The sequence below is a fragment of the Synechococcus sp. MU1625 genome (genome assembly GCF_020514205.1).
Taxonomy (GTDB): Bacteria; Cyanobacteriota; Cyanobacteriia; order PCC-6307; family Cyanobiaceae; genus Parasynechococcus.
In genome coordinates, this window is record NZ_VTLA01000002.1 from 114644 (window position 1) to 169613 (window position 54970).

59 protein-coding genes (2 of these 59 cut by a window edge) are annotated in these 54970 nt (G+C 60.6%); 24 read left to right on the forward strand and 35 right to left on the reverse strand.

The features are described from left to right. Nucleotides 1–106, forward strand: partial view of a M23 family metallopeptidase gene (locus tag FZX13_RS06470; RefSeq protein ID WP_226408562.1) — the final stretch only. It extends 317 nt beyond the left edge of the window; the window shows 106 of its 423 coding nt (coding positions 318–423); its start codon lies off the left edge, out of view; its stop codon occupies nt 104–106. Nucleotides 107–110: 4 nt separating this feature from the next. On the opposite strand, the gene FZX13_RS06475 is transcribed toward FZX13_RS06470, so the two are convergent. The 4 genes from FZX13_RS06475 to FZX13_RS06490 all read right to left on the reverse strand — a co-directional run bounded on the left by FZX13_RS06475 (nt 111) and on the right by FZX13_RS06490 (nt 2279). After that, complete coding sequence (locus FZX13_RS06475) at nt 111–281, reverse strand: hypothetical protein (RefSeq protein WP_226408564.1); 171 nt, start codon at nt 279–281, stop codon at nt 111–113. Continuing rightward, nucleotides 281–529, reverse strand: coding sequence for a hypothetical protein (locus FZX13_RS06480; protein WP_226408566.1), 249 nt, complete (start codon nt 527–529; stop codon nt 281–283). Before FZX13_RS06480 ends, FZX13_RS06475 begins: the two co-directional genes overlap by 1 nt. 308 nt (nt 530–837) lie before the next feature. Further along, on the reverse strand, nt 838–1872 hold the full coding sequence (gene mraY, locus FZX13_RS06485; protein ID WP_226408825.1) for a phospho-N-acetylmuramoyl-pentapeptide-transferase: 1035 nt from the start codon (nt 1870–1872) through the stop codon (nt 838–840). 137 nt (nt 1873–2009) lie between these two features. Then, nucleotides 2010–2279, reverse strand: coding sequence for a DUF3134 domain-containing protein (locus FZX13_RS06490; RefSeq protein ID WP_115024694.1), 270 nt, complete (start codon nt 2277–2279; stop codon nt 2010–2012). A gap of 86 nt (nt 2280–2365) precedes the next feature. Between FZX13_RS06490 and FZX13_RS06495 the strand changes: the two genes are divergently transcribed. Then, nucleotides 2366–2572: a hypothetical protein gene (locus FZX13_RS06495; protein ID WP_226408568.1), complete on the forward strand. Its 207-nt coding sequence runs from the start codon at nt 2366–2368 to the stop codon at nt 2570–2572. After that, entirely contained in the window at nt 2572–3783 is a 1212-nt protein-coding gene (locus FZX13_RS06500; RefSeq protein WP_226408570.1) for an argininosuccinate synthase, read from the forward strand. Before FZX13_RS06495 ends, FZX13_RS06500 begins: the two co-directional genes overlap by 1 nt. Here FZX13_RS06500 and FZX13_RS06505 read toward each other — a convergent pair. The 4 genes from FZX13_RS06505 to FZX13_RS06520 form a co-directional block, all read right to left on the reverse strand. Continuing rightward, nucleotides 3775–4125: a hypothetical protein gene (locus FZX13_RS06505; RefSeq protein ID WP_226408572.1), complete on the reverse strand. Its 351-nt coding sequence runs from the start codon at nt 4123–4125 to the stop codon at nt 3775–3777. The genes FZX13_RS06500 and FZX13_RS06505 overlap by 9 nt on opposite strands. Before the next feature lie 41 nt (nt 4126–4166). Next, nucleotides 4167–4553 carry a 30S ribosomal protein S6 gene (rpsF, locus tag FZX13_RS06510; RefSeq protein WP_115025022.1) on the reverse strand — a complete coding sequence of 129 codons (387 nt, stop codon included), beginning with the start codon at nt 4551–4553 and terminating at the stop codon, nt 4167–4169. 80 nt (nt 4554–4633) lie between these two features. Further along, on the reverse strand, nt 4634–5110 hold the full coding sequence (locus FZX13_RS06515; protein ID WP_226408573.1) for a Tic20 family protein: 477 nt from the start codon (nt 5108–5110) through the stop codon (nt 4634–4636). Nucleotides 5111–5135: 25 nt separating this feature from the next. Continuing rightward, on the reverse strand, nt 5136–6005 hold the full coding sequence (locus FZX13_RS06520; RefSeq protein ID WP_226408827.1) for a shikimate dehydrogenase: 870 nt from the start codon (nt 6003–6005) through the stop codon (nt 5136–5138). Nucleotides 6006–6121: 116 nt separating this feature from the next. On the opposite strand from FZX13_RS06520, the gene dnaK reads away from it, so the two are divergent. Beyond that, on the forward strand, nt 6122–8041 hold the full coding sequence (dnaK, locus tag FZX13_RS06525) for a molecular chaperone DnaK (RefSeq protein WP_226397546.1): 1920 nt from the start codon (nt 6122–6124) through the stop codon (nt 8039–8041). A gap of 44 nt (nt 8042–8085) precedes the next feature. Here the strand turns inward: dnaK and FZX13_RS06530 are convergent, their stop codons facing one another. Then, nucleotides 8086–9138 carry an FAD-dependent oxidoreductase gene (locus tag FZX13_RS06530; protein ID WP_226408576.1) on the reverse strand — a complete coding sequence of 351 codons (1053 nt, stop codon included), beginning with the start codon at nt 9136–9138 and terminating at the stop codon, nt 8086–8088. A gap of 14 nt (nt 9139–9152) precedes the next feature. Further along, on the reverse strand, nt 9153–9602 hold the full coding sequence (gene psbQ, locus FZX13_RS06535) for a photosystem II protein PsbQ (RefSeq protein ID WP_226397544.1): 450 nt from the start codon (nt 9600–9602) through the stop codon (nt 9153–9155). A gap of 72 nt (nt 9603–9674) precedes the next feature. Here psbQ and purU point away from each other — a divergent pair, with 72 nt between their 5' ends. Further along, on the forward strand, nt 9675–10529 hold the full coding sequence (gene purU / locus FZX13_RS06540; protein ID WP_226408578.1) for a formyltetrahydrofolate deformylase: 855 nt from the start codon (nt 9675–9677) through the stop codon (nt 10527–10529). Then, a complete protein-coding gene (locus FZX13_RS06545; protein ID WP_226408580.1) occupies nt 10526–11809 on the forward strand; it encodes an O-antigen ligase in 1284 nt (427 codons plus the stop codon). The genes purU and FZX13_RS06545 overlap by 4 nt, the downstream gene beginning before the upstream one ends. Here FZX13_RS06545 and FZX13_RS06550 read toward each other — a convergent pair. From FZX13_RS06550 to acnB, 3 genes are read right to left on the reverse strand one after another with little or no spacing between them, the layout of a single operon-like run. Further along, nucleotides 11745–13313 (reverse strand): radical SAM protein, encoded by a 1569-nt coding sequence (locus FZX13_RS06550; RefSeq protein WP_226408582.1) that lies wholly within the window; start codon nt 13311–13313, stop codon nt 11745–11747. The genes FZX13_RS06545 and FZX13_RS06550 overlap by 65 nt on opposite strands. A 56-nt stretch (nt 13314–13369) precedes the next feature. After that, on the reverse strand, nt 13370–14815 hold the full coding sequence (locus tag FZX13_RS06555; protein WP_226408584.1) for a ClC family H(+)/Cl(-) exchange transporter: 1446 nt from the start codon (nt 14813–14815) through the stop codon (nt 13370–13372). Between the two features lie 18 nt (nt 14816–14833). Continuing rightward, on the reverse strand, nt 14834–17416 hold the full coding sequence (acnB, locus tag FZX13_RS06560; protein ID WP_226408586.1) for a bifunctional aconitate hydratase 2/2-methylisocitrate dehydratase: 2583 nt from the start codon (nt 17414–17416) through the stop codon (nt 14834–14836). 96 nt (nt 17417–17512) lie between these two features. Here acnB and FZX13_RS06565 point away from each other — a divergent pair, with 96 nt between their 5' ends. Further along, nucleotides 17513–18580: a 3-deoxy-7-phosphoheptulonate synthase gene (locus FZX13_RS06565; protein ID WP_226408588.1), complete on the forward strand. Its 1068-nt coding sequence runs from the start codon at nt 17513–17515 to the stop codon at nt 18578–18580. A 2-nt stretch (nt 18581–18582) separates the two neighbouring features. Here FZX13_RS06565 and FZX13_RS06570 read toward each other — a convergent pair whose 3' ends face one another. The 4 genes from FZX13_RS06570 to FZX13_RS06585 all read right to left on the reverse strand — a co-directional run bounded on the left by FZX13_RS06570 (nt 18583) and on the right by FZX13_RS06585 (nt 23903). Then, nucleotides 18583–19233 carry a diacylglycerol/polyprenol kinase family protein gene (locus tag FZX13_RS06570; protein ID WP_226408599.1) on the reverse strand — a complete coding sequence of 217 codons (651 nt, stop codon included), beginning with the start codon at nt 19231–19233 and terminating at the stop codon, nt 18583–18585. Between the two features lie 5 nt (nt 19234–19238). Then, nucleotides 19239–20225 (reverse strand): RpoD/SigA family RNA polymerase sigma factor, encoded by a 987-nt coding sequence (locus FZX13_RS06575; RefSeq protein WP_226397537.1) that lies wholly within the window; start codon nt 20223–20225, stop codon nt 19239–19241. Between the two features lie 204 nt (nt 20226–20429). Then, nucleotides 20430–22568, reverse strand: a complete 2139-nt coding sequence (gene ppk1 / locus FZX13_RS06580; protein ID WP_226408601.1) for a polyphosphate kinase 1 — start codon at nt 22566–22568, stop codon at nt 20430–20432. Nucleotides 22569–22613: 45 nt separating this feature from the next. Continuing rightward, nucleotides 22614–23903, reverse strand: coding sequence for an MFS transporter (locus FZX13_RS06585; protein WP_226408603.1), 1290 nt, complete (start codon nt 23901–23903; stop codon nt 22614–22616). Between FZX13_RS06585 and FZX13_RS06590 the strand changes: the two genes are divergently transcribed. Further along, on the forward strand, nt 23902–24369 hold the full coding sequence (locus FZX13_RS06590) for a GNAT family N-acetyltransferase (protein ID WP_115094735.1): 468 nt from the start codon (nt 23902–23904) through the stop codon (nt 24367–24369). The two genes, FZX13_RS06585 and FZX13_RS06590, sit on opposite strands and share 2 nt — an antisense overlap. Here FZX13_RS06590 and FZX13_RS06595 read toward each other — a convergent pair. Together FZX13_RS06595 and FZX13_RS06600 are read right to left on the reverse strand one after the other, a co-directional pair. Then, complete coding sequence (locus FZX13_RS06595; protein ID WP_226408605.1) at nt 24330–25397, reverse strand: anthranilate phosphoribosyltransferase family protein; 1068 nt, start codon at nt 25395–25397, stop codon at nt 24330–24332. The genes FZX13_RS06590 and FZX13_RS06595 overlap by 40 nt on opposite strands. A 77-nt stretch (nt 25398–25474) precedes the next feature. Then, nucleotides 25475–25645 (reverse strand): cyanate hydratase, encoded by a 171-nt coding sequence (locus FZX13_RS06600; protein ID WP_115024675.1) that lies wholly within the window; start codon nt 25643–25645, stop codon nt 25475–25477. Between the two features lie 195 nt (nt 25646–25840). Here FZX13_RS06600 and cynS point away from each other — a divergent pair, with 195 nt between their 5' ends. Further along, nucleotides 25841–26326, forward strand: coding sequence for a cyanase (cynS, locus tag FZX13_RS06605; protein WP_170951222.1), 486 nt, complete (start codon nt 25841–25843; stop codon nt 26324–26326). Between the two features lie 53 nt (nt 26327–26379). Here cynS and FZX13_RS06610 read toward each other — a convergent pair whose 3' ends face one another. The 5 genes from FZX13_RS06610 to FZX13_RS06630 all read right to left on the reverse strand — a co-directional run bounded on the left by FZX13_RS06610 (nt 26380) and on the right by FZX13_RS06630 (nt 30303). Further along, nucleotides 26380–27102 (reverse strand): HEAT repeat domain-containing protein, encoded by a 723-nt coding sequence (locus FZX13_RS06610; protein WP_226408829.1) that lies wholly within the window; start codon nt 27100–27102, stop codon nt 26380–26382. 7 nt (nt 27103–27109) lie between these two features. Then, entirely contained in the window at nt 27110–27997 is an 888-nt protein-coding gene (locus FZX13_RS06615; protein ID WP_186570960.1) for a formate/nitrite transporter family protein, read from the reverse strand. 34 nt (nt 27998–28031) lie between these two features. Continuing rightward, the gene (locus FZX13_RS06620; RefSeq protein WP_226408607.1) at nt 28032–28211 is read right to left on the reverse strand and encodes a ferredoxin--nitrite reductase; all 180 of its coding nucleotides are present in this window, start codon (nt 28209–28211) and stop codon (nt 28032–28034) included. 27 nt (nt 28212–28238) lie between these two features. After that, nucleotides 28239–29780, reverse strand: a complete 1542-nt coding sequence (locus FZX13_RS06625; protein WP_226408609.1) for a ferredoxin--nitrite reductase — start codon at nt 29778–29780, stop codon at nt 28239–28241. Nucleotides 29781–30036: 256 nt separating this feature from the next. Then, complete coding sequence (locus FZX13_RS06630; protein ID WP_226408611.1) at nt 30037–30303, reverse strand: hypothetical protein; 267 nt, start codon at nt 30301–30303, stop codon at nt 30037–30039. Nucleotides 30304–30330: 27 nt separating this feature from the next. On the opposite strand from FZX13_RS06630, the gene FZX13_RS06635 reads away from it, so the two are divergent. Next, on the forward strand, nt 30331–30993 hold the full coding sequence (locus FZX13_RS06635; protein ID WP_226408613.1) for a DNA mismatch repair protein MutS: 663 nt from the start codon (nt 30331–30333) through the stop codon (nt 30991–30993). Further along, entirely contained in the window at nt 30990–31778 is a 789-nt protein-coding gene (cobA, locus tag FZX13_RS06640; protein ID WP_115024670.1) for a uroporphyrinogen-III C-methyltransferase, read from the forward strand. Before FZX13_RS06635 ends, cobA begins: the two co-directional genes overlap by 4 nt. 11 nt (nt 31779–31789) lie before the next feature. Here cobA and moaB read toward each other — a convergent pair whose 3' ends face one another. After that, nucleotides 31790–32287, reverse strand: coding sequence for a molybdenum cofactor biosynthesis protein B (moaB, locus tag FZX13_RS06645; RefSeq protein ID WP_226408615.1), 498 nt, complete (start codon nt 32285–32287; stop codon nt 31790–31792). A gap of 45 nt (nt 32288–32332) precedes the next feature. Between moaB and FZX13_RS06650 the strand changes: the two genes are divergently transcribed. Continuing rightward, nucleotides 32333–32569: a MoaD/ThiS family protein gene (locus FZX13_RS06650; RefSeq protein ID WP_226408625.1), complete on the forward strand. Its 237-nt coding sequence runs from the start codon at nt 32333–32335 to the stop codon at nt 32567–32569. 3 nt (nt 32570–32572) lie between these two features. Continuing rightward, complete coding sequence (locus FZX13_RS06655; protein ID WP_226408627.1) at nt 32573–33001, forward strand: molybdenum cofactor biosynthesis protein MoaE; 429 nt, start codon at nt 32573–32575, stop codon at nt 32999–33001. Here the strand turns inward: FZX13_RS06655 and FZX13_RS06660 are convergent. Continuing rightward, complete coding sequence (locus FZX13_RS06660) at nt 32965–33828, reverse strand: NAD-dependent epimerase/dehydratase family protein (protein ID WP_226408830.1); 864 nt, start codon at nt 33826–33828, stop codon at nt 32965–32967. The two genes, FZX13_RS06655 and FZX13_RS06660, sit on opposite strands and share 37 nt — an antisense overlap. A 60-nt stretch (nt 33829–33888) precedes the next feature. On the opposite strand from FZX13_RS06660, the gene FZX13_RS06665 reads away from it, so the two are divergent. Further along, nucleotides 33889–34698 carry a DUF3598 family protein gene (locus tag FZX13_RS06665; RefSeq protein ID WP_226408629.1) on the forward strand — a complete coding sequence of 270 codons (810 nt, stop codon included), beginning with the start codon at nt 33889–33891 and terminating at the stop codon, nt 34696–34698. Here FZX13_RS06665 and glp read toward each other — a convergent pair. Genes glp through FZX13_RS06685 form a run of 4 tightly spaced genes read right to left on the reverse strand, consistent with a single transcriptional unit; the run spans nt 34683 to nt 37426 of the window. After that, nucleotides 34683–35933, reverse strand: coding sequence for a gephyrin-like molybdotransferase Glp (gene glp, locus FZX13_RS06670; RefSeq protein ID WP_226408832.1), 1251 nt, complete (start codon nt 35931–35933; stop codon nt 34683–34685). The genes FZX13_RS06665 and glp overlap by 16 nt on opposite strands. Next, nucleotides 35917–36393, reverse strand: a complete 477-nt coding sequence (gene moaC / locus FZX13_RS06675; protein ID WP_226408631.1) for a cyclic pyranopterin monophosphate synthase MoaC — start codon at nt 36391–36393, stop codon at nt 35917–35919. The genes glp and moaC overlap by 17 nt, the downstream gene beginning before the upstream one ends. After that, nucleotides 36390–37088, reverse strand: a complete 699-nt coding sequence (locus FZX13_RS06680; protein ID WP_226408633.1) for a carbonic anhydrase — start codon at nt 37086–37088, stop codon at nt 36390–36392. The genes moaC and FZX13_RS06680 overlap by 4 nt, the downstream gene beginning before the upstream one ends. Nucleotides 37089–37114: 26 nt before the next feature. Beyond that, a complete protein-coding gene (locus FZX13_RS06685; RefSeq protein ID WP_226408635.1) occupies nt 37115–37426 on the reverse strand; it encodes a hypothetical protein in 312 nt (103 codons plus the stop codon). A 278-nt stretch (nt 37427–37704) separates the two neighbouring features. On the opposite strand from FZX13_RS06685, the gene FZX13_RS06690 reads away from it, so the two are divergent. Further along, entirely contained in the window at nt 37705–38172 is a 468-nt protein-coding gene (locus FZX13_RS06690; protein ID WP_226408637.1) for a nitrate reductase associated protein, read from the forward strand. On the opposite strand, the gene FZX13_RS06695 is transcribed toward FZX13_RS06690, so the two are convergent. Beyond that, nucleotides 38153–40384 (reverse strand): nitrate reductase, encoded by a 2232-nt coding sequence (locus tag FZX13_RS06695; protein WP_226408639.1) that lies wholly within the window; start codon nt 40382–40384, stop codon nt 38153–38155. The two genes, FZX13_RS06690 and FZX13_RS06695, sit on opposite strands and share 20 nt — an antisense overlap. Before the next feature lie 81 nt (nt 40385–40465). Beyond that, the gene (locus tag FZX13_RS06700; protein WP_226408641.1) at nt 40466–42007 is read right to left on the reverse strand and encodes a NarK family nitrate/nitrite MFS transporter; all 1542 of its coding nucleotides are present in this window, start codon (nt 42005–42007) and stop codon (nt 40466–40468) included. A gap of 286 nt (nt 42008–42293) precedes the next feature. On the opposite strand from FZX13_RS06700, the gene FZX13_RS06705 reads away from it, so the two are divergent. The 3 genes from FZX13_RS06705 to FZX13_RS06715 all read left to right on the forward strand — a co-directional run bounded on the left by FZX13_RS06705 (nt 42294) and on the right by FZX13_RS06715 (nt 44477). Further along, complete coding sequence (locus FZX13_RS06705) at nt 42294–42866, forward strand: molybdenum cofactor guanylyltransferase (protein ID WP_255618039.1); 573 nt, start codon at nt 42294–42296, stop codon at nt 42864–42866. Next, the gene (locus FZX13_RS06710) at nt 42863–43906 is read left to right on the forward strand and encodes a GTP 3',8-cyclase MoaA (RefSeq protein WP_226397526.1); all 1044 of its coding nucleotides are present in this window, start codon (nt 42863–42865) and stop codon (nt 43904–43906) included. The genes FZX13_RS06705 and FZX13_RS06710 overlap by 4 nt, the downstream gene beginning before the upstream one ends. Before the next feature lie 79 nt (nt 43907–43985). Beyond that, on the forward strand, nt 43986–44477 hold the full coding sequence (locus FZX13_RS06715; RefSeq protein WP_115094983.1) for a redox protein: 492 nt from the start codon (nt 43986–43988) through the stop codon (nt 44475–44477). On the opposite strand, the gene FZX13_RS06720 is transcribed toward FZX13_RS06715, so the two are convergent. From FZX13_RS06720 to FZX13_RS06730, 3 genes are read right to left on the reverse strand one after another with little or no spacing between them, the layout of a single operon-like run. Beyond that, on the reverse strand, nt 44465–45364 hold the full coding sequence (locus FZX13_RS06720) for a transglutaminase family protein (RefSeq protein ID WP_166016133.1): 900 nt from the start codon (nt 45362–45364) through the stop codon (nt 44465–44467). The two genes, FZX13_RS06715 and FZX13_RS06720, sit on opposite strands and share 13 nt — an antisense overlap. Continuing rightward, a complete protein-coding gene (locus tag FZX13_RS06725) occupies nt 45337–46332 on the reverse strand; it encodes an alpha-E domain-containing protein (RefSeq protein ID WP_226397524.1) in 996 nt (331 codons plus the stop codon). Before FZX13_RS06725 ends, FZX13_RS06720 begins: the two co-directional genes overlap by 28 nt. Then, a complete protein-coding gene (locus tag FZX13_RS06730) occupies nt 46326–47801 on the reverse strand; it encodes a circularly permuted type 2 ATP-grasp protein (protein ID WP_226397573.1) in 1476 nt (491 codons plus the stop codon). The genes FZX13_RS06725 and FZX13_RS06730 overlap by 7 nt, the downstream gene beginning before the upstream one ends. 315 nt (nt 47802–48116) lie before the next feature. On the opposite strand from FZX13_RS06730, the gene FZX13_RS06735 reads away from it, so the two are divergent. The 6 genes from FZX13_RS06735 to FZX13_RS06755 form a co-directional block, all read left to right on the forward strand. Further along, complete coding sequence (locus FZX13_RS06735) at nt 48117–49547, forward strand: sodium:solute symporter family protein (protein ID WP_226408643.1); 1431 nt, start codon at nt 48117–48119, stop codon at nt 49545–49547. Between the two features lie 17 nt (nt 49548–49564). Next, nucleotides 49565–49693 (forward strand): hypothetical protein, encoded by a 129-nt coding sequence (locus tag FZX13_RS12910; RefSeq protein ID WP_255614063.1) that lies wholly within the window; start codon nt 49565–49567, stop codon nt 49691–49693. Nucleotides 49694–49854: 161 nt separating this feature from the next. Then, entirely contained in the window at nt 49855–50970 is a 1116-nt protein-coding gene (locus FZX13_RS06740; protein WP_115024653.1) for an aspartate carbamoyltransferase, read from the forward strand. Between the two features lie 9 nt (nt 50971–50979). Then, nucleotides 50980–53004, forward strand: a complete 2025-nt coding sequence (gene asnB, locus FZX13_RS06745; protein ID WP_226408653.1) for an asparagine synthase (glutamine-hydrolyzing) — start codon at nt 50980–50982, stop codon at nt 53002–53004. Between the two features lie 142 nt (nt 53005–53146). Further along, nucleotides 53147–54388, forward strand: coding sequence for a Zn-dependent hydrolase (locus FZX13_RS06750; protein WP_226408655.1), 1242 nt, complete (start codon nt 53147–53149; stop codon nt 54386–54388). Next, a protein-coding gene (locus tag FZX13_RS06755) for a DUF1028 domain-containing protein (protein WP_226397519.1) crosses the window boundary here: on the forward strand, nt 54385–54970 show its 5' portion. 89 nt of this gene lie beyond the right edge of the window; only the first 586 of its 675 coding nucleotides appear in the window; it begins with the start codon at nt 54385–54387; its stop codon lies off the right edge, out of view. The genes FZX13_RS06750 and FZX13_RS06755 overlap by 4 nt, the downstream gene beginning before the upstream one ends.

Here is a 54970-nt window from a genome sequence, read left to right on the forward strand (position 1 = left end):
ACCGCTGCATTTCCTCGACGCGCTTGAAAGTCCCAGTGCTGATCAGCTGAAATCGATGGAACAGACGCCTCAGTGGCGTCAGCGTTCGGTGGAAGCCAGCCGCTGAGGGCTCAGTTCGAATCGGCGTTGTTGCTCTGACGACGCACTTCTCCGATCAACCACACGCCCATGAATCCAAGCGACGACACACCGAAATAGATCAGCACCCAACGCAGAACCCGATCAGGATCAGCCGCTGCGCTGGCGAGTAGCTCAGCGGTTTTGTCAAGCAGGTTTTCCATCAGTTCTGAAGATCGGGGATCAGCGTGAGTTGGCGGACCGGCGATTCTTCGCTGACGAATCCCCAGGCTTCAAACACCGTGGGATCGGGATGGGTGATGCGCTGCTCTGTTCCATGCCGTTCCAGATGGAATCCTTCGCTGGACATGCGCCGCATCAAACTGGCTGACTCCTGAAAGCGGGCAGCCATCGCTTCGAGGCTCGAACAGTCAGCTGTGAGACCGGATTCACGCCAGGTGAAATAAGTCATCCTGCCTCGATGCCTCGAAAGGGTGACTTTAAGGGATGTGAGCCGAAGAAAGCTTTCGTGCTGGATGTAGAAATCTCCTCAGTTCAGGATTTTTAGTTCACGCCTCCTTCTGTTTGGTGGGCTGTGTTGTGGTCATCTTCTAATCTTTAAAATGCCACTTATTTTTGCTGGTTGATGATCAATTTTCGAAAAAGATATTGACTTTGTGTGTTACGAATTCAAGTTCGACTCAGTGACGATCTGAACGGCTTCATCATTGAGATCGTTCCAAAACGGATGTTTCTCAGGATTTGATCGAAGATCAACGCTTAGGGATGCAGCACCAGCCCCAGAAGTACAAGACCTGCTGTGACAAGCCAGAACGCAGTCACCACGCTGCGCTCATCGGTGCCTCCCAGCTCAAAATGGTGATGAAGTGGCGCCATGCGGAACACGCGTCGGCCTTGTCCATCAGGTCCTTTCGTGGCCTTGAACACCCAAACCTGGATGATCACGGAGAGGGATTCAGCCACGAAGACGCCTCCCATCACCAGCAGTGGCCAAAGACTGTTGGACAACAGGGCGACACCACTCAGGGCTGCCCCCATCGCGAGGGATCCGGTGTCGCCCATGAAGGCTCGAGCCGGGTTTCGGTTGTGCACAAGAAATCCCAGCCACGCCCCTGCCATGGTCATGCAAAATCCAGCTAGGGCGGGATCTCCACTGTCCCCTCGCAGCATTAGCTGAAGCGCCAGACCCGTAAACACCAGAGCTCCACAGCCGCTGGCTAGACCATCCAGGCCATCGGTGAGGTTGGTGGCATTGCTCTCCGCCAGAACAACAAACAGCCCCAAAGGCCAGATCAGGATCCCCAGCGGAAGTTCAAGGCCCAAAGGCAAGGCAATGCTGCTGCTGATCCAGCCCTGCCAGGCTGCGACGACCAGAAAGACAAGGGCCGCAAGGGCCTGCAGCAGCAATTTCCCTCGCGCTGTCAGACCTGTGTTCGTGTGTTTGGTGAGGCTGCTCCAGTCATCGACGCCGCCGATCAGCATGAATGCCAACGTCAGCGAAGCCAGGCTGAGCAGTTGTTGCGATGCCACGGGGTCCCGCGTGATCAGGCTGCCGAGAATGACTCCGACGGGAACCACGAGCAGACCCCCCATCGTTGGCGTTCCCGCTTTGCTCCGATGGGATTCCGGTCCCTCCTCGCGGATGAACTGCCCCATCTTCAAGCGACGCAGAAGCGGAATGCCTAAAGCTGCCGTAGCGGTTGCGCAGACCGTTGAAATCAACAGAGGCAGGCTCAGCTGCGCATTGGGGATCCATTTGTCGGCTGCAAAGCTGGTCGCCAAGACCACCAGCATGAGCAAGCTGGCACTAATCGAGCCGTTCTCCCACCAAGGACGATGGATCGAATCCGTGGATTGCAAAGCAGCACTGGACTGGTCGCTGGGACCCTAGATGAGTCGCTCAGTGACGACCAGTCAGTGGTTGGGGGACATCAGTCCTCCCACTGCTCTTCATTTTGCTCGTCATCTTTGTTGTAATCCTCTTTTTCACCCATGAGCGCCGAGAGTTCTTCCTCTTCGACAGTGCTCACTTCGGGGGAACCGGATTCTTCGTCGGCGACGAGACGGCCGCTGGTTTCCAGCCAGGACAGGAGATCGGGCTCCTCTCGCAGGGGCAGCACGGGTGCTGGGTCACGGCGCCCGTAGCGGGTGAGGGACGGGTTGACGCTGTCCAGGGCGTTTAAATCAACCAGATCGCTCATGCAGGGACGGACACAGGCCAATCAACCAAGATAGACCACGTGCTGTTTTCGAGCTCCAGCTGAATAAACCTGCGCTTCTGATTGTCTTGTGGGGTCTGGCTCTGATGATCAGTGCTGGCTTGCACTGGTGGGGTCTGCAGCGGCCTGAACCGTTGCAGACCTCCTGGATCCTTGCGCTGCTCCTGGTCTTTGCTCCGGCTGCGGGGTTGGCTGCATGGCTGCTTGTGACCTCACCTCAGGATGCGGCCGGCGAGACGAGAGAATCAGAGGAGTGTGATCAGGAGACCCATTGATGGGCCGCGCCAAGAAGGTGGTACTCGCCTATTCCGGGGGAGTGGATACCAGTGTCTGCATCCCGTACCTCAAGCAGGAATGGGGCGTGGAGGATGTGATCACATTTGCTGCAGATCTCGGCCAGGGCGATGAGCTGGAACCGATTCGTCAGAAAGCGCTCGATGCCGGTGCCAGTCAGTCGTTGGTGGGAGATCTGATCGAGTCGTTCATCAAGGATTTCGCTTTTCCGGCGATTCGTGCCAATGCCCTGTACGAAGGCCGTTACCCCCTCTCCACCGCTCTGGCCAGGCCTCTGATCGCCAAGCGCCTTGTCGAGGTGGCCCGGGAAGTGGGTGCTGATGCTGTCGCCCATGGCTGTACAGGCAAAGGCAACGACCAGGTGCGTTTTGATGTGGCCATCGCAGCGCTGGCGCCTGATCTCAAGGTCCTCACCCCCGCCCGTGAGTGGGGCATGAGCCGTGAGGAGACCATTGCTTACGGCGAACGCTTTGGGATGCCCGCCCCCGTGAGCAAGAAATCGCCCTACTCAATTGATCTGAATCTGCTCGGCCGCAGCATCGAGGCTGGACCTCTGGAAGATCCGATGGTGGCTCCGCCGGAAGAGGTCTTCGCGATGACCCGATCGGTGGAGGCTGCTCCCGATGCCTCAGAAGAGATCGAGATTGCTTTTGAAGCCGGCAATCCTGTTGCGATCAATGGGCAGCGTCTGGATCCTGTGGCGTTGATCCGTGAAGCCAACCGTTTGGCGGGAACCCACGGCATTGGTCGTCTCGACATGATCGAGAACCGTGTGGTGGGAATCAAATCCCGGGAGATCTATGAAACGCCTGGGCTGTTGCTTCTGATCCAGGCCCACCAGGAACTGGAAAGCCTGACCCTGGCCGCCGATGTTCTGCGTAGCAAGCGGCAATTGGAGATGCAGTGGGCTGACCTCGTTTACCAAGGTCTTTGGTATGGCCCCCTCAAGGATGCTCTTGACGGCTTCATGGATCGCACCCAGACCACCGTCAATGGTGTCGTTCGTCTCCGGCTCCACAAGGGAACAGCCACGGTCACCGGTCGCGGCTCAGCGGACAGCAGTCTTTATGTTCCCGAGATGGCGTCCTACGGCAGTGAGGATCAGTTCGATCACCGTGCTGCGGAGGGTTTCATTTACGTCTGGGGTCTGCCAACCCGGCTCTGGTCAGCATCCCACCGTCGTTCAGGCTGAACGCTGCTGCCTCTGCAGGAACTTGGGGAGCCTCAGGCCCGGAAAGCGCACGACGTTATCTGGTTCTGAGGTTCCAGGGAGAGCTGCCTGCTGGGGGCGCTCGATCTGTTCTTGATCAACCTGTTCAGCCAGTAGTTGATACCGCTCCATCAACGGCTCAAGTCGCTGTTGGAATCGACGCTCAAAAACGTCGGGCAGTTCTGCAAGAAGGTCTTCGTAAGCCTTGATCTCGGCTTCGAGCTCTGTGATTCTTTTCTTCAACAACCGAACAACCTCAACGTCGCCATGACGTTCGTTCCAAGCGGGTTCTGTTGAATGACGCTGATCAGGTTGTGAATCCATGGGCGGACGCTATCGCCCACCCATGGATCACACAATGCTGATCAGTCAGCTGATGCAGCTGCAGCTGTAGCTGTTTCGGCTTGCTGTTGCTGAGCGGCTTCGCTACCGGGCATCACCCGAGGTGCGGGAAGGGGACCTTCCTGCTTCACGGTCAGGTAGCGGATCACGTCCTCACTGAGGCGCATGGCCTTCTCGAGAACAGCAACGTGCTGGCCATCACCGTTATGGCTCAGCTGCACGTAGATGCCTTCCTTGTGCTTGGCAATCGGATAGGCCAGGCGGCGCTTGCCGCGCATCTGGTTGTCCAGCACATCAGCACCGGCTTCCACGAGCATGTCGCGGTACTTGGTGACATGGCTTTCGACCTCCTCTTCCGGAATGTCCGGACGGAGGATGTACATGGTTTCGTAGTACGGATCGTGCGTCATGGGCAGCTCCAACGGGGCTTCAGGCTCACCGGAGTGAGCGACGGATCCAACACCTTATCCCCTGGTGTGCCCCTACACCTTCAGTAGAGCTGCATGCGCACGGCTTGGCTGATGCCTGGCAGATCCGGTTCACGCCCTCGCCAGCACTCCACAAGAGCGAACACCAGAATGGCCAGCACCGCGATCACGATCGTGCTGGACAGGGTGCTCAGCAGCAAGCTGCCTCCAGCAATCGGTTGGAGCACGATTCCAAAGGCAAAGCTCAGAACAACGATCACGATGTCTGTGAGCAAGGCCTGCAGAGTGTTGAATCGCAGGAAGTAGGGAACGGCTGGATTCCGAACCACCGCCAGAAAAAGCACGAAGAACAGCAGCAGGCCACCAAAAGGGACCCCCCGATTCAGTTGGATCAGAGGCACTGCTGGAACGATCAGCAGTCTGAGCAAAGGGATCTGGTTAAACACACCGTCAGCCCCGAGGCCAAAGGGAATGGCGTCACTCCAGGGGAGCAGGTACACCAGCGGTGCGAGTAGCCGCTGCCAGAGGGGAATCTGCACGGTGGGGCTAGGACTTACTGCGACGTTAGGTCGCAAGAGCAGTCTCGGCGGCGCTTCGCATCGCCTCGGTTGGAACGTCATGGCGTCCACTCCAAAGCCGCAGCGATGCAGCGCCCTGCTGCACCAGCATCTCGAGGCCATCGATGCAGCGATGGCCGCGGCGTTGCCCAGCAGTGAGCCAGCTGGTGGGCCTTGGTGTGTAAATGAGGTCGTACAAAACCGCCTTTGGGCTCAGCCCTGACCAGAGTTCCGCACCCAGGGGCATTGCTTTGGGGTCACCGTGCTGTGCCATTCCCACCGGGGTCGTGTTCACCACGAGAGCTGCTTGGGCGACGGCTTCTTTGAGCTGAGGCGCGTTCTCGAGGCAGGCCGTTAAAGGGGCATTGTCTTGTTGCAGATCGGTGTTGAAGGCCTGCAAGGCTTCGCTTCGTCGTCCCACCACGGTGATTGTGTTCAGCTTCAGGCTTTGCAGGCCGGCGACCACCGCACGGGCCGATCCGCCGCAGCCGATCACCACAGCATCGCGTCCGGCCCAGTCTTCGTTGGCACCAAGTGGTGCCAGAAAGCCCTCCACGTCGGTGTTGGTGCCGTACCAGCCACCGTCGACCCCTGGGAACAGGGTGTTGACGGCACCAAGTCGCCGCGCCAGAGGGCTCAGCTCATCACAGAGTTCAGCGATGGCCTGCTTGTGCGGGATGGTGACGTTGAGGCCCTGGCAGCCAACGGCCCTGAGACCCTGCAACACCAAATCAAGGCTCTCGGTTTCGCAAGGAAGGGCCAGGTAGCGCCAGTTGAGCCCCATTGATTCGAGGGCTGCGTTGTGCATCACCGGCGAAAGCGAGTGGCGCACTGGATTGCCGAGCAGGCCCAAAAGGCTGGTGCCGCCGTTGATCATTGCCAGGGCCGGATCGCTCCACCAGCCTGCCTGTTCGGGAACCACACCTCGCCTGTCACCGGGTCTGATGTGGAGGATGAGCCCATTCAAATCACCATCTCAGGAGGTGGGCAACGATGGGAAAGGTTGTCGGCATTGACCTTGGCACCACGAACAGCTGTGTTTCCGTGATGGAGGGCGGCAAGCCCACCGTGATCGCAAACGCCGAGGGCTTCCGCACGACGCCCTCCGTGGTTGCTTACACCAAGAACCAGGATCAGTTGGTGGGTCAGATCGCTAAACGTCAGGCGGTGATGAACCCGGACAACACGTTTTATTCCGTCAAGCGCTTCATTGGCCGTCGTGTCGATGAGGTGAACGAGGAATCGAAGGAGGTGAGCTACGGCGTTGAGAAGGCCGGCTCCAACGTGAAGGTGAAGTGCCCGGTTCTCGAAAAGCAATTCGCGCCTGAGGAGGTCTCAGCGCAGGTGTTGCGCAAGCTGTCTGAGGATGCCGGAAAGTATCTCGGTGAAACCGTCACCCAGGCGGTGATCACGGTTCCCGCCTACTTCAACGATTCCCAGCGCCAGGCCACCAAGGATGCCGGCAAGATCGCTGGCCTTGAGGTGCTGCGCATCATCAACGAGCCCACCGCTGCGGCTCTGGCCTATGGCCTCGACAAGAAGAGCAATGAGCGCATCTTGGTCTTCGACCTCGGCGGCGGCACCTTCGACGTTTCCGTTCTGGAAGTCGGCGACGGCGTGTTCGAGGTGCTCTCCACCGCCGGAGACACCCACCTCGGCGGCGACGATTTTGACAAGGTGATCGTGGATCACCTGGCCGAGACCTTCAAATCCAACGAAGGCATTGATCTTCGTCAGGACAAGCAGGCTCTTCAGCGTCTGACCGAGGCCGCTGAAAAGGCCAAGGTTGAGCTGTCCAATGCCACTCAGAGCGAGATCAACCTGCCGTTCATCACGGCAACGCCCGAGGGTCCGAAGCACCTAGATCTCACCTTGACCCGCGCCAAGTTCGAGGAACTGGCCTCCAAGCTGATTGATCGTTGTGCCATGCCCGTGGAGCAGGCGCTCAAGGACGCCAAGCTCTCTTCCGGTGAGCTGGACGAGATCGTGATGGTGGGTGGTTCCACCCGCATCCCGGCGGTGCTGGAACTGGTCAAGCGCATCACCGGTAAAGATCCCAACCAGACGGTGAACCCCGACGAGGTGGTGGCTGTTGGAGCTGCCATCCAGGGCGGTGTTCTGGCCGGAGAGGTGAAGGACATCCTTCTTCTCGACGTCACGCCCCTCTCTCTGGGTGTGGAGACCCTCGGCGGTGTGATGACCAAGATGATCACCCGCAACACCACCGTTCCCACCAAGAAGACAGAGACCTACTCCACGGCTGTGGATGGTCAGACCAACGTGGAGATTCACGTGCTCCAGGGCGAGCGCGAGATGGCATCCGACAACAAGTCGCTCGGAACCTTCCGTCTTGATGGCATTCCTCCGGCACCCCGTGGCGTGCCTCAGATCGAGGTGACCTTCGATATCGATGCCAACGGCATCCTCAGCGTCACCGCTAAGGACAAGGGCAGCGGCAAGGAGCAGTCCATCTCGATCACCGGTGCCTCGACCCTGTCGGATAACGAAGTCGACAAGATGGTGAAGGACGCCGAGGCCAATGCCAGCGCTGACAAGGAGAAGCGCGAGAAAATCGACCTTAAGAACCAGGCCGAAACCCTCGTTTATCAAGCTGAAAAGCAGATGGGCGAACTGGGCGACAAAGTCGATGCTGACGCCAAGGCAAAGCTGGAGGAGAAGCGCCTCAAGCTCAAGGAAGCCACCGAGAAAGACGACTACGACGCGATGAAGACCCTGCTGGAGGAATTGCAGCAGGAGCTCTACACCGTTGGTGCTTCCGTCTATCAGCAGGAGGGTGCTGCAGCGGGCGGCGGAGCTCCTGGTGCTGATGCCGGTGCTGGTGCCGGTGCTAACGCCGGTGGTGGTGACGCCAGCGACGACGTTATCGACGCGGAGTTCACTGAGACCAAGTGATCGGTTGATCCATCGACGCGTTAGGGCCCCGCGGGGCCCTTTTTTCATGGCTGCTCGAGTGCAGCGGCAACCCACTCCGCTGTGGCAGGTGCGAGCAGCACGCCATTGCGGTAATGCCCGCTGGCAAGAATCAGTCCAGGCTCCAGCTCCTCCAGCAGCGGTGCAGGGCGATCCACGGGTCGGGCTCGCAGGCCGCTCCAGTGGCTCACCACAGTGGCAGTGCGCAGCCATGCAGGTGCCCGTTCATTCAGGCTGCGCATCAAGATCAGAGGGTCTGCCGAAGCGCAATCACCCGGTTCCACGGTGGCCCCAAGCAGCAAGCGCCCGGGTGATGTGGGAATCAGGTTGAAGCCCTGATCCACCAGCACTGAGGGCCAGTGGGTCCAGCTCGTTGGCCCCGTCGTTAGCTGGAGTGACAGAGCCTGGCCCAACACCGGCGTCATCGCTCGGGCGTGGCCCAGGGGTTCCAGCAGAGCATCCGTGGTCAGTGCTGTGGACAGCACAACGACGTCATTGATTGTGCTCTCACCGTCGGCTCGATGCACACTCCACTGGTTGTTGTTGCGCTCCAGGTGGACCACTGCCTCGGCATTCAGATCCACGCTTTGCCCTGCCAGCGCCTGTCGCAGGGCCAGTTGAAGCAGCAGTGGATCCACCCGCCCGTCGTGGCGCGAGTGGAGGCCACCGTGGCTGGCCGTCGGCCAGACCTCTGCCAGGTCGGCGTTGGTGACCATCTGCAGGCCCAGGTCGACGCGTTGGGCGGCCAGCGACGCCATTCGCTCAGCCGTTCGTTCGTCCTCCGGGATTTGCAGCAGGCCCAAATGGAGCTTGAGATCAGGTTGGTGGACCTGCAGCGTTTCGATCCACTGCGGCCAGAGCTCCATGCTCCGGCGGCGCAGCCTCCAGCCCCGTCCGCTGCTGCGGCGAAACACATGACCCATCAACACCCCTAGGGATGCCGATGTTCCACTGAGATCGTTTGCCGATCCCTGGCGCTGAACGGGCGCGTTCAGACGTGGGTCGTAAACAGAAACATCGTGACCTCTCTTGGCCAGATGCCAGGCGGTGCCGAGGCCGATGGCCCCAGCACCAATCACTCCAACGGAGCGGGTCAGCTGAAGGCCTCAGCAGGGATCAGATCGCTGTAGGCATCAAATCCTGCAGCAACGGCGCTGTAGGACTTCTGCAGGCGGCTGAAGTCCTGCAGGCGTGCCGCTTCATCCAGATCAGCCAGAGCTTCTTTCAAGGAGCGGGCCACCTTGGTGGCCTCCTTACGCTCGCTCTTGTCGAGGCGCTGATTGATGTAGAGCATTTCACGGCTCACTTCCTGCATGGGGCCATGCAGAAGGTTGCGGGTGAAGACCCAATCCTTTTCGCTCACCAGCCGGGCCAGATCAGGCAGACGGGATTTTGCGTCTTCAAATGCTGCGGCCTGGCGGCGGATCACGCCCAGATCATCAGGATTGATGCCGGCAGCATCGACAGAAGCCGGGGCCATCAGACCCATGCTCAACGCGACGCAGAGGCAGAACGCAGCCAGGCGTCTCAGAGCCTTCAGCATGGTGATCAAAAAATTTTCTGCGACTTTAACCAGCCCCTCTTGCACGGGAGAATTTGTTTTTCAAAGGTTGTTGTGAGTGACGCCACGGTCATCCTCCAGATGATCTGTCCCGACCGCCCGGGCTTGGTCAGCGAATTAGCGGGTTGGGTGGCAGCCAATGGCGGCAGCATTCGCCATGCCGATCACCACACCGACGCCGGAGCGGGGTTGTTTCTCAGCCGGATCGAATGGCAGCTCAAGGGTTTCGGCATTCCCCGGGATGCCCTTCCCGAGGCAGCTCAGGCCTTAGGAGAGCGGCTTGGTGGTGAGGCACAGCTCCACTTCTCAGACGCCTTTCCCCGCGTGGCGATCTTTGCCAGCAAGCAGAGCCATTGTTTGCAGGATCTGCTTTGGCGTGTCCAAAGCGGAGAGCTGCCGATGCAGGTTCCCTTGGTCATCGCCAATCATCCGGATCTGGAACCCCTGTGTGCATCGTTCGAGATTCCTTTTATTTATGTGCCTGTCAGAAAGGATTCCAAGGCCGAAGCGGAGCACCGAATCTTGCAGCTGCTTGAGGAGAACGCCGTTGAACTTGCGGTGCTGGCCAAATACATGCAGGTTCTTAGTTCGGAGTTTCTCGAGCGATTTCCACAGGTCATCAACATTCACCATTCCTTCCTTCCAGCGTTCAAGGGCGCGCAGCCTTATCACCGGGCCTGGGACCGTGGGGTCAAGCTCATCGGCGCCACAGCGCATTACGTCACCGAGAATCTGGATGATGGTCCGATCATTGAGCAAACCACGGTTCCCGTCAGCCATCGGGATGAGGTGGAGGATCTGATCCGCAAGGGCCGTGACACCGAACGCCTTGCTCTGGCGCGGGCCCTTCGCTTGCATCTGCGCCGTCAGGTGATGGTTTACCGAGGACGCACCGCCGTTTTTGCATGACATCTCATCGCGGCGGTCAGGCGTTCCAGCTCGGCCTTTTTCTGCTTCCCTCCAGTGCTCTGCTCTCGGGCATCTGTCTCTTCGTGGCTTGTGTCAGCGGAAGTCGGGGCAGGGAATGTCCTGTTTGGCAGGACCGCTGGACGCAACCGTTTCTTGTCGCTTCCCTGTTGATGCTGGTGGGGTCCCTGGTGGCCGAAACAGGATCCCTTGCCTGGGCTGGGTTGGCCAATTGGTTGCCATTTTTCTGGGCTTTCTGGGCCTTTCGGCCCCATCTCGCCAGCGAACGGCAGCGCCGCCAGGCGGCTTGGATGTTGCTGGCCGGAACCTTGCCGGTGCTGCTGACCGGCCTGGGGCAAATGTTTCTGGGTTGGCAGGGTCCCTGGCAACTTGGAGGCGGCGCCATCATCTGGTTCGTTGCCCCAGGTGGCCAGCCGCAAGGGCGGCTTTCGGCCCTGTTTGATTACGCCAACATTGCGGGAGCCTGGCTCGGGGTGGTTTGGCCTTTGATGCTGGCGGCTGTGCTGCGACCGGATGGGTGGAGGCGGCGTGGTGCGGCTTTGTTGCTCACGCTTTCGACGGTTGTTGCTGTTTTGCTCACCCAGTCGCGCAATGCCATGGGAGCACTGGCCTTGGCGATTCCCTTCGTTCTGGGACCGATTCAGTGGTTCTGGTTGCTCCCCCTCCTGTTGTTGTTGGCCTCTCCGTTGTTCTTGGTGGTGCTGCCCGGTGTCCCCCCTGGATGGCGTCAACTGGGCATGTCTGTGGTGCCGGAGCCGATTCTCGATCGGCTTCTGGAGCGGGGAGGGCCCACCGCCTGGAAACACACCCGTCTGGGCCAGTGGGGGTATGCCTTGGAGTTGGTTGCGGCCCGTCCCTGGCTTGGCTGGGGGGCAGCCGCGTTCAGCGTGCTTTATCCGATTTATGCGGCCAAGCGATGGCATGGCCATTCCCACAATCTCCCGCTGGAGTTGGCGATCAGCCACGGCCTTCCGGTGATGCTGTTGATTGTCGGAACGGTGCTCCTGTTGCTGGTTGTGGCGCTGCGAAAGGGGATCCTGCAAAAAGCACCGATGGAACGGGCCTGGTGGACCGCCACGCTGGTGTTGGTGGCGATGCATGCCACCGACCTGCCGTTTTTTGACAGTCGCCTCAACATTCTCGGCTGGACGCTGTTGGCGGGTTTGGCTGCCTTTAACCAGGAGGTTGCGCAGACTCCTACTCCTGATCCAAGGCCTGATCGTGATGGTCCCGCAGCGTCGTCGGAGCTAGGGGCCCCCTGAGGTGGGTCCAGGGCAGGATCCGTGAGGCCTCCCATGGTTCGTGGATCACGGCACTCCATTGCGGCGGCGGCGGCAGGGCTGGCCCTGGCATCGGTTGGAGCTCACCGTTGAGAGCAGCCCTGTAGGTCTTTTTCCAGCCGCCCATGCTGTTGCGGTCTTCGCCAACGGCCGCGATCACCGGGGCCAGGCGACGGTCGCTGCGGGAGAGCAGGGCCTGAATCACGCTCCATCCATAGCTTTCCGGTCGGAACTCGATTCCCTTCGGTTTCAACCTTTTGGCCAGGCGTTTGAGGCGCTTCTCAGCTTCCGGTCTTACCCCTTGCCACTGGAAGGGGGTCTGGGCTTTGGGCACAAAGGTGCTCACCCCCAGGGTGAAGCGCAGTCCGGCGGTTCCTTTTTTGAGAGCCAGCAGGAGATCTGCCGTTGCTTCGACGTCGTCATCCGATTCCGTCGGCAAGCCCACCATCCCGTAGAGCTTGAGGCTCGAGAGGCCGCCTTGTTTGGCATGGCGGGCCGCCCCATGGATGGCCTCCGTGGTGAGTTTCTTGTTCACCACCTCGCGCATCCGTTCACTGCCGCTTTCGATGGCGATGGTCAGGGAGCGGCTGCCCCGTTTGGCCAGGATTCGACCCAAATCCGGGGTCACGGTGGCTGCTCTCACCGAGCTAACGCTGACGCGGGTGTCATCGAAACGGTCCTGATCCAGCCAGTGGAGGAGGTCGGCGAATTGGGGATGCTGGGTGACGGAAGCACCCAACAGGCCAAGGCGTTTGGTGGCTTGCAGGCCTTTCTCCACGGCTGGGATCAGACCGTCATCCAACGACGGCGTCCGGAACGGAAGGGTCAGGTAGCTGGCCAGACAGAACCTGCAAAGTTCAGGGCAACTGCGCACCACCTCCACCATGTGGATGTCGGGCCAAGCGGCCTCAGGGGTGACCACCGTTGAGTGACTGAGGGTGTTGCCTCGCCAGGTCTGCTTTTCGACGAGGGCTGGAACCGCTGGATCGATCGGTTCGATGCCGATCAGCTCGCCGTCTGGGTCGTATTGCGGGGCATATAGCGACGGCACGTATACCCCTGGAACCTGAGCCAGGTGTCGGAGTCGTTCCGCCCGCGATGCCTGCCGGCAGCTCTGCAGAGCGTCGATGAAGGCGGGCAGCAGAAGTTCGCCGTCTCCGAGCAGCACGGCATCAAAGAACGGTGCAAGGGGTTCGGGGTTGGCCGTGAGCACCGGTCCGCCGCCGAACACAATGGGGTCCTCATCTCCCCTCTCCAGGGCCCAGATCGGAATCCGCTGGTTCTGCAGTAGCTCCGGCAGCACAGGGCCGTCTAGTTCCCAGCTCAGGGAGAGCCCGAACAGATCGCAATGGCGGGGCAGGGGATCGTGCTGGTCCGTGAACAGTCGCCGAACATCCACATCACTGCGCTGCGCCAACGTGGCCCAGACGATCTGATAACCCAGGCTTGTGATCCCCACGGAATAGGAGCTGGGAAAGGCCAACACGGCCTGCAGGGCTCCGGGCTCCGGTAAGGCCGGCTCAAACAGCAGTGTTTCCTGGTTCAGAGTGGATCTCCTGAAGGGCCTTTGGCTGGTGTGGGGGCTTTAAACGGTCGGCGGTGACGGTTCAAGCGCAGTTGCATGCGGTCTTCGGAGGCCAGCTCCATACCCATCTGGCGCTCGTAGATGGAATCCGGATTGAACAACCGGGCCACCAGGAAACTGGTGAGGCAGGCCACCAGGATGGGCTTGAGGATGAGCAGATCCTTGGTGAGCGCAAACGCCAGGAACATGGCTGATATCGGGGTTCGCGAACAGCCGGCAACGAAGGCACCCATGCCAGCGAACACGTAAGTGGTGGGAACGTGGCCGGTGAGGGCCTCAACGCCAATGCCGCCGGCCAAACCAATGGCTCCTCCCAGCGTCAGCATCGGCATGAACAGTCCCCCCGGTGCTCCTGAGCCCGCCGCTAGACCGGTACTGAAGAACAGCACCACAAAGCTGGCGAGGGCCAGGCTGATGTCGGCCTTGCCGGCTCCGATCAGGTGCTTCAGCTCGCTGGGGTTGTGGAAGGCGTCGGGCAGGGCCGCATAGACGCAGCCCAACACGAGTCCGCTCAGGGTCATGCGCAGAATCAGCCGGTCACCGAACCAACGGTTGCCCTGCCGCTGCATGGTGAGCACGTAGCGGGTGTACAGCTCCGCCAGCACGCCGATCACCACGCCGAGAGCGATCAGGTAAAGCAGATCGACAGGCAGGAAGCGCACCAGGGGGGTGTATTCCCGCTCCAGTTGAAAACCGATGGTGCTGTTCAACCCACTGCCCCCAGGGTCGAGACCGAGGAAGCCGAGCACATCCGCCAGGGTGTCGGCCGAGAAGGTGGTGATGATTACCAGCAACAGGACCACGGGCCTAGCGGAGTGGAGCAGCTCCTCGATGGCGTAGATGAATCCGCCGATGGGAGCGCTGAACACGGCGGCAATGCCTGCTCCGCCGCCTGCAGCGACAATCACTCGCCGAAAGGCCACCGGTGCCCGCAGCCAGCGGGACATCTGCCAGGCAACGGAGCCGCCCATCTGCACAGCTGGGCCTTCTGGGCCTAGAGGGAAGCCTGAGCCGATGGCAATGATGCCGGCCACGAGCTTCACCAGGCCCACCCGAAGCCCCATCGGCACCGACCTGTGGCGCAGGAAACCCATGATGTGGGTGATCCCCGCTCCGCCAGCTGCTGGAGACAGGTTGGTGATCAGCCAGGCGGAGACCATGCCCCCGATGGCGCCGAGGGCGGGGAGCACCACCCAGGCAGGAAATTCATCGAGCAGATCGAGCCGCCAGTCGCGCAGCAGGTTGATACCGCTGGTAAACAGCAGGCCGGTGATGGCTGCTCCGAGTCCAGTGAGCGCCAGAGCCAGGACCACCACCAGCCAGCGGCGCTCCAACAACCTCCTGATGCTCCGGCTGGAGCCCAGGAGGTGGCGTCGTTGTTTGGGTTCGCTCAGGGCTGGCACAGATGAGGTGATTAGGGATCAGGCCTGAGCCAGAACAGTTGCTTCATCGTCAGCACTGACCACACGCCCCTGGTCTTCAAAACCGCTGATCTGATCGAAGTTCAGATAGCGGTAGAGCTCGTCGGAGAGGGGATCGATTTTCTCGGCCGCGATGCTGCTGTACTCCTCCGGCGTGGGGATTCGACCCAGCTGGGCGCAGACGGCGGCCAGTTCAGCGCTTCCCAGGTACACCTGAGCACCTTTGCCCAGGCGATTGTTGAAGTTGCGGGTGCTGGTGGAGAACACGGTGGTGTTGTCCTCCACGCGGGCCTGGTTGCCCATGCAAAGGGAGCAGCCCGGCATCTCCATGCGGGACCCTGCGGCCTCGAAGGTGGTGTAGTAGCCCTCGGCTTTCAGGGTTTCCTCGTCCATTCGAGTCGGGGGGCAGACCCAGAGGCGCGCCGTGTTCTGACCGGCGCCTTCCAGCACTTTCGCCGCGGCTCGGTAATGACCGATGTTGGTCATGCAGGAGCCGATGAAAACCTCCTGTACCGGGTCACCGGCCACCTCGCTGAGCAACTTCACGTTGTCGGGGTCATTGGGGCAGGCCACCACGGGTTCGGTGAGCTCGTTCAGATTGATTTCCAGTACTTCGGCGTACTCAGCGTCAGGGTCGGCGCTCATCAGCTGCGGGTTGGCCAGCCAGGCCTCCATCTCCTTGATCCGGCGGGCCAGGGTGCGGGCATCGCTGTAGCCGCGGGCGATCATGTTCTTAAGCAGCGCCACATTGCTGCGCAGGTATTCGCTCACCGTGCCTTCTGAGAGCTTGATGGTGCAGCCGGCGCAGGAGCGCTCGGCGCTGGCATCGGTGAGTTCGAAGGCTTGCTCCAGCTTCAAGTCGGGGAGACCTTCGATCTCCATGATCCGGCCATTGAACAGGTTTTTCTTGTTGGCCTTTTCAACGGTGAGTAGCCCCCGCTGAATGGCCACCCAGGGGATGGCATTCACCACATCCCGGAGGGTGACGCCGGGTTGCAATGACCCGCTGAAGCGCACCAGCACGGATTCCGGCATGTCCAGCGGCATGGCGCCGATGGCGGCCGCAAAGGCCACAACCCCGGAGCCTCCTGGGAAGGAAATGCCGAGGGGGAAGCGGGTGTGGCTGTCGCCGCCGGTGCCGACGGTGTCGGGGAGGAGCATCCGGTTCAGCCAGCTGTGGATGATGCCGTCACCCGGTCGCAGAGCCACGCCACCGCGTTGGGCGAAGAAGTCGGGCAAGTCCTTTTGGGTCTGCAGATCCACCGGCTTCGGATAGGCGGCGGTGTGGCAGAAGCTCTGCATCACTAGGTCGGAGGAAAAGCCCAGGCAGGCCAGTTCCTTCATTTCGTCCCGTGTCATCGGGCCGGTGGTGTCTTGGGAGCCGACGGTGGTCATCAGTGGCTCGCAGCTGGTGCCGGGTCGGACGCCGGCGAGGCCGCAGGCTTTGCCCACCATTTTCTGAGCCAGGGTGAAGCCCTTGCCTGTGTCCGCCGGTGCCGAGGGGCGGATGAACAGTTCCGAAGGGCTGAGGCCAAGCTTGGTGCGTATCTTGTCGGTGAGGGCGCGACCGATCATCAGGGGGATGCGACCGCCGGCCCGCACCTCGTCGCTAATCGTGGTGGGCTTGAGCTCGAACCGACTCACCACGGTGCCGTCGCGTTCGATCGTGCCGGCATTGGGTCGGATCGTGATGACATCACCGGTGTTCAGTTCACTGACATCGCATTCGATCGGTAGGGCGCCGGAGTCCTCGGCGGTGTTGAAGAAGATCGGGGCGATCTTGCCGCCAAGAATCACGCCACCGGCCCGTTTGTTGGGCACATGGGGAATGTCATTGCCGGTGTGCCACAGCACCGAGTTGATGGCGCTCTTGCGGGAGCTTCCTGTTCCCACCACGTCACCGACGTAAGCCACGGGATGGCCCTTGTCTTTCAGGGTCGCGATCGTTTTCAGACCCTCTGGATCTCGGGTTTCGAGCATCGCCAGGGCATGGAGAGGGATGTCCGGCCGGGTGGTGGCGTGGGTGGCCGGCGAGAGATCGTCTGTGTTGGTTTCTCCCTCGACCTTGAACACCGTGACGGTGATGCTGTCGGCCAGTTCCGGCTTGCAGGTGAACCACTCGGCTGCGGCCCAGCTGTCCACAACCTGTTGGGCAAAGCGGTTGTCTGCCGCCAGATCCATCACTTCGTTGAACGCGTCGTAAACAAGCAGCGTTCGGCTGAGTCCCTCTGCAGCACAGCCGGCCAGTGCAGCGTCAGGGTTCTTCAGCAGCTCGATCAGGGCGGCCACGTTGTATCCGCCCACCATCGTCCCCAGCAGGCGCGTGGCTTCCAGCGGTGACACCAGAGGACTGGTGGCTTCTCCTTGGGCCACGGCGCTGAGCCATGTGGCCTTCACGTAAGCGGCTTCATCCACACCCGGGGGGATCCGGTCGCTGAGCAGGTGCATCAGGAACGCTTCTTCGCCGGCAGGAGGGTTCTGCAGCAGTTCGGTCAGTCCCTGGGTCTGCTCGGCATTGAGCGGAAGAGCGGGAACGCCCTGGGCTTCCCGGGCGGCGGCCAGCTCGCGGTAAGCGCTCAGCATGGAGATCTCTGTTCAGGGACGAACACCATTCTTCCGGACCGTGTCTGTTGACAGTGAGCGGGGTGCGTAGCCTTGGTCGGACTCTCGCGTCCACTCATGGCCACCACCTCCGATTTGCATGTGGTGGAGACACGTCCCCTTGTTGCCCCTGCGGTGTTGCATCAGGAGCTGCCCATTGATGTGGCGGCACTCGAGACCGTGGCGTCCGCCCGCCAGCGCATCCAGGACATTCTCAGCGGTCGTGACGACCGCTTGCTGGTGGTGGTGGGTCCCTGCTCCGTGCACGATGTCAAAGCAGCCCGTGAGTATGCCCAGCGTTTGGCACCCATCCGTGAGCGCCTGAAGGATCAGTTGGATGTGGTGATGCGGGTGTACTTCGAGAAGCCCCGGACCACGGTCGGTTGGAAGGGGTTGATCAACGATCCCCATCTCGATGACTCCTATGACATCAACACGGGTCTGCGTCGGGCCAGGGGATTGCTGCTCGATCTCGCCCGTGAGGGAATGCCTGCTGCAACGGAACTGCTCGATCCAGTGGTTCCGCAGTACATCGCTGATCTGATCAGCTGGACTGCGATCGGTGCAAGGACGACGGAGAGTCAGACCCACCGTGAAATGGCGTCAGGTCTGTCGATGCCGATCGGCTACAAAAACAGCACGAACGGCAGCGCCATCATCGCGATCAATGCCATGCAGGCTGCCTCGAAGCCGCATCATTTTCTCGGCATCAATCGTGAGGGTCATGCCTCGATCGTCAGCACCACGGGCAACCCCTATGGACATCTCGTGCTGCGCGGAGGCAGCCGAGGCAGCAACTACCACCTTGAGGCTGTGCAGGAGGCTGCGGCCGAGTTGAGCCAGGCCGGTCTGCAGGATCGTCTGATGGTGGATTGCAGCCATGCCAACAGCAACAAAGATTTCCGGCGGCAGGCGGAGGTGCTGGCCAGCGTTGCCGAGCAGTTGCGGGGTGGGTCCAATCACGTGATGGGCGTCATGATTGAGAGCCATTTGGTGGAAGGCAATCAGAAGCTCACCGCCGACTTGTCGCAGCTGACCTACGGCCAGAGCGTCACGGATGCCTGCATCAGCCTCGAGACCACCGAAGCGCTGCTGGATGATCTGGCCGCGGCCGTTGCCAGTCGCAAACAGACGGTCACTGCTTGAGATCAGACCACCAGTCGACTCCACAGAACGCCAACGCTGAGGGGAACGCTGAGGTTGTCGAGTCCGCGCCAGCTGAGCTGTTCCAGGCCGGTTGCGATGGCCACCATGCTGAAGGCTGCTGGCAGGGGCAGGTCAGCTCCCGACCATCGGGCGAGTCCGATCAGCACCAGGCCCGTGACACCTGCCATGGTCATGGTGCCAACGGTTGACTTGGTCTGACCGAAGAGCTCCCATTTCGGTGAGTCGACGCCCCTGCCGATCAACCCTGCTAACCCATCTCCCAGTGCCATTACGAGAACCCCTGCGGAAACGGCATCGGCTCGGGTTGGCCAGAACAGCAGAAGCAGCGTTGTGATCGCTATTCCGTAGGCGATTGTGCCGTAGCTGTTGCGATTGATATCCTCAACGGCGGGGATGAAGCGCCATTGGTGGTTGATCGCCGTAGCAAGAGTGATCACCATCGCAACTGGGATGGCGACAACGAAAGGAATCTGAAAGACCCAGGCCATCGGAACCACGGCTCCGGTTCCGATGTGCACAATTTTTCGACTGAGTTCCCGTTGGTTCGGATGAAGGCGACGACACAACACGGCTCCCGCTGTCACCATCGCCATCCAGCAGAGGATGGCGATGGGTCCGGTGATGGAAAGCAAGTTGCTTATGCGGCTTGTTGGTGGTTTGTCATGGCCCGCAGCTTGAGAATCGCCTTGGCTTCCAGCTGTCGGACGCGCTCGCGAGACACATTGATCTGACGACCGATCTCCGCAAGGGTCAGAGGCTCTTCACCGCCAAGACCGAACCGCAACTTCAGAATCTTTTGCTCGCGCTCGTTCAGTTGAGACAGCCAGCCACCGAGATGTTCTTTCTGGATACTGCGATCCATCCCTTCCATCGGCTCTTCACCATTGGGATCCGGGATCAGTTCGCCAAGGGTGCTGCGATCTTCCTCGCCACGGGCATGGGCATCCAGCGATGCACAGGGTGCGCTCTGGGACATCAGATCTTCCAGTTCCCTGGGTTCGATTCCCATGGCACTCGCCAACTCAAGCCGATTTGGTTGACGACCGAAGCGGTGGGATAGTTCTCGGGAGATGCGACGCATCTTCGAGAGTTTTTCGCTGATGTGGATCGGCAGGCGAATGGTTCGGGCGCTGTTGTCGATGGCCCGCGTCATGCCCTGGCGAATCCACCAGTAGGCATAGGTGGAGAATTTGTAGCCCATGGCGGGGTCGAACTTGTCGACCGCTCGCTCCAAGCCAATGGCACCTTCCTGAACCAGGTCGAGAAGTTCAAGACCTTGGTTCTGGTATTTCTTGGCCACACTCACCACGAGGCGGAGGTTGGCTGCCATCATCCGATCGCGGGCCCGTTTGCCCATGCGGATCTTGTGCCGATGCCGAGAGGTCAGCTCCTCCTCAGGCAACTCCTGAAGTTGTTTCATTGCTTGCACATGATGTGCAAGTTCGATTTCTTCGGCTGCCGTCAGCAACGGAATACGTCCGATGCTGCTCAAGTAAAAACCGATGGAGTCGGTGGCGAGCCGCCCTCCTTGTCGCGAAGATGGTCGACGTCCAGTGGACGGCAACGCAGGTTCCTTCCGGGACGACTGATGTGTCGTGCCGGAAGATTCCAGAGGGATCCCCATCACCCTGGTCTCCTGAATGAATTTGGGCTGAACTTAGCACCGAGCAACAGCGATGACTGTTTCGAATCGGAAGAATTTCCGGATCTAAATCTTTTCGTTCTCGAAGCAACTGTTGCGGGCGTGATCGTGGCTGCTTCAAGTTTGTTTTTGAAGTGATGTTGTATCGGACATCACAGACGCAGCGCTCTTGAAAAAACCAAAGAATTACAAGGATTGGATGCCCTTGCTCCATTCCTTGACCAATTGAATCTGGGAATTGCGTTCTGGGGCCTCATTCGTTGGTTTGCGCTGTGTAAATGTGCCGTCGCTCTGCATGTCCCAGGCGCCTTGGTTGTCATTCAGGTAAAGCTGCAGCAGGCGTTCCAGTTTCTGGCGATGTTCTGGATCTTCGATTGGTGTGACCGCTTCAATCCGGCGGTCCAGGTTGCGGCTCATCCAGTCGGCACTGCCGATATAAACCTCTGGAGAGCCACCGTTGGCAAACCAAAAGATCCTCGAATGTTCCAGGAATTGGCCGATGATGCTGATCACCCGAATGTTTTCGCTCAACCCCTGGCGGTTTGGATACAGGCTGCACATGCCGCGAATGATCAATTCGATCTTCACTCCGGCTTGGGACGCTTCATAAAGAAGCGAAATGATGCTGGGATCGACCAGGGAATTCATTTTGGCTTGGATCATGGCCTGTCTGCCTTGTTGGGCATGCTCAATCTCTCGGCGTATCAACAGCTCCATACCTTTTCGCAACGTGACTGGGGCCACGAGCAAGCGACGGAAGCTTTGCTGCTTCGAAAAACCGGTGAGGTAATTGAACAGTTCAACCAGGTCTTGTCCCAGCTCTTGGTTGGCTGTGAGCAGGCCTAGATCGGTGTAAAGCTTCGAAGTCTTGGAGTTGTAGTTGCCAGTGCCGATGTGCACATAACTCTGCAGCTTCTCTTTCTCCTTACGAACCACCAGAACGATCTTGGTGTGCGTTTTGAGCCCTAGCACGCCGTAGACAACGTGAACCCCTGATTGCTCCAGGTGCCGGGCCCATTGAATGTTGTTGTCTTCGTCAAATCGCGCTTTCAATTCCACCAGTGCCATCACCTGCTTGCCGTTTTCAGCAGCGCGGATCAGGGCAGCGATGATCGGAGAGTCTTTGGAGGTGCGGTAGAGCGTCATCTTGATGCCCATCACCTGGGGATCGTCCGCTGCCTGATTGATGAACTCTTCGACCGTTGTGGAGAAGAGCTCGTAGGGATGATGCAGAAGGATGTCTTGACGACGAATCACCGAGAAGATCGATTCGAATTCATCCGCTTTGATCGCGCCCTCTTCAACTAGGTGCTGCTGACTGCGTGCAAGCACAGCCGGTGTTTGGCCTCCCTGGGTACGACTTTTGAGTTTCGGCAGTGATAGCCCGGTCAGCCCGAAGAGGTCGTCCAGGCCCAGGGGTCCATCGATGACGTAAAGGTCTTCCTCTTCCACGCTCAGTCCGGTCATCAGCATCTCCACAACGTCTCTGGGCATCTCGTTGGGAACTTCGAGGCGCACCACCTCACCGCCCATCCGTCGTTTCCGCAGCCCTTGTTCCAGGGCCAGCATCAGGTCATCGGCTTCCAGATCCCTCAGTTCCAGATCCGCATCCCGCGTCACGCGGAAGAAGTAGTGACCTTCGATCGTCATGCCGGGAAACAGCACCTCAAGGTTGAAGGCGATCACCTGCTCGAGAGCAATGGCGGTGTGAACTGGTTTGTCCTCAGTTCCGCTCAGTTCTGAGGGGATGGCGATGAAACGAGCAAGATTCTTCTGCGGAACTTTGACGCGTGCAAATTGACGTTGCCCTGTTTCCGGGTCAACAACCACGGCGGCGACGTTCAGGCTCAGATTGCTGACAAAAGGGAATGGATGGGCTGGGTCTACAGCCAGGGGCGTCAGCACCGGAAATACCGACGTCTGGAAGGTGTTGTCAACCCAGGTGCGCTGGTCTTCGTTGAGTTGCTTGTAATCGAGCAGTTCAACGTTGTGTTCCAGCAGCTTTGGCTTTAGGTGTTGGCGGTAGTGCACCTGTTGCTGCTTCAGCAGGGGAATGAGTTGCTCTCGGATCGCAAGCAGCTGCTCCAGGGGTGACTTGCCATCCTCACTCGGTTTGCTGACGCCGGCCTCCACCTGTGACTTCAAGGAAGCCACGCGAACCATGAAGAATTCGTCGAGGTTGTTGCTGAAAATGGCGCTGAACTTCGCTTGATCCAGCAAGGGTGTGCGCGGATCAAGGGCCTGGGCTAACACCCTTTCGTTGAAGGCGATCCAGCTCAGCTCCCGGTTGATGTAGTGCTCCGGGGCTAGGGCTGCTGCGCACATGGGCTGAACGTCTTGGCGTTCGTGTCGTTAGCCAAAAGGTAGCAATCAGGATTCGCTTGTTCGTGTATCGGAGATGTCTGGAAGAGGGCTTCCGGCGACCAGCCCGATCACAAGCACCAGAACGGTTGCCGCTGCTGCAAAGGGACTCACAGGACCGAGCAGGTCGTAGCTCAACCCTGCTAGAGGGGGTCCGAGAAAGCTTCCCAAACTTTGCAGGGCCTGAAGGCTGCCCAAGGCGCTGCCTTGCCCCTCCCGGCCTAGGCGTCTGGACACCAGGCTGCGCAGGCTTGGTGTGACCAGGCCTGTGCCCAGAGCAAGGATTCCGACGGCGGTAAAAATCGCGCCGGCTCGGTCTGATGAGCCGACGCTGGGGATCAGCAGGCATCCAATGATCACCAGACCCAGGCCGAGCAAGGTCAGACGCCATTCACCGAACCGCTTGACCAGGGGACCGATCAGCCCTCCCTGGACCAAGGTGGCGACCACCCCCACCACCAGGAATGCGGTGGTGGCCAGCTCAGGGCCCCAGCCGAAGCGCTGCTTGAAATAGAGCACCAGGATGGCTGTGAATCCGTTGAAGGCCAGGAAGAAGAGGAAAAATGCAGCGCAGAGTCGACCCACGCTGGGGTTCATCAGCACTTGGCTCAGCCGTGCAAACGGATTCAGGTCGCGTTTTCTGGGAAGGCTTTTGCGGGAGTCCTGGGGATGGGTCTCCGGCAGCAGATTGAGCACGACCAAGAGGTTGAGTGCAGCGAATCCTGTGGCGACCCAAACGGGAAGTGACACCGCCACCCGGGCCAGTTGTCCGCCAACGAAGGGGCCAAGGATGAAACCCAAGCCAAAGGCCACGCCGATTAATCCGAAGGCACGGGCTCGTTTGTCGGGAGGCGTGATGTCGGCAAGCACTGCGCTGGCCGTTGCAGCCGTACCGCCGCTGATGCCGTCAATGATCCGCGCTGCGAACAGCATCAGCAAGGGCAGAAGGCTTTGGCTGGGCCAAGGCAGGGAAACGGTTACTGCAAACAGTCCGAGTCCAAGAACGGAGCCTGCGACGCAGATGCTGATCACGGGTCGGCGCCCGTAACGATCACTCAGCGCTCCGATCAACGGGGTCACCAGGAATTGAGCGAGTGCATAGCTCCCCGCCAGTAGGCCCAGGGTTCGTCCATCTGGGGCGAACTGGGCCAGGAGAAATGGCAACAGCGGAAAAACAATGCTTTCGCTGAGCCTGTCGTTGAGCAGCGTGAGAAATGCGCTGAGCAGTGTGGGAATCCGGGGACGCTGCAAGCTTGTCGCCACGCAGGAGAGACTCACATTCCCACAGGCGGTTGCCATGGCTTTGCGTCCGATTGCTCCGGAGGATCAATCGCTTTTGCGGGAGATCTATGCCGACGCGATTGAATCGCAGGCCCCTCTTCTCTATTCAGAGGAACAAGTCAGAGCCTGGGCAGCCCTGGCCTGGTTGCCCGGTGTGCTGGATGCGACGTTCCGGGATGGCTCGGGTTGGCTGACCACGGACGGTTCAGCTTTTGCGATCCGTCATCCCGAAGACCGTCTGTCGCTGCTCTACTGCCGCGGTCGGGCATCGCGGCGCGGCCATGGCAGTGCTCTTCTGAACCAGATTGAGGCTGATGCTTGGGCGTCCGGCGTCCTGCAATTGCGAACGGAGGCCAGTCAGCTCAGCCGATCGTTGCTGCAGCGTCGTGGCTGGGTGGTGGAGTCGCCGGAAACAATCCTGATCGGAGGCGTGCCGTTTGAGCGCTATCGGATGGTCAAGCTGCTTCGCCAAGCGCACAGCTGATCCAGCCTGGCTTGGGCCTGGCCCGTCTGCATGACGGATTCCGCCCGTTGAATGCCCAGTTCCAGGGATTCACTGCAGCCGGAGAACCATAAATAGGCGCCGGCATTCCAGCGCAGGGCATCGCAGAGAGGGCCTTTGTTCTGCAGGGCGTCCCGCGCCTGCTCGGCCCAGGTGCTTTCGTCAGCCCATTCCACGTCGGCGTCATGACAACCATGGTCGCGGGGATGCAGGATCAACCGCTCTGCTTCACCGTTCCGCACCCGTGCCGTGATGCAGGCACGGCCGATGGGCAGGTCGGTTCCTCCTTCCAAACCCTTCACGGTGAGGACATCGGTCTCGCCGCCTTGCTTGAGGGCTTCCCAGGCGCGGGCCTCGGTTGGCGGATGCACAAAGCCACTGACGAGAAGGTGGTCGCCTTGATGGGGAGTCCAGAGCAATTCCAGGCTGGCGACCGGGGGACGCTTGCCCAGTTCTTCGCGGTAACCGATCAGTGTTTCCGCGATGGGGAAGTGATCCGGTTGATGGATCAGGGCGAAGCCGTTTTGCTGGAACCCGTCTGCAACGGCGCTGATCGGCAGGCCTGAGAGGTCGAGATTGAGAAGGCGGAACAGATCAACAGCGGTGACGCCGTATTTGATCGGCATCCGGTCACCGCCCTGCAGAACCACCGGCTGGTCACAGGCCAGAAGCACCAATGTGGTGAGCGGGTAAATCGGTGCTGTCCGCGTGCGTCCGTCGTAGGGCATGCCGAAACACAGCGGTGCTCGACTGCCGGCCATCGACTGCAGCACCGGCCCATGGGTTCGGTAGGTGTCGAGCATCCCCGTGAGTTCTTGGGGTTCGGGCCGTCGGATGCGATGGGCAATCAGAAAGGCGCCGATTTGTGCGGGCGTCGCTGCGCCCTGCAACATCAGCTCCATGGCATCAGCCGCTTCCTCGCGACTCATGCCCTTGCTGGTGTGTTCACCGCTTCCCACCTTGCGCAGGTGCTGTTTGAAGCGGTCGCGGCCGGAGAGAACTCCGCTCATCTCAAAGTTCCGGCCTAAAGATTTGGTCAGTCTTCAGGAGCGACTGACCCGGCAGGGGTAGCAATTGCTACGAAAGCTCAGGGCCCGCCTAGACGGGATAGCCCCTCGAAGCTGCCATGACGTGGATGCTCCGGGTGGTGGCGGCCATCGGCGTAATAGAGCCGTTCCAGCATCAGTTGGGGTGCTGTGGTTGCTGGAAGGAATTGCCCCTGAAGCAGGGTTGCCATGGATTGGAAAAATTGGCTCATCGAAATTCTTCTTTGAATTCAATTTCACTCGCACCACGAGCCTGTTGGCTGTGCCGATTGCTTCAAAACAGGCTGTTGTTTTGTAGTTGATGCTTCATTGTTAAGTCAGTGTTTGCGCAACAGTTTCTGAGCTGCTGAGACGTTCCGGTTCGGGACGCTGTTTTTTAGGCGGCCATAACAATTTTTCGTTTAATCATGACTGTTTCAGCTGTTCCTTCGACCCCGTCGTTGTCAGCTCCTTCTCAGGAGACCGTCACGGCCAGCTTGATGGCTGCCAAGAAAGCCAAGGGAATGAGCTTTGCCGATCTGGAAGCGGCCATGGGCCTTGATGAGGTCTGGATTGCTTCATTGTTCTACGGTCAAGCCACGGCTTCCAAGGAAGAGGCTGACAAGCTGGCTGCGCTTCTCTCCCTTGATCCGGCCATCACTGCGGCTTTGCAGGAGTTCCCCACCAAGGGAAGTCTTGATCCTGTGATCCCCACCGATCCCTTGATCTATCGCTTCTACGAGATCATGCAGGTCTATGGAATGCCTCTTAAGGATGTCATCCAGGAGCATTTTGGTGATGGCATCATGAGCGCGATCGATTTCACCCTCGATGTCGACAAAGTGGAAGATCCCAAAGGTGATCGGGTTAAAATCACCATGTGTGGCAAGTTTCTGCCATACAAAAAGTGGTGAACAACCAGTTGTCTTGATTAAAGACATCAAGGCCCCGCAACAGCGGGGCTTTTTTATTGGCGAAACTGTTGGCTCAGCTGGGTGCTTGCCATCTTCCTTCGAGTGTCGTCATTTAGTTCTTCGCTCAGTTCCAGCAGACAGCGCTGACTAGCAGGTGTGGCGATGCAACCCAGCGCGCGAAATGCTGCCTCTGCAACAGGGAGGGAACCGTTGCGACACAGTTCTGCCAGCTTTTCGCTGATCAACACGCCATCGCGGCGTTGCAGAACCCGAATGGCAGCCACAACGACTGGATCGCGAAAATCAGTCAAGACTTCTTGGCAGAACTGCAGCAGTTCGCCGTCGTCGAGGCAGTGGGACCGGAAGCTGAGCAGTTGCAGACCGGCGAGGCGGTGCAGTTGGCCTGGGTGATGCAGGCAATTCACTACAACTGACTCTGGAACGTCTGCTCCCCAGCAGGCCAGAGCCTGAACCACCATCAGGTTGGTGTCCTCGTTGTCCGAGGTTTGCTCGAGTTGAACCAACAACCAATCGCGGGCTTCGCTCTGGTGGCACAGCCCTGCTGCCATGACCAAATCAGGCAGAACCCCATGGTTGGCGAGGAGTTCTTGGATGACGGGCCAGCCCCGCTCGGCCTGCATTCCCAGTTTTTCGCAGAGGGCTCGCCGCAGATCAACAGAAAGGCTGGGGGAGTAGACCTCCCCCAGCCAAGCGGGCTCCAAAGGAGCGCGTCGTGATCGGGCGAGCCGTTCCCAGAGAACGGCTTCGTCGTTCATGGATGGATCAGCGGGCACCCAGTTCAGCAGCGAGCTCACGCTCCAGCTTTTCATCGTGCTCGGTCGGCAGCACGTTCTCCATATGTGTGCGGTGGGTGCTGTAGAAGAGCATGCCGATGAACACCATGCCGCCCACGATGTTGCCCAGGGTGACCGGCAGGAAGTTCCAGAAGATCACCTTGGTGAAGGGGACACCTGAACCAAGGATTGGCCCAGCGGTGTGCAGGAACTGGTTCACCACGATGTGCTCCATGCCCATCGATTGGAAGGCCGTGATCGGAAGCCAGCAGGCCAGGATTTTGCCGGGAACGCTCTTGCTCACCAGAGCCATGGTTACGCCAAGGCAGACCAGCCAGTTGGCCACCAGTCCGCGCAGGAAGGCGAGGAAAAAGCCCATGCTTCCCAGGGCCTCGTACTTCTTCTCAACGTTGATTTGATTGAGAGCCATGATCTTCTGGGCCACGGCATCCCAGATCGGCGGGCCGACATTGTCAGCAGCGCCATCCATGGTGCCGCTGGTGAGGCTGATCGCCATGATCACTGCCACTACTGCGGTGCCGATCCAGTTACCGATCCAGACCCAGACCCAATTGCGGAAGGTGGCGCCCCAGGTGCTTTTGCCAGCCCAGGTGGCCATCGGCAGCAGCGCAAAGTTACCGGTGACCAGCTCCATGCCGAACAGCACGATGCTGGCGAAGCCGAAGGGGAACAGCAGTGAGCCGACGAAGGGCGCTTTCACGGTGATGCCCACGGTCAGGGCCAGGATCACCGCCAGGCCAAGGATGGCTCCGGAGTAAAAGCCGCGGATCAGCAGGTTCTTCACGCTGACCGTTGATTTTTTGCCGCCGGCGGCAATCATGCCGTCGACAAGCTCATTAGGTAGGACGTAGTCCATCGGTTGAGATTGAGAGTTGGACGAAGTTTTGATGTCAGCCGCTGATGCGGTTCATCAGGCGGGAGAACAGATCAGGGCTGCCGCCCTGACGGTTGATGGCGGCTCCGTCGCGACCACTGGCGCTAAGCCAGTTGACGAAACGAGAGAACACGTCGTTGCGGTTGGCCATGACGGTGAGGGGGAAGTGGTCGTTGCGTTGGAGCCGTGACTTCAAAAGGAAGCGTCACGGCGACGACAGCGATCAGGCCTTCGGGGTGGCCCCGAATTTGTCGATCAACACCTCTTTCAGCGCTGCCTTGATCTCATCCGCGGGGATGGCCTTGCGGTGGATTTCGCCGATGCTTGGGTTGGCGCCTTGGGAACCGCCGATCGTCATCGTGTAGCCCTCACCCATGACTCCCTCACTGTTTTTTGCCTTGGTGCCGGTGAGGCCGATGGCACCCATGTAGGCCTGTCCACAAGTGTTGGGGCAGCCGGTCCAATGGATTTTCAGCTCGTCGGGAAGATTGAGTTCCTGGTCGAGTTCCTTGGCCGCTTCAAGGGCTTGGTCTTTGGTGTTGGTCAGGGCAAAGCCGCAGTAAGTGTTGCCGGTGCAGGACACCGTTCCAGCAGAGATGTGACCGGGTTCCAGCGGGAAGCGCTGCACCAGGGCATCGGCCTTTAAGGCTTCCCGCTTGTCGTTGGCCAGTCCCACGAGAATGACGTTCTGATCTTCTGTGAGACGCACTTCGCCGCTGCCGTAGTTGAGGCTGGCGGTGGCCAAATCCTGAAGATCCTGGGCGGTCAGGCGGCCGACGGGAACATGGAGACCGGCGTAGGACAGGCCCTCCTGTTTCTGGGGATGGAATCCGTAGTGGGAGCGGGGCGTGGTGTTGAACACGGAGCCAGGATCCGGTGTCAGCAGACCGAAGAGTTCTTCAACTTGGCTGCGGAACACGTCGTGGCCCACCTGATCGAGATAAAGGCGGAAGCGGCCTTTGGGGCGCTTGTCCCGCTCACCGTTGTCGCGCCAGAGCCGAATCACGGCGTCGGTCATCTTGCAGATTTCGTCAGGCCTCACCCAGGCATTCAGAGGAATGGCATAGGCATTCATCTGCGATGACAGAACACCGCCGATCCACACACCAAAACCCATCACCCCATCTCGTTCCACGGGGTGAAAGACGATGTCGTTGTGGAGCAGGAAGTTGTCCTTGGCACCGGCAACGGCTGTGTTCCATTTGCGGGGCAAGTTGGAGTACTCGGGATTGCCCTGGCAGTTGTTGGTGAGGAAGTTCTGCAGCTCGGTGGTGTACGGCCGCGTGTCGACGATCTCGTTGGGATCGATGCCGGCGATCGGGTTGCCAGTGACGTTGCGGGGGTTGTCGAAGCCGGATTGAATCGTGCTTAGACCTGCTTCCGTTAGTCGTTTAAGAATCTCTGGCAGGTCGCCCAGCAGCACACCACGCAACTGCAGGTTCTGCCGCGTGGTGATGTCGCAACTGCCGTTTTCGCCGTAGCGCTCGACGATCGAACCAACCACACGCAGTTGATCTGCGGTCAGTACTCCATTGGGCACACGCAGGCGGAGCATGAACTTGCCTGGCGTTTTCGGACGCCAGAACATGCCGTACCACTTCAAACGCAGTTGAAGGTCGGTCTCATCCACCTGCTCCCAGCCGAGTTCGGCGAATTTCTCAATCTCGCTACCGACCAACAGGCCATCCTTGGCCGCCTTGTTCTGCTCGATCTTGTTGAGCTTCTTGCCATCCAGGTAAGGCCTGGAGGGAGAGCTAGTAGTCATAAGTCGATTGAAAAGTGGGCGGATTGATTGCTCAAAGACGAGGCGCGAATCAATCGAGATGGCCCGAAGACCGGCAACGCTTCAAAACGAAGGGAGCGTTGGGTTGATTGAATAAACACTGTGATGGCAACCCTGGTCCGTAACAAAGAGAACACTTTTGGTGTTGATCGATGACAGGGCTCTGATTTGGCCGATTTGTAATGCCGGCTACATCTGGTGGTTGCCGCGAGGCCGTAAAAGGCAACCTGATTAAGCCTCAGTATTGGCGTCCAATTTCGCCAACCATCCGCACTGCTCCGGCCCGGAGCATTTGCCAAACGCGCTTCATCGCAGCGAAGTCTTGGTCCAATTCGGACGGCCCAGCCGCGCGATCGAGTCTTCTGTCGTAGCGGGCGTCCCTGGGGTCGTATCCCCTGCAGTAGCGATCGTTTCGGGCGTCGTATCGCTCGATTCGTCCGTCCAGAGACTCGCGGTAGGAGCGGCTGTCCAATGGAGCACGATCAAAATTACGGCGGGGCGCCATGACTTCCTCAACGTTCAGAACAACCCGATGACATCAGCCGGCAGGGTCATCGATCCGTGGCCATTGCTACGGAATGACGCTTCCGACGCGAGAAGGCGTGGTCTGCACCTCGTGGTGCACGGCCGCAGTGGTGGTGCTGTTCCCGACTGTTTGGCATCCCTGCCGCCTCTTCTGGCTCAGCGGCGATCGGCGCCGGTACAGCTCGAGGTGCTGACAGCTGAACAGGCCGTTTCGCCTCCTCTCCAACCCGCTTGGATCGTTCCTTTGCTGTTGCTGCCTGGAGCTCACGCCCGAACGGACGTGCCGGCAATTCGGGACAGGCTTCATGGAGTTGGGGCCAGTGTGCGTTTGCTGCCCTTTCTCGGTGCATGGACCTCCTGGTGGGACGCTGTGCTGTCAGCGCTTCCTCTGCCTGAACGCCGTGATGCCGTGCTGGTGCACCATCCACTCCGTCCAGGTGTGGCGGATCGGTTTCTCACGATGCTTTCGTCTCGATTGGCGTTGCCGTTGGTTTCCTTCGATGCCTGGCCGGAGTTCCAGCAGCGCCATCCCCGCGCCCGGCCACTCCCGTTGGCTCTAGCTCCGAATCGCATGACGGAGGCGTTAAGCGAAGCTGGTGGATTGCCTCCTCTGCTGGAGCATCCCCGCACCCGTCAGGCCTTGATCGATCTGCTTGTTTCTCTGCCGTGAGCATCGCTGAACAATCCGGAACCGTTTATCTGGTGGGAGCCGGTCCTGGCGATCCCGAGTTGCTCACGCTGAAGGCGCATCGGCTGCTTCGTGAGTGCGATGCCCTGGTGTACGACTCGCTGGTGCCCGAGGAAGTGCTGGATCTTGTCCCTGATGCCTGCGAACGCCGTTTTGTCGGCAAGCGTCGTGGGCATCATTCAGTGCCGCAACCGAGCACCAACGCCGTGCTCGTGGAAATGGCCCAGAAACACAGCACGGTGGTGCGGTTGAAGGGGGGTGATCCCTTTCTGTTTGGTCGTGGAGGTGAAGAAGCGGCTTACTTGGCGGAAAGGAACATCTCTGTTCAGGTGGTCCCGGGCGTGACGGCCGGCATCGCTGCCCCTGCTTATGCCGGAATTCCCGTCACGCACAGGCGGGCGGGGTCATCGGTGACCTTCGTCACCGGTCATGAGGAAATCGACAAGCGCCGTCCCTCTGTGGATTGGCGTGCCTTGGCCGCTGCCAGTGACGGCTTGGTGATTTACATGGGATTGCACAATCTGCCCAGAATCGCGGAGGAACTGATGGCGGGTGGTTTGGCTTCGACAACTCCCGTGGCGGTGATCCAGCAGGGCACGGTGGCGGGGCAGCGTTGCCTCAAAGCAACCTTGGTTGACGTTGCCGATCAATGCCGAGCGCAAGCTTTCAAGTCACCCTCGATCGTTGTGGTTGGTGAGGTGATTGACCAGCAGGTTGAGGCCTGCATGCCCACACCGGCAGCGGTCACGATGCCGATTCCGTTCTGACAATCCACGCTCTATTCCTTCAAGCGAGCTCGGAGCTGGGCCAGGTTGCACGGCCGGGTGTTGGCATCGAGCTGAGCACGGATGAGCCGGTCCCAAGCCGTGGTCACCGCATCCAGAGAACCCGGCAGCACAAACACAAAGGTGCCGTTGGCCACGCCGGCAAGGCAGCGGCTTTGCAGGGTGCTGGTGCCGATGCTCTCGAAGGAGAGCACGCGAAACAGTTCCCCGAATCCTTCGATTGTTTTGTCCAGCAGAGGTGCCACGGCTTCGGGGGTGCCATCGCGGCCGGTCAGACCGGTACCCCCACTCGTGATCACCACATCAACCGCGGGATCGGCGATCCAGCGGCTCAGTTCACTGCGGATTTGATAGCGATCATCGGGGCAGAGTCTTCGCTCGTGAAGCCGATGGTCGGCGGCTTCAAGGCTGCGCAGCAGCTGATCTCCGCTGCTGTCGTCCGCCAGGGTGCGTGTGTCGGAGATGGTGAGCAGGGCGATGGACAGGCCCATGGCACAGCGGCGGAGCCTTCGGACGCTAGAACCGCTCCAGCTGCCATGGACGCGGTGCTGAAGGTGCTGTTGTTCGCCTCCCTCCGAGAACGTGCCGGTTGGGCGGAGCGTTCCCTTCCGTTGACGCCAGGGGTATCAACGGCCCGTGAGGTTTGGAACCAGTTGGATCTTGGCCCGCTCCAGGGCATCAGCATTGCGGTCAATCAGGAGTTGGTCGGTGCGAATCAGCGGTTGCAGGCCGGTGATGAGCTGGCCTTTCTTCCACCGTTCACGGGGGGTTGAAGCATGACCAGTTGTTCTGTGGAGGTGTGCCCGGATCCCTTTGATCCTTGGCAGCAGCTCGCGAACTGGAGTGGGGATGCCGCGGCCGCGGCGATCTTCATTGGTCGGGTGCGTCCCACCACCATGGATGGCCGGCCTCTGCAGGCGCTTGAGCTGGAGCACTTCCCCGGCCTTTGCGAACGTCAGATCACGGCCATGGCACAGCGTTTGCAGCAGGAGCACCGGGTGGGACCGATTTTGGTGCTGCATCGGGTGGGGAGGCTTGCCCCTGGGGACCCGATTGTGCTGGTGGCGGTCCAGGCGGATCGGCGCGGCGCGGCGCAGCGCTGCTCTGCTGCGTTGTTGGAGCAACTCAAGCATCAGGCCCCGTTCTGGAAGCGGGAGTGGTGCAGCGGTCAGGGAACCTGGCTGGCGGCAAATACGCCGCTCTGATCAACGCTTGGGTGCTGCAGTTGGTAGCCCAGCTGTTTGAGCCGGGTGTTGCGGATCCGTCGGCCCGCTGAACTCGGATCGTCTTGTCCAAGCCAGTGCACCGGTGCCAGCCCTTGGCGTCGCAGGCTTTGCTCCACGAGATCCCGCAGCAGGATCGGTTCGTCGTTGACCACATTCACCACGCCGGCCCATTCACCATCCACTGCTGCTTCCAGTGCACCGGCGGCATCAGCTACATGCAGCCAGTTGCTGTAAGAGCCTCCGCTGCCGGGGCGTTCCAGGCCGGCGAGTCCGCGCAAACGTCGATCCAGATCGCGGCCGGGGCCGTACAGCGCTCCGAGGCGCAGGATGCAAACGCGCCGGTCGCCGATGCTGTTGAGCAGTTGCTCGCTTTCCAGCAGAACATCGCCATGGCCGCGGCCCGGGTCGGGCGGCGTTTGCTCATCCACCCAGTCACCCTGGGCATCGCCGTACACCGAGCAACTGCTCGTGTAGAGAATCTGTCGAAGATTCGGCAGTTGTGGCAACAGCGACTTCAGGCAGCGGAAGCTGTCGACGAAGGTGTGGCGGTAGCCGTCGGCATCCACCTGGCGATCTCCCTTGGGACCGAGGCAGAACACGGCGCTGCTGCTCTGCTGCAGTGCGTCCAGCAATTGGGCAGGGTTGGTGGCATCGCACACCCTCACCCGATCCGCCAAGGAGCTGAGGTGCTCCAGCCGTTCGCTGCTGGTGGTGGTCAGCGTCAGCCTTAGCTGTGGCCGTCTCAGTTGCAGCCGCTCCGCCAGGGCAAGCCCCACATACCCGCAGCCAACGATCGTGAGGTCCATGGCGGGGGATGGCTGTTGCAGCGACCCTAAGGAGATCGACCGTTCCATGCCGTCACGGAGATGACTGATCAATGGACCCTCAACCGTCGCAATTTCGCCGGCCACTGGCAGGGCTGTGGCCACTGGTTTGAACGCGACGGCGCCGATCGGCTGGACCTACAGCATCCATCCCGCCGGATTGACCCCACCACATACGCGATTTCCTTTTCCGATGATGACCACGGGGTCTGGGATGGGTCGGGGCTGGCGTTTGCTCCCGGTGGCCATGCCACCTATCCCATCAGCCGAGCCAAATACAACGCCGGTGGCGGTTGCTGGCAGTTTCCCGGGGCGGGGGGCCAGTCCAGCCTGGGGTTGGATGCCGATCGTCCGCGCTTCGGCCACGAGATCAACCTGTTTTGCGGTCGCTCCCGCTCGATGCTGGTGCTGCTCTGGGAACCGCGGAACGGCCGTTGGCGCTTGCAGCGCGTTGGGGCGGTGGGCTTTCGTTGTCGTCTGAGCCCCGATCCCGAACCCGAGCGTCCCGCATGCGGGACACCCGAGGGTCTGCTGGATTTGGTGAAGGGATGGAGCGGTGAGCGGCAGACGCTCCGACCTCAGCTGGGGGTGAACGCCGAGGCCAAGGACGCTGCTCCCGTGGTGTTTGATACGCACCAATTTCTCCACAATGACTGCTCAGCCGTGATGCCCGATGGCTTGGTGTTCTCGGTGCCTAGTGAAATTCCAGCGGAGCCTTTCAGCCTGGAGATCGCTGGACGTCTCGGCGCTGAGTTGTTTCAGCAGGTCAGCATCCATTTCGATGCATCGGGCCAGCTCTTGGCCTGGGAGCGCCGATGCTTTCGCCCAGCGACGGTTCAGAAGATTCGCTGACGGATCACCTGGGCCCAGAGGCGCGTACCGCTTTGCAACGAGCCGGCCTCCGCCGGTAGTTCCAACAAAAGATCGGCCCGTTGCAGGGAGCCGATTCGGGAGGAGGCCTGCGAGCCATCCACCCGTGCCAGCAGGGCTCCTGCGGCGTTGGTGTCGAGGCGGGCTCGGGCCAGTTCCGGCCGTCCCGGTCGGCGGCTTAAAGGGTCTGCGAGTTCCACCATCACCCGGGGGAACAGCTCCGGTTCGATCTGCCCCTCCAGGGCCTGCAGGGCGGGCCAGAGCAGTTGCAGGGCGGTGACCGCCGCCGCCACGGGATTGCCCGGTAGTCCGAAAAACGGCACCCCCTCACCGATGCTTCCAAAGGCGAAGGGGCGACCCGGGCGAAGGAACAGTTTCCAGAAGTCCACGGCACCCAGCTCCGCCACCAGCGGTCGGATCCAGTCGGTATCGCCGGCGGAGACGCCTCCGGTACTTACCACCACGTCGCAGTCATTGGCCAGATCAAGCAGGGCCTGCCGCAGCGTGTTGGGTTGATCGGCCACCACCCGTCGCTGGGTCACCGACTGCCCGAGGGCCTGGAGCATCGTCTCCAGAAGCGTGCCGTTGCTCTCCCAGATGGCACCGGGGTGCCGCGCTGTTCCGGGTGGCACCAGTTCGTCCCCGCTGATCAGCAGCCCGATGCGGGGTTGCGGCACAACGGCCAATTCGGCGATGCCGCAGCCGGCGAGGCGTGCGAGATCGGCGGACCCCAGTCGCTGTCCAGCGGCCAGCAGCAGGTCCCCTGGCCGGCATTCCTCGTCTTTCGGGCGAATCCAGGGACGATCCGACGTTTCTTGCGCCAGCTGGAGGGTGTTGCCGTCCACTGTGATGAGCTCCTGGGGCAGCACCCAGCCGGCACCGTCCGGCAGTGGAGCTCCGGTGAGGATCCGAATCGCATCGCCGTTGGCCAGGCTTCCGTTGAAGGGTTGGCCTGCGGCGGAGCGCCCTTTCAGCTTCCAGGTCTCTCCGAGCTTGGGCTGGTGGCTCTGCCCCAAGGCATAGCCATCCATAATTGAGGCCGGAAACCCCGGAACGGCCGCGCTGGCCAGCACAGCTGCTGCGCTCACGCGGCCCAGGGCGTCCTGGAGGGGCACCGTGCTGCTGGCCGTGATCGGCTCGATTGCCGCCAGAACCCGTCGGCGTGCCTCCTCCAGGGGTAGACCTTCGCGTCCGTACGGCTCAGCGCTTCCAAACACCATTGCGCCCCCCTTCTTTGAAATGAAGCTGGATGGCCTCGATTGTCATGGCTGGATCGACCGCCTTGAGCATGTCGTAAAGGGTCAGCAGCCCCACGGAAACGGCTGTCATTGCTTCCATTTCCACCCCGGTTTGGCCCGTTGTCCGGCAACGGCAGTGGACGACGAGGCCAGGCAGGGATTCGTCCGCGTCGATCGACACATCCATGCCACTGAGCGGTAGGGGGTGGCACAGGGGAATCAATTCCCAAGTGCGTTTTGCGGCCTGGATGGCAGCCACCCGGGCGACCGCCAGAAGATCCCCTTTGGGTGTCTCTCCCCGCTGGATCATGGTCAGGGTTGCGGGCGCCATACGAATGGCTCCACTGGCATGGGCTTCGCGCTTGCTGGCAGGACGGTCCCCCACGTCCACCATGTGAACTTCGCCTTGTTGGTTCAGATGACTTAGCTCTTCCGTCATTTGATCAAGGTCACAACACCGGTAGTGAGTTCGAAATAACCCACTACCAGTTTCAGGGCACCGCTGCTTTTCGCTTCGGCCAAGGCCGAGCTGCGTTGGATCAGCGTGGATGCTGTGGCAAGGGCATTGCGTCTGACGGCCTCCGCCAGATTGCTGCTGCCGCTAATGGTCTCCTCGATGGGTTGGATCAGCCGTTCCAGCGAAGGGGTCAAAGGCTTGTCGTCCATCGCCGCCGTGACAGCTCCGCAGCCGCTATGCCCCATCACCATCACCAGCGGCGTTTTGAGAACGCTGACGCTGTACTCCACCGAGGCAATCGCTTCGTCAAAAGCACTGTTGCCGGCGTTGCGGATCACGAACAGGTCGCCAGGGGTGGTGTCGAACACCCAGCTCGGTGACACCCGTGAATCAGAGCAGGTGAGCACAGTCGCCCAGGGACGTTGGCTTGTGGCCAAAGCTCTGGGGGAATTGAAGCAGCGTGGGTCAGGATCGGTCGTCCGCAGCGTTGCCCTGTTCTCCTGAAGCGCCAGGCGCCACGCATCTGCAAAACGGCGGTTCCCCGCCATCAGGGCCTGAAGTGGATCGTCGGGAACGCAGAACCGATCTTCGGCAGCATCAACAGGCCGCGCTTGTATTAGGGCGGCCAAGGCCAGACCGCCCGTTCGCAGGAGGAAGTGACGGCGTTGGATCCCCATGCCGCCAGCTTATTTAGGCCGTGTGATCAGCGCTCGCCGAAGGGGGCCCAGAGCGTGGCCTCGGAGCCGACCACGGGTTCCACGGCGGGCTTGCTGGCAGCAGCCGGTTGAGCACTCACATTCGCGCTCATGGAGGAGACATCCGCTTCGCCCAAGGGAGCCCAGAGAGCGGCAGGACCGGCGATCACCGGCTCGACGCCAGTAGCGCCAGCCTGTACGGAGGCCGTCTGGCTGCGCACCAGTTGCACGGCGAGGGAACCAACGATGAACGCACCCAGGAAGCCGGCTGCCAGGGTGATGGGGCTGCGGCCGGAAGTGGACGAGATGCTGCTGGTCACGGCAGAAACTCTCAGAACAGAGCTTCAGTATGGAAAGAATTGGTGTGAACGACTACTGAATGGGCTGAATTGTGTAGCGGAATTAACAGTTCCTATGGGATCAAAGTCCTGCATTGGATGTTGCTGGAGAGCTTCAGCCGTGACCCATCCGTGGGACATTCCCAGCAACATTCCGAGGGAGAGGGCGAAGCGCACAGGCCAAGATTTGTATCAACGTAAACATCTCTGTTTCCGCGGTCTTCTGTTGTCATCATTGACACCAATCAAGGCTTTGGTTGATGTCCAGCCGTTGCGATTCTGCCAGCCATTGCTTTGCTTTTGAGCAGGATTTCATCGGCAACTGGCGCTGCATACCGCTGTGTGTGCGTCGGAAACTTGATCTCTGTGGGGTGAAGTTAAAGCTCAATCACTGGTTGCAACTCTCCAGGGATCAACGTCAAACCCTGGTGGATTGGCCGGATAGGGCCGACGCCCTCGAGCAGCTTCGCCAGCATCTGCGCGATTGCACGAGCACCATGGCCGATGGCATGGCGAAGGATCTTCCACCGGTCAGCGGCGCCCCCTGGCAACAGTTGGCCGAGCTGCCCGCTGCGGTACAGGAGGCGGCCACGGCGCGAGGTGTGTTGCTGACCCTGGAGAAATGGGCTCAGCTCAGTGAGCTGGATCGCTTTGCGTTGTGCAAGTTGGCCCGGCCGGGGCACGATCACCACAACCTTGAAGCAGCCTTCAGCGAAGTGCTGGTGTGAGTAGCCGGCGCAGTGCCTCCAGCTTTCCTTTTTGCTGCTCGACGGGCTTCACCACCGAGACGGCCGGAGCCACGATCACCGCGCAGGCCTTGAGTTCCGGCTGCTTCGATACCGGGCAGGCCTCGTCATGCATCAGGGTGTTGGCCTCGCAGGCCTTCTCCTGGGTGAATCCCCAGTGCATTGGCAGAAAGACCGATCCACGCCGAATGCGATCGGTGACCTTCACGGTCGCGGTGAGGTGACCGCGGCGCGAGCTGATCGCTGCCAGTTCGCCGTTGCGCAGTTTTAGATCCTGAGCGTCACCGGGGTGAATCTCCAGCAGCGGCTCGGGATGCTGTTTCATCAGCCGTTCCACCTTCCCTGTGCGGGTCATGGTGTGCCACTGCCCCAGATAGCGGCCCACCGTCAGCACCAGGGGGTAGGTCTCGCAGGGGGGTTCCGCCAGCCCGAGCGGTTGATCGGTGCTGAAGCGGGCGCGTTTGTTCGGGGTGGGGAACTGATGGTCTTCGTAGAGGCGTTTCGCTGCTGCGCTGGGGCTGCTGCCGTGGGGGTACGGCCACTGCTGTGGACCGTCCTGTTCAAGCAGCGCATGGCTCAGGCCACTCACGTCACAGAGGCGCCCTCGGGTCAGTTCGGTGAATTCGGCGTAAACCTCAGCCGCTGAATCGAAGCTGAATTGTTCGGTGTAGCCCAAGCGGCGTCCCACGTCAGCGAAGACCTCCCAGTCGGGCCGGCTTTCGCCGAAGCGGCGTCGATAGGCCGGGCAATAGGTCACCCGTCGTTCGGAATTGGTCATGGCACCGGCCTTCTCACTCCACTGGGCTGCGGGTAAAAGCAGGTGGGCGTAATGGGACGTTTCAGAGTCGGCATAGGCCTCGCTCACCACCACCAGCGGGCACTTGTTCATGGCTGACTTCACCCGGTCGAGATCCGGGAGGCTGACCAGGGGGTTGGTGGCGGCCACCCACCACAGATCCAGCGCGCCCTGTTCCATTGCTTCGATCTGCTGCCAGGCCGCTAATCCAGGCTTGGCGTTGATCCTTCCTTCTGGCAGCCGCCAGGCCTGTTCCACTGCGGCACGGTGCTCCGCGTTGGCCACCAAGCGGTAGCCCGGCAGCAGATGCGCCAAGCCTCCAGCCTCACGCCCGCCCATGGCATTTGGTTGGCCGGTGAGGGAAAACGGGCCCGCTCCTTCCTTGCCGATCTGGCCGGTGAGCAGATGCAGATTGATCAACCCCTGCACCACTGCTGTTCCTTCCCGGCGTTGGTTCACCCCCATTGACCAGAGGCTGAGCACCTTTTCGCGCCGGTGGAACAGAGCGGCCACTTCCCGCAGGCGTTTTTCGGGGATGTTGCAGAACAGGGCAACCCGTCTCGGTGTCCAGCGGGCGGCGACGTCAAAAAAGGCGTCGTAATTCTCGGTGTGGTCGTCGATGAAAGCTGGGTCCTGGCCGTTCTCGCGGAGGACCAGGTGGGCAATGCCGTGAAGCAGGGCCAGGTCGCTGCCTGGTGCAATCGGCAAGTGAATATCGGCGGCTTTGGCCGTGTCGGTGCGGCGTGGATCCACCACCACGATGGTGACGCTGCCAGGGTTTTTTCGTTTCCGCTTCAGAAGACGCTGGAACAGCACCGGGTGGCACTCGGCGGTGTTGGTGCCGATCAGAAACGCCACTGAGCAGTGGTCGAGATCCTCGTAGCTGCAGGGGGGGCCATCGGAGCCCAGGCTGCGGGTGTAGCCCGCCACTGCTGAGCTCATGCACAGCCGCGAGTTGGCATCAAAATTGTTGGTGCCGAGTGCGCCTTTCAGCAGTTTCTGGGCCAGGTAGTAGTCCTCGGTGTGGAACTGGCCGGAGCCGTACATGGCGATGCCATCGGCATTGCCGCGCTGGGTCACGCTTGCCTGAATCTGTCCGGTGATTTTGTCGAGGGCCTCGTCCCAGCTGATCGGTGCGAAGTCGTCCTCGAGCGTTTCGCGGAATAGGGGTTGGCGCATTCGTCCTTTGGCCAGGGTTTCGCCAACCGTGGCGCCCTTGATGCAGACCTGACCAAGACTGGAGGGATGCTCGCGGTCGCCGCGGGCGGTCCACATTGGATTGCCTTCACCATCCCGCTTCACGGCTTGACCCTTCACAGCAGGTGGGAGCAGCTCCAGGCCACAGCCCACGCCGCAGTAGGGGCACTGGCTGCGCACGCTGCGGGGGGAGTTGACCATGCAGGAACCAAAAAAGAACAAAACCCGGAGCGGAAGCTCCGGGTCGTTGCGCAGCAATGCGTTGCTGCTGAGGCTGATGGATCAGGCCGTTTCGCCTTCGTGCAGCTCTGCGAAGGAGCCCTTGGGCTCCTTGAGGAAGAAGAAGCAGAAGAAGGCCACGACCAAACCTGCGACGCCCAGGATCTGGAAGAAGGCGCTGTTGGAGGCAGCAATCACCTCGGGGGTGGGTTCGCCGCCGCCGCCCATCCACATCGGCAGGAGGCTGAAGATGGTCAGGTAGGTCACAGCACCAACGTTGCCGTAGGCACCGACCAGACCGGCCACCTGACCGGTGACGCGACGCTTGACCAGGGGCACCAGCGCGAAGGTGGCGCCTTCACCGGACTGCACGAAGAAGGAGGCGAGCATGGTGATCACCACGGCAACGGCGATGCCGGTGGTGCCGGTGAAGGTGCCCGGCTTGATCATGCTCATCACCAGGTAGCCCACGCCGAGACCGGCGGTGAGGAAGCCCATGGTGTTCTTGCGGCTGCCGACGCGGTCGGAGATCAGACCACCGGCAGGGCGGGCCACCAGGTTCACGAAAGCGAAGCAGGAGGCCAGGATTCCGGCGGTGGCCTTCGGCAGATCGAAGGTGGTTTCAAAGAAGGTGGGCAGCATCGAAACCACGGCCAGTTCGGAACCGAAGTTCACGATGTACGTGAGCTCGAGGATCGCCACCTGGCGGAACTCATAGCGGTCTTCTTTGGGATAAACCTTGTTGCCAAGAATCAGATCGCGGTTGGTGCGGATGATTCCCCAGGTTTGGAAGGCAAACCAGACGGCGACGGCACCGAGGGCCAGCGGATAGGTGCTTGCGGTGAGGAAGCCCACCTTGCCGAGACGCCAGCAGAGCACGCAGAGGATGGCTGCGAAGGGCACGTTCATGCCGAGCAGGCCCCAGAAGTCGCGCATGGAGGTGACTTCCAGGCCTGCGGTCTTTTCAGGCCGCTGGTAGGTCTTGCCGGGGGGTGTGTCCGTGACGTTGAAGAAGTAGAAGAAGCCGTAGGCAGCCGAAACGATGCCGGTGAGGGCGATCGCACCGCGCCAGTTCAGAACAGCACCGGTCGGCAGTTCGAAACCACCGGAGAAGGAGAGGAAGCCGGCGAGGGCCACCATCGTGAGGGCGGAGAAGGCGGAGCCGAAGTTGCCCCAGCCGCCGTAGATCCCTTCCGCGAGGCCGATTTCCTTAGGAGGGAACCACTCGGCCACCATTCGGATGCCGATCACGAAGCCGGCGCCCACGATGGAGAGCAGCAGACGTGCCACCACCAGTTGGTTGAAGTCCTGAGCGGACGCAAACAGCAGGCAGGGAAAGGCTGAGAAGACCAGGATCGAGGAATAGGTGATCCGGGGTCCGAATTTGTCCAGAAGCATGCCAATCAGCACGCGAGCCGGGATGGTGAGGGCCACATTGCAGATGGCCACGGTGCGGATCTGACCAACGGTCAATCCGAGGTCCGCTTTCACAGTGGTGGCCAGAGGGGCCAAGTTGAACCAGACCACGAAGGTCAGGAAGAAGGCGATCCAGGTCAGGTGAAGGGTTCGATACCTGCCCTGGAACGACCAGAGGTCGCCAAGCATTGAGAAGAAGAAGTGAAACCTCGGGCGTCAAAACGAAGGGTGCCCGGGGATGGCAAAACGGTCGAAAAGAAGATCCGTTTAACTCGCGCAGTTAATCAATTCGTCGGGCCACTCTTTGGTCAGATTGGTTACCAATTTCTGTTTTTGTGTTCCCCTGCAAACATCAATGGAGCTGATTGATTGGATCAGGTGTTCTTGTGCCTGGATGATTTGGTAGCGGTTGCAACTTTGTTGGGTTGTTGGACTTCGCTGGTGCAGATTGTTGATCAGAGATGTGAACCAAGGCTTGCGGGTTTGTTTGCTCAGTGGCGGTAGCAGCCGTCGCATGGGGCGTGACAAAGCGCTGTTGCCCCATCCATCCGGTGGTGTTTGGCTCACCGCGTTGGTCGACCAGCTGCTGCCCTTGGGGTATCCGGTGCAGGTGTTGAGTCGCCATCGCGAGCATGCAGAGGTGCTGGGGCTCCGACCCGGATGTTCCATGCTGTTGGAGCCCCCTCCTTGGAATGGCCCCCTGCAGGCGCTTGCCAGGGTGCTGCCGCTTCCGCCCGGGGAGGCGTTGCTGGTGCTTCCGGTGGACATGCCGCGCTTGCGGACGGCTGTATTTCTTCAGCTCATCGCGGCCTGGAACCGTGCTCCTGAGCAAGCAGCGGTGGCCCATGACGGTATGCGGCTGCAGCCGTTGTTGGCGGTGATTCCTTCAGGCTCCCCCTTTCGCTCCTGTCTCGATCAGCAATTGCAACGTGGAGAGTTGCGCTGGATGGACTGGTTGATGCGTGTTCCTCATCAGTCGGTGCAGTTGCCTGCAGAGGCTCTGCTGAATGCCAATTGCTCAGCAGATCTGTCAGCGTTGGAAGGATGAGCACCTCGCTGCCGCTCGCAGATCGTTTCAACCGGCCCCTCGGAGTACTGCGGCTGTCGCTGACGGCCCGCTGCAATCTCGCTTGTCCGTACTGCCGTCCGGATGTGGATGATCCCCCTGGCTTGCTCACGCTTGAGCAGCAGATGCGCGTTATTCGTGTCGCCTCGCGCCTTGGAACCCAAACGCTACGGCTCACGGGTGGAGAGCCGTTGTTGAGCCGTCGGTTGTTGCCCTTGCTTGAGGCAGTGGCGCAGGCCCGGAGGCGTCGCTCAGATCCCATAGCAGGTCTTGAAGTGGTGGCGCTGACCAGCAATGGGGTTTTGCTTTCGGAACCGATGGCTCGGTCGCTGCGCGCAGCAGGGTTGAATCGCATCACCATCAGCTTGGATGCAGCAGAAGGGGAGGCAGCAGCGCGCATGGCTGGTCTCCAGGGTGGCGCTGTCGCCGGTGAACGGTTGGTGCGCAAGGTGCAGGACGGCATTTCGGCGGCTCGTGCCGCTGGTTTTGACCCCTCGGCCGGTGAACTCAAGCTCAACGCTGTGATCCAACGGGGGATGAATGATGATCAACTTCTTCCCTTGGCCGGTTTGGCGCGGCAGCAGGGGGTGGAGCTGCGCTTGATTGAGTTCATGGATGTGGGCAACCGCAACCAGTGGAGGCTGGACCAGGTGCTGCCGGCGGCGCAGATGGTGGAGCGCATTCACGCCCGTTGGCCCCTCGAACCCCTGGGGCGCCCCAGGGGTGGCACGGCCCAGCGTTGGAACTATTGCGATGGTGCCGGATCCATCGGTGTGATCGCCTCCATCAGTGAGCCGTTCTGTGGAGATTGCAACCGGTTGCGTGTCACCGCCGATGGGCAGGCGTTCACCTGTTTGTTCTCTGCTCATGGCATGGATCTCAAGCCTGTGCTCTCGTCGGAGCCTTGCCTCGAGCAGGCCATACGCGATCTTTGGCAGCGGCGCCAAGACCGCTACAGCGAGGAGCGTGATCCAGAGGCCGGTGCGTCAACGCATGCGGAGATGGCGTATCTGGGGGGCTGAACCGTTGTGATCGTCACCGTTTTTGAGTGAGGCTCCCGGTACAACAAGTCAGCTGAAGGATCTTCAAGGATCCATTGAGATGTTCGAACTGCTGGCCTACGAGCGCTTTCGCGACACCCCATCGGTTCGTTTTTTCGACGTGACTGTGGACACCTCCAACGCGCGTGACTTGGTGATTCACAGCGGTCCTGCGGTGTCGCCACCCAACGACCCTGAGAGTGGAGCCTGGCAGTTTTATTTGCATCCCCATCAGGAAGACAATTTGCTGGCGGCGAGTGGCGGGAGAACCTTCTTTTTGGTGAATCTGGCCTGGGAGCAGCCGTTTCACATCGTTCGGCTGGAAAGTGGTGGTGACATCCTTCGCATTCCCCCCGGCACCTTCCACCGCTCGATTTCCGATCCCGACGGCTCCGTCGTTCTGAACCAGGCGGTCCGTGAGGAGGGCGTCTCTCTTGTGCGGGAATTTCGGGTCTACAACAGCGCCGAGATCCCGGCCTTGATGGCTGCAACCCATAGCTCTGCTCGGAAGCCCCAGTTGCATGGGGTGGAACCTCTGCTTCAGGCGGCCTGAACGAGGTTGTGTTGTGAGTTCTCTGTTCCGGAGGCTTCGTCGTTGATCTGAATCTGCCAATTCAGCTCACTCGCTGTTCCTGGGGGGCCGCTGAAGCTGCCGCTCACGGCCGCGGTGAGTTCCGGTTTGGAGGAGGTGGCTAGCACCACATAGCGCTCGGTGACCTCCTTGCCGGCACTGGGGTCAAAGCCTCTCCAGCCCGCTCCAGGTAGGTAGACCTCCGCCCAGGCATGGAGGTCGTACTCGTTCGGGGGAGGTTGCTGCAGTTGATATCCGCTCACGAATCGGGCCGGAAGACCCACCACGCGGCAGCAGGCCACCATCAGCATGGCCAGATCTCGGCAAGAGCCGATTCGCTCGCGCAGGGTTCGGCCCGCTGGCCAGGCCGGCCCCACATGGCGTTGGGTGTATTTCACCCGCTCTTGAATCAGTTCAATGAGTTGATTCAGAAAGGCCAGGGTCTGTTGGTTGCTGCCCATCAGCGCTTCCTGAGTGAGGTCGATGGCTGCGGGTTCGTGCTGGCCATTGGGCAACCAGCCTTCTAAGGCGCCCTGCAGATCACTGTTGAGTTGGCCTCGCGGGTAGGGCAGTGGTGGTTCGAGTCCGTTGAAGCAGCTCTGCAGCGGTGGTGCCGGCCGGGTTTCCACCAGACTGCGGGCCTCAAAGACGAGTTGCTCGGTGCTGCCAAGAAAGTGGAGCCGTTGGATTTCGTCGCCGCTGGCGGCCACCAGTTCCCGACGTTGCTCAGGTTCAGGCAGCACGCTGAGGTGATGGTCCAGCAGGGTCTGGAACCCCTGTCCCCTGGGTTTCAGACAGAGGCGATGCTCCCCCAGAACGACCGTGGCCTCATACCGATACGTCAGGCGGTGAACGATGAGAGCGCGCATGCTGGATCGGTGGGAGTGGAACGGAGGTCGGCGCTGGTGAAGTAGCGGGTCTGGATCAGGATGTGGAGTTGATTGAGGTCCTGTTGAAGCCGGTCAATCGCTTCATGCAGACCGGATTCGATCAGGTTGTCGATCCTCACGTAGCTCCAGCGGGCCAAGAGCTGGCCGCGTAAGCAGTCGAGATCATCTGGCGTGTCTTGGCTCGGGTGCTGCTGGATCTGTTGCAAGGTGTCGCTGATGCCCTGGAGGCAGTAGCGCACCGACCGAGGAAAGAATGGATCCAGCAGCAAAAAGCGGGCCACCGATGCGGGGCTGATCGCTTGTTGGACGCTCTGGCGGTACATCTGATACGCGCCCGCCGTGCGCAGCAGGGTGATCCACTGCAGTTCATCCAGCACCCCGCCGACCTCCTCGGTGGACGGCAGCAGCAGGAAGTATTTGACGTCGAGGATGCGGGAGGTTTTGTCAGCGCGTTCGATCAGACGTCCCAGCTGGCTGAACAGCCAGCTCAGATCGCGGCTCAGTGTGGTGTCGGTGATCCCGTACACAAGCTGGCAGCCGCGGCGGATGATCTGCAGTTGCTCCTGCACGGGTTCCCGCCAGATGTCTTCGTCGTCTTGCAGGCTCCAGTGCAGATCATTGATCTGCTCCCACATTTCCGTGGTGATCACATCCCTGATCTGCCTTGCATTTTCCCGAGCCATCGCAATGCAGCTCACGATGCTGTTGGGATTGCTGCGGTCCAGCAGTAGGAAGCGCACCACTTGTTTGGGAGTGGCATCGGGATAGGCCACGTCGAAGCTGTTCCGATCCCCTGTCACCTCCACCAACGGCAACCATGGTTCTGCGCTCCCCGGAGGACAGTCCAGAGCCATCGCTTCACTTACTTCCAGAAAACGCGAGATGTTTTCGGCGCGTTCCAGATAACGGTTGATCCAGTAGAGCGAATCGGCAACGCGACTCAACACGGCACAGCCTCCTTTGGCTGCGGTGCCGACATCCGTTGGTCGTCGACGATCCAGGTGTCCTTACAGCCGCCCCCTTGGGATGAATTCACCACCAGTGAGCCCCGCTTGAGGGCCACCCGCGTCAGCCCCCCTGGGCTCACCCAGCTGTTTGAGCCGCGCAGCACATAGGGGCGCAGATCCACGTGGCAGGGATACAGCTCACCGTCACTGAGGGATGGCACGGTGGAGAGCTGCAGTGTGGGCTGCGCGATGAAGTTGCGGGGATTCGCACGGATCTTGGTGTCGAAGTCAGCCAGTTCCGATCGGCTGGCCTGGGGGCCGATCAGCATTCCGTAGCCCCCGGCTTCCGCCACCGATTTCACCACCAGTTGCTCGAGGTGGTCGAGCACATAGCGCTGATCGTCGGGCCGGGCACAGAGATAGGTGGGAACGTTCTCGATGATCGGCTCCTCATCGAGGTAGTAGCGGATCATTGCCGGCACATGGGCGTAGATCAGCTTGTCGTCGGCGACGCCGGTGCCGGGGGCATTGGCGATGGCGACCCGTCCTTGCCTAAGCACGTCGATCAGGCCCGGCACCCCCAGCATCGAGTCCTGCCGGAACACGGTGGGATCGAGAAAATCGTCGTCGATACGGCGGTAGATCACATCCACGGGCTTGAGCCCGTTGGTGCTGCGCATCCACACCCGGCCGTCTTCGCAGACCAGGTCCCGTCCCTCAACCAGTGCAATGCCCATCTGCTGGGCCAGATAGCTGTGCTCGAAATAGGCGCTGTTGAACACCCCGGGCGTCAGGATTGCCACGCGAGGGCTTTCACTCCAGGGCGCCAGGTCCTGAAGGGTGCGCAGCAGATGGGAGGGATAGGCGTCGATCGGTTGAACGGCACGGCCCTCGAACAGGCCAGGGAACAACCGTTTCATCACCCGACGATTCTCGAGGAAGTAGGCCACCCCTGACGGGCAGCGCAGGTTGTCTTCCAGGACACGCCAGGTGCCATTGCCGTCGCGGATCAGGTCGAGTCCGGAGATGTGGCACCAGCGGTTGAGGGGCAGGCTGATGCCCTGCATCTGAGGTCGCCAGCCGGAGGAACTTTCCACGTCTTCCCGCGGGATCACACCGTCGTTGAGGATCTGCTGCGGGCCGTAGATGTCGGCGAGGAAGCAGTCGATGGCTTCCAGGCGTTGCAGCAGTCCCCGCTCCAGGTTGATCCAGTCGCTGCGGCCGATCAGTCGGGGCAAGGGATCGAAAGGAAGAATCCGTTCACTGCCCTTGAGGCCGGAATCGTTCAGGCGGAACGTGGCACCGAGGCGACGCAGCAGCTGGCTGGCGGAGGCATGACTGCGGTTGAGCTCGGGCAATCCCATCTGCCCCAGCGATGCAAGCAGGGTGGCCAGATCGTCGCGAGGCCTCGCCGTGTCACTACAGAAATATTCGTCGAAGCCGACCGTGGGTTTGTAGTCGGTGAACATTCCGATGGTCTGGGCACATTTCATCCAAGGCGTCGCCCCAACCCCCTCGGGTTGTAGTTGCTACACATTCCGCAATTTCAGGTGACAGGGCGCTGATCGCTTGATGTTTGCGTATCCGAAGGCACCTGAATCGAGGGCGAAGGGCCAGGCGGGGAAGACTCTTTTGCTTATCTGTTTCTGGAGTTCAAAGGGTCTTCGCTTTGGATGAATTGCTCTGGGCGCGACTGATCTTTGCCCTCGGTGCCGTTGTTACTGCGGCGACGGTGGTGATGATTCTGCGCGGACATCTTTATTGGAACCGCAGGGGGTCGACGGATGTCCGTTGACTCGGTTCCCTTCCTCCAGCCCGGGATCGCCTGGGCGCTGGTGGTGTTGTTCTCCGTTCTCTGGGTTGCCCTCGGGATTGCTTGGGGTCGGCGCGGTCAAGGCAATGCCGATGACTACATGCTGGCGGGGCGCAACATCGGGCTGGCCCTGAGCACCGCCACGTTGATGGCCTCCTGGGTCACCGGCAACACCACGTTGCTTGCCCCTGAATTCGGCTACAAGACCGGGCTTTGGGGCATGTTCAGCTATGCCCTGGCAGGGCTTGGACTGATCCTGTTTGCTCCCCTGGCTTCTCGGATCAAGCAGCTGATGCCCAACGGACGCACCAGCGGCGATTTCATTCGGTTGCGTTACGGGCGCCTGGCGTGGTGGGTGTTCATGGTGATCACCGCTATTTACACCCTGGGTTTTTTGATGACCCAGGCGATGGGTGCCGGACTGCTGCTGCAGGCCCTTTCAGGCTTCGATTACCACGTGGGGATGGTGGTGGTGATTGGTGTCGCCACGCTCTACACCCTGTTCGGTGGGATGCGGGCCGTGATCGGCACCGATTTCATCCAGTCGCTCTTGATCATGGTGCTGTTGGCGGTGGTGGCGGTGCTCGCTTTCCGGCAATTCCCGATGCCCGAGGTGCATGCCTCGTTGCTTGCCCGGCATCCCGATCGGCTCGATCTGCTGTTGCCTGCTGGTTTGTTGATCGCGTGGAATTCCGCCCTCTTCTCGATGGGCGAGGTGTTTCACAACAACATCTGGTGGTCTCGGGTCTTCGCTAGCCGTCGCTCGGTGGTGATGACCTCCTTTGTGTTGGGGGGGGTCGCCTGGATGAGCGTGCCGATGGTGACGGGCTCCATCGGGCTGGTGGCCTTGGCGCGTGAGTTGCCTCTCGAGCAGGTGAACATGGTGTTCCCAGTGATGGCAGCTGATCTGCTCGGCGCCGGCGGCGCTGCTCTGGTGTTTGTGGTGGTGTTTGCGTCGCTCACCTCCACCCTGGATTCGCTGTTGGCATCCACCGCCGATCTTCTGGCGGAGGATGTGTACTTCCGCCTGTTGCGGCCCCAAGCCAGTGACCTGCAGCTCAAGCAGGCTGCGCGGCTGATGGTGGTGGGGTTGGCGGTCGTCACGTTGGCGCTGTCCTGGCCGCGGCTTGATTCTTTGGCGTCGGTGCTGTTCTTCACCGGTGCCCTGGTGGCCTCCACGGTCTGGCCAGTGGCCTGCGGCCTGTACTGGCGCACGGCCAATCGCACGGCTGCCATTGCGGCCATGCTCGCCGGCAGCGTTGTTGGCCTGCTCGCTTATGTGCTGATAGCGCCTTACTGCGCCGCTGTGTTTTCGGCGGCCGTATCAGCAGTCGTGATGCTGATCGGCAGTCGCACGTGGCCGGAACGGTTTGACTTCACTTTGTTGCAGGAGGAGGGATGATCCAAAGTCTTTTTTTGATGGCCAGCCTTGTTGGACTCTCCGGCTTTCAGTTTCTGCTGGTGGCCAGTCAGCTTGCCTTGGTGCTGTCTGTGTTCGTGTTGCTACTGATTTGGTGGGTTGAGTGGCGGAACGGTCGTGTGTGGTGACGGCTGCAGGTATTAGTAACCAGCTGAACATTTTTTCCGGATCTTTGCTTAAGAAGCTGTTTCTTCGTGGACGAAGGGGTGTTGTCGTTGTTACCGGTAAAAGATGTAGTTCTTGGCCTTAGCACTCGGTTTGGCAAACAGAGTGTTGATCCGATTTAGCTATGGCACAGGCAAATTCAGCAGTAGTTGAAGCGTCTTCGGTACAGATTCGGTTTCAGCCGATGGGTCCCGATGTCTATGGCCAGAACCAACCCCAGGAGCTGCTGGCTGCGATTGCCGAGGACGGAGAACCGTTGCTGGATCTGGTGAATCAGCATGTGGTGTCGATCCAACCGTTTCGACCCGAGGCCTTGTTGCAGGTGTTTCGGCTGGCGGCGAAATTCGAGAGCAATCCAGATCGGTATTGCCGTCACAACACGCCCCTGACCGGCAAGATTCTGATTAACGCGTTTTACGAGCCGAGCACGCGCACCCGTCTCTCTTTTGACAGTGCCTGGCATCGTCTTGGTGGCAGCTCGATCAACATCACCGACAGAGCTACCACCGGGATTGCCAAGGGCGAGTCCCTTGAAGATGTCGCCCACATGTTCAACAACTACGGCGATTGCGTGGTGCTACGGGACAGCGATCCCGGTGCTGTTTATGCGATGACGTCAACCCTGCGGATTCCCATCATCAATGCCGGCAACGGCATTGATGAACATCCGACGCAGGCGATGGCGGATCTGTACACGATCTTCAAGTGGCGGCCCAAGCTCGCTGAAGTTGAGGTGGCTGCGGCTGATCGGATTCGCATCGGAATCGTCGGGATTCCATCGCGGATGCGAACGGTTCGCTCACTGCTGAGGATCCTGGCCAAATTCCCGCAGACCGTGGATGAGGTGGTGGTGATTCATGCTCCCGGGCTGGAGTCGGATCTGCAGTTGTTCGACCCTGGGCAGTTGGAGGAGCTCGAGGCTTGCGGCATGAAGGTGCGCTGCAGCACCGATCTACAGGCTGAAGTGCCCGATCTGGATGTCATTTACATCAACGCCATCGCCTGGGTTGGCGATACCTATGAAGTGCACGGGAGAGGATTTCGCCTCACCCGCGACATGCCGTTCAAGCCTGAAGCGATCGTGCTCCATCCCTTGGCGCGGGGAGCGGAACTGAGCACCTGCCTTGATGACACACCCCACAACTGGTATTTCAGCCAGGCCAGGGGAGCTGTGTTCCTGCGGATGGCACTGCTCACCTGCATGGTGAACCGGGCCGAACGCGTCATGGATGTCGTCTGAGCGAGCGTTATGTGCGGAATCGGAGGTGTTTTCAACGCAGACCGTCGTCAGACGGTGGACCGCCAGCTGCTGGTCAACATGGCAGCGATCCAGGCCCATCGTGGGCCCGATGGCTTTGGCGTGGAGGTGCTTGATCAGGCTGGTGTTGGTTTCTGCCATGCCCGCCTCTCGATCATCGATCTGAACGAGTCACGTGGCCGTCAGCCCTTTCTCACCGATGACGGTGAGGTGCTGATGGCGCATAACGGTGAGTTTTACGACTTTCAACGCATCAGGGCTGACCTCACCGCCCAGGGGGTGCGCTTCAGCAGCAAGAGCGATTCCGAGATCCTGCTCCGGCTTTATCAGCGCCAGGGCTTGGAGGCGACCTTGCCTCTATTGCGCGGGGAATTTGCCTTTGCGTTGTTTGATCGCGCGGAGGATTGCCTTTACCTGGTGCGGGATCGCTTCGGCATCAAACCGCAGTACTGGGTGATGACGCCTGAGGGTCTGGTGTTTGGTTCCGAGTTGAAGGTGCTGTTCGCGCATCCAGCGGTTGAGCGACGCTTCACGTCGGAGGGTCTGTTCCACCAGTTGATGCAGACCATGGTTCCTGGCACCACTGCCTTTGCTGGAGTGCAACAGGTGAAGCCCGGCCATGTGCTGAAGGTGCAACGTGCGAATGGGCGGCTGGAGGTGTCGGAGTCGACCTACTGGGATGTCGACTTTCCGCGTCAGGATCAGCGCGATCGTCGCCTCACGGAGGCCGACCACATCGCTGCAGTTCGTGCGTCTTTGCTGGAGGCCGTCGAGCTGCGCATGGTGGCCGACGTGCCTGTGGGCTGTTATCTCTCCGGTGGCATCGACAGTTGTTCGATTCTCGGTTTGGCGTCAGCTGTCAGCCAGGCACCGGTGAAGGCGTTCACGATCGGATTCGATGACGCCCGTTACGACGAGTCGCCGATTGCTCAGGAGATGGCCGAGGCCACGGGGGCTGAGCAGGATCTGATGCGTCTCTCCGGTCAGGAGCTCTATGGCCATATGGAGCGCACCATCTGGCATGCGGAGCGAACGATCTACAACACCTTGGCGGTGGCGAAGTTCTTGATGAGTCGCCATGTCAACAACGTTGACTACAAGGTCGTGATGACCGGTGAAGGGTCAGACGAGTTGTTCGGCGGTTATCCCGCCTTTCGCCGCGACATGTTCCTCCACGGTCTGGATGACTTGCCTCAGGAGGAGCGCGCCAGCTGGGAAACCTTGCTTCAGCAGTCCAATGCCCTGGTGCAGGGAGCGATGCTCGCTGAAAACCAGGTGGACGATCCCGACCTCGATGCGGTGGTTGGCTTTACCCCCAGTTGCCTGCAGCCGTGGCTGGCCTGTGCGCCCTTGGTGCCGGAGCTTCTGGCGGAGTCTCATGCTGCAGCCCTGCAGGATTACTCCCCGGGTAAAGCGATTGCTGAGCAATTGGATGCGGATCAACTTGAAGGGCGCCATGCCCTGGACAAGGCCCAGTACGTCTGGATCAAGACCATGTTGGAGGGCCAGATCTTGACTTGGGGCGGTGACCGGGTCGACATGGCCAATTCCATGGAGGCCCGACCGGCCTTCCTGGATCACCATCTGGCCGCTGTTGCCGTGCAAGTGCCTCCCGAACTGCGGATTAAGGGGAAAACCGAGAAATACGTGTTGCGGGAAGCCATGGCGGGTTTGTTGCCGGAGGTGTTGTATCGGCGTGAGAAGTTCGCCTTCATGGCGCCGCCAGCCCATACGGAGCCCGAGAAGTGGGAGCAGATGAAGCAACTCGCCGATGACTACCTCAGTGATGAGGCGATCGATGCCGCTGGTTTATTGAGCAAGGCTGGCGTTAGCGCCTTGTTTGCACGTCATGCGGACCCTGCCACCACCGATGCGGAGCGTGTGCAGATGGATGCCGTGATCAATCATCTGCTGGGTGTGCAGATGTTGCACCGGATGTTTGTGGCAGAGGACGTGCCAGCCCTGGCCCGTCGGGAGGCCGATCGCCTGGGGTGGCGGGTGCTGATGCCCGTTTGAATTCTTTGATCAGCGTTAAATCGTTGCGCTAGCTACAAGCCAATCGGCCGATTCAGGTCAAGGTGTCTTTCCCTTTGAACTGCAGGTCACGGCATTGCCAGGGCTCATCTCGGCGTTTCCGACTACCCCTGCATCGAGGGTCGTGCCAGCCAAAATTGCGGCGCGACCAAACCACAATCGTTTGATTGGCACGATTGAGCAGCTTGCCAGGATTGGCGCGAAGTCGGATGGCAGCGTTTGTCGACGCGGGTTTTCAGCGGAAGACGTCCAGGGCCGTGAGTTGCTGGCCAGTTGGATGAAGCAGTTGGGCATGCAGGTGCGTGTGGATGCCGCTGGCAATTTGATCGGGCGTCTTGAAGGCCTCGAGCCACACCGTCCTGCTTTGGTGACCGGCTCACACCTCGACACCGTGCCCACCGGTGGACGTTTTGATGGTGCCCTGGGTGTTCTTGCAGGTCTGGAAGCCTGCCGCGCTCTTCAAGACCAGGGCATGAGGCTGCGGCACGGCATTGAGTTGATCGCCTTTGCCGATGAGGAGTCGACCATGGTGGGTTGCAAAGGCTTGGCGGGGACGGCTTCCGATAACCCGGAGAGTTACGTCACCAGCAACGGCCAGGCGATTCAAGAGAATCTGGCGCGAATCGGGGGGCATTGGCCTTCGCTGGCGTCGGCCCGACGCTCCGATGAGGCCTATGCCGCTTTTCTTGAGTTGCATGTTGAACAGGGCGGCGTTCTCGAGCAACGCGGGGATGCCATTGGTGTTGTTGAGGGTGTTGTTGGTCAGCGTCGGTTCAGCATCAACGTGCAGGGACAGGCCAATCACGCCGGCACCACACCGATGGGTCTGCGACAGGACGCCCTCGTGGCGGCGTCGCGCATTGTTCTTGCCGTCGAGGCGATGGCATCCCGCCATCCAGGAGATCCTGTGGCGACCGTGGGTCGACTGGAGGTTTGGCCCAATGCCGCCAATGTCGTCCCCGGCGCTGTCGCCCTGACGGTCGACCTGAGGGATGTTGATCCGACTGTTCTCGATCAATTGGTGGAGGAGTTGATGCAGCAGGTCGAAAGCATTGGTGCTGAAACGGGCTGCCCGATTTCGGTGGACCCACAGTTCAGTGTTGATCCCACCCCTGCTGATGCTGTGGTGATGGCCACGATTGCTGAGGCCTCGGCCGCTCTCGGCCTGTCTCACAGCCATCTCCCCAGTCGAGCCAGCCACGATGCGCAGGAGGTTGGTCGCCGTTGGCCGATGGGCATGATTTTTGTTCCCAGTCGGGGCGGTTTGAGTCACTCAGCTGCGGAGTTCACCAGCGACGAACAGTGCTGGGCGGGCACTTCGGTGCTTTTGGAAACGCTGCTGCGGCTCGACCGCCAGCTGCCGTGACCTTTTCGATCCTGGCCCGTGATCCCAGCAACGGCCGCTTTGGCGTTGCAGTTGCCACCTGTCATCTGGCCGTTGGATCCACCGTGCCCCACATCCGCGCCGGAGTTGGCGCTGTGGCGACCCAGGCCCACACCAATCCCTATCTGGGGATCTGTGGCCTTGAACGCTTGGAGCAGAGTGCGGATGCGGAGAGTGTTTTGGCCAGCCTTCTGGCGGATGATCAGCATCGTGATCGGCGTCAGTTTCATCTGATCGACCTGGATGGTCGAACGGCCTGTTGGACGGGGCAGGATTGCGGGGCTTGGGCTGGGCACCGCCATCGGCGTGACCTGTCTGTCGCCGGCAATTGTTTGGTCGACGACGGTGTTGTGGAGGCGATGGAGCAGGCGTATCTCACCAGCGATCCCAGCTGGAAACTTGGTCGACGCCTTATGGCTGCCCTGCAGGCGGGGGAGGCTGCTGGAGGCGATCACCGCTCCGATTTCTGCACCTCAGCAGCGGTGCAGGTGAGTGGTGAAGCTGCCTTTCCGCTGTTGGACCTACGGGTTGATTTCCATGAGCGTGCGGTGGAACAGTTGATGG

Bases quoted from the DNA above. Each gene is read 5' to 3' on its own strand.
- cynS (WP_170951222.1), top strand. From the start codon at position 25,841: ATGACTGTTTCAGCTGTTCCTTCGACCCCGTCGTTGTCAGCTCCTTCT.
- FZX13_RS06505 (WP_226408572.1), bottom strand. From the start codon at position 4,125: ATGGATTCACAACCTGATCAGCGTCATTCAACAGAACCCGCTTGGAAC.
- ppk1 (WP_226408601.1), bottom strand. From the start codon at position 22,568: ATGTGCGCAGCAGCCCTAGCCCCGGAGCACTACATCAACCGGGAGCTG.
- FZX13_RS06680 (WP_226408633.1), bottom strand. From the start codon at position 37,088: ATGGGGATCCAACGCCGTCACTTCCTCCTGCGAACGGGCGGTCTGGCC.
- FZX13_RS06490 (WP_115024694.1), bottom strand. From the start codon at position 2,279: ATGAGCGATCTGGTTGATTTAAACGCCCTGGACAGCGTCAACCCGTCC.
- mraY (WP_226408825.1), bottom strand. From the start codon at position 1,872: ATGCTGGTGGTCTTGGCGACCAGCTTTGCAGCCGACAAATGGATCCCC.
- FZX13_RS06575 (WP_226397537.1), bottom strand. From the start codon at position 20,225: ATGGGGATCCCTCTGGAATCTTCCGGCACGACACATCAGTCGTCCCGG.
- FZX13_RS06660 (WP_226408830.1), bottom strand. From the start codon at position 33,828: ATGGACCTCACGATCGTTGGCTGCGGGTATGTGGGGCTTGCCCTGGCG.
- psbQ (WP_226397544.1), bottom strand. From the start codon at position 9,602: ATGCTGAAGGCTCTGAGACGCCTGGCTGCGTTCTGCCTCTGCGTCGCG.
- FZX13_RS06480 (WP_226408566.1), bottom strand. From the start codon at position 529: ATGACTTATTTCACCTGGCGTGAATCCGGTCTCACAGCTGACTGTTCG.
- FZX13_RS06665 (WP_226408629.1), top strand. From the start codon at position 33,889: ATGACTGATCAATGGACCCTCAACCGTCGCAATTTCGCCGGCCACTGG.
- FZX13_RS06710 (WP_226397526.1), top strand. From the start codon at position 42,863: ATGAGCACCTCGCTGCCGCTCGCAGATCGTTTCAACCGGCCCCTCGGA.
- FZX13_RS06520 (WP_226408827.1), bottom strand. From the start codon at position 6,005: ATGATCAACGGCGGCACCAGCCTTTTGGGCCTGCTCGGCAATCCAGTG.
- FZX13_RS06715 (WP_115094983.1), top strand. From the start codon at position 43,986: ATGTTCGAACTGCTGGCCTACGAGCGCTTTCGCGACACCCCATCGGTT.
- FZX13_RS12910 (WP_255614063.1), top strand. From the start codon at position 49,565: ATGGCCAGCCTTGTTGGACTCTCCGGCTTTCAGTTTCTGCTGGTGGCC.
- moaB (WP_226408615.1), bottom strand. From the start codon at position 32,287: ATGGGCCTGTCCATCGCCCTGCTCACCATCTCCGACACACGCACCCTG.
- FZX13_RS06615 (WP_186570960.1), bottom strand. From the start codon at position 27,997: ATGGACTACGTCCTACCTAATGAGCTTGTCGACGGCATGATTGCCGCC.
- FZX13_RS06650 (WP_226408625.1), top strand. From the start codon at position 32,333: ATGGACGCGGTGCTGAAGGTGCTGTTGTTCGCCTCCCTCCGAGAACGT.
- FZX13_RS06585 (WP_226408603.1), bottom strand. From the start codon at position 23,903: ATGGCAACCGCCTGTGGGAATGTGAGTCTCTCCTGCGTGGCGACAAGC.
- FZX13_RS06735 (WP_226408643.1), top strand. From the start codon at position 48,117: ATGTCCGTTGACTCGGTTCCCTTCCTCCAGCCCGGGATCGCCTGGGCG.
- FZX13_RS06695 (WP_226408639.1), bottom strand. From the start codon at position 40,384: ATGGTCAACTCCCCCCGCAGCGTGCGCAGCCAGTGCCCCTACTGCGGC.
- FZX13_RS06545 (WP_226408580.1), top strand. From the start codon at position 10,526: ATGACATCTCATCGCGGCGGTCAGGCGTTCCAGCTCGGCCTTTTTCTG.
- FZX13_RS06500 (WP_226408570.1), top strand. From the start codon at position 2,572: ATGGGCCGCGCCAAGAAGGTGGTACTCGCCTATTCCGGGGGAGTGGAT.
- FZX13_RS06600 (WP_115024675.1), bottom strand. From the start codon at position 25,645: ATGAGCCAATTTTTCCAATCCATGGCAACCCTGCTTCAGGGGCAATTC.
- FZX13_RS06720 (WP_166016133.1), bottom strand. From the start codon at position 45,364: ATGCGCGCTCTCATCGTTCACCGCCTGACGTATCGGTATGAGGCCACG.
- FZX13_RS06690 (WP_226408637.1), top strand. From the start codon at position 37,705: ATGTCCAGCCGTTGCGATTCTGCCAGCCATTGCTTTGCTTTTGAGCAG.
- FZX13_RS06610 (WP_226408829.1), bottom strand. From the start codon at position 27,102: ATGAACGACGAAGCCGTTCTCTGGGAACGGCTCGCCCGATCACGACGC.
- FZX13_RS06595 (WP_226408605.1), bottom strand. From the start codon at position 25,397: ATGAGCGGAGTTCTCTCCGGCCGCGACCGCTTCAAACAGCACCTGCGC.
- FZX13_RS06630 (WP_226408611.1), bottom strand. From the start codon at position 30,303: ATGGCGCCCCGCCGTAATTTTGATCGTGCTCCATTGGACAGCCGCTCC.
- dnaK (WP_226397546.1), top strand. From the start codon at position 6,122: ATGGGAAAGGTTGTCGGCATTGACCTTGGCACCACGAACAGCTGTGTT.
- moaC (WP_226408631.1), bottom strand. From the start codon at position 36,393: ATGACGGAAGAGCTAAGTCATCTGAACCAACAAGGCGAAGTTCACATG.
- asnB (WP_226408653.1), top strand. From the start codon at position 50,980: ATGTGCGGAATCGGAGGTGTTTTCAACGCAGACCGTCGTCAGACGGTG.
- rpsF (WP_115025022.1), bottom strand. From the start codon at position 4,553: ATGACGCACGATCCGTACTACGAAACCATGTACATCCTCCGTCCGGAC.
- FZX13_RS06700 (WP_226408641.1), bottom strand. From the start codon at position 42,007: ATGCTTGGCGACCTCTGGTCGTTCCAGGGCAGGTATCGAACCCTTCAC.
- FZX13_RS06565 (WP_226408588.1), top strand. From the start codon at position 17,513: ATGGCCACCACCTCCGATTTGCATGTGGTGGAGACACGTCCCCTTGTT.
- FZX13_RS06740 (WP_115024653.1), top strand. From the start codon at position 49,855: ATGGCACAGGCAAATTCAGCAGTAGTTGAAGCGTCTTCGGTACAGATT.
- FZX13_RS06590 (WP_115094735.1), top strand. From the start codon at position 23,902: ATGGCTTTGCGTCCGATTGCTCCGGAGGATCAATCGCTTTTGCGGGAG.
- FZX13_RS06475 (WP_226408564.1), bottom strand. From the start codon at position 281: ATGGAAAACCTGCTTGACAAAACCGCTGAGCTACTCGCCAGCGCAGCG.
- FZX13_RS06635 (WP_226408613.1), top strand. From the start codon at position 30,331: ATGACATCAGCCGGCAGGGTCATCGATCCGTGGCCATTGCTACGGAAT.
- acnB (WP_226408586.1), bottom strand. From the start codon at position 17,416: ATGCTGAGCGCTTACCGCGAGCTGGCCGCCGCCCGGGAAGCCCAGGGC.
- FZX13_RS06655 (WP_226408627.1), top strand. From the start codon at position 32,573: ATGACCAGTTGTTCTGTGGAGGTGTGCCCGGATCCCTTTGATCCTTGG.
- FZX13_RS06625 (WP_226408609.1), bottom strand. From the start codon at position 29,780: ATGACTACTAGCTCTCCCTCCAGGCCTTACCTGGATGGCAAGAAGCTC.
- FZX13_RS06730 (WP_226397573.1), bottom strand. From the start codon at position 47,801: ATGTTCACCGACTACAAACCCACGGTCGGCTTCGACGAATATTTCTGT.